The 57,671-nt window shown below is 44.5% G+C and carries 54 protein-coding genes and 2 tRNA genes (1 of these 56 running past the window's edge); 35 read left to right on the top strand and 21 right to left on the bottom strand.

From position 1 onward, the window contains the following. Nucleotides 1-466: 466 nt before the first annotated feature. Complete coding sequence (gppA, locus tag ABMY45_RS21570; protein ID WP_174170983.1) at nucleotides 467-1,975, bottom strand: guanosine-5'-triphosphate,3'-diphosphate diphosphatase; 1,509 nt, start codon at nucleotides 1,973-1,975, stop codon at nucleotides 467-469. A 52-nt stretch (nucleotides 1,976-2,027) separates the two neighbouring features. Beyond that, entirely contained in the window at nucleotides 2,028-3,308 is a 1,281-nt protein-coding gene (gene rhlB / locus ABMY45_RS21575; protein WP_010604249.1) for an ATP-dependent RNA helicase RhlB, read from the bottom strand. A gap of 91 nt (nucleotides 3,309-3,399) precedes the next feature. On the opposite strand from rhlB, the gene trxA reads away from it, so the two are divergent. From trxA to ABMY45_RS21590, 3 genes are all read left to right on the top strand, one after another. Then, entirely contained in the window at nucleotides 3,400-3,726 is a 327-nt protein-coding gene (gene trxA / locus ABMY45_RS21580) for a thioredoxin TrxA (RefSeq protein WP_010378172.1), read from the top strand. Nucleotides 3,727-3,931: 205 nt separating this feature from the next. Then, nucleotides 3,932-5,191: a transcription termination factor Rho gene (rho, locus tag ABMY45_RS21585; RefSeq protein WP_010604247.1), complete on the top strand. Its 1,260-nt coding sequence runs from the start codon at nucleotides 3,932-3,934 to the stop codon at nucleotides 5,189-5,191. 137 nt (nucleotides 5,192-5,328) lie between these two features. Further along, nucleotides 5,329-6,591 (top strand): methyl-accepting chemotaxis protein, encoded by a 1,263-nt coding sequence (locus ABMY45_RS21590; protein WP_349289501.1) that lies wholly within the window; start codon nucleotides 5,329-5,331, stop codon nucleotides 6,589-6,591. On the opposite strand, the gene ABMY45_RS21595 is transcribed toward ABMY45_RS21590, so the two are convergent. Beyond that, complete coding sequence (locus ABMY45_RS21595) at nucleotides 6,588-9,335, bottom strand: response regulator (protein ID WP_227387629.1); 2,748 nt, start codon at nucleotides 9,333-9,335, stop codon at nucleotides 6,588-6,590. The two genes, ABMY45_RS21590 and ABMY45_RS21595, sit on opposite strands and share 4 nt — an antisense overlap. 155 nt (nucleotides 9,336-9,490) lie before the next feature. Here ABMY45_RS21595 and ABMY45_RS21600 point away from each other — a divergent pair, with 155 nt between their 5' ends. Then, nucleotides 9,491-10,075: a DNA-J related domain-containing protein gene (locus ABMY45_RS21600; protein WP_174170986.1), complete on the top strand. Its 585-nt coding sequence runs from the start codon at nucleotides 9,491-9,493 to the stop codon at nucleotides 10,073-10,075. Here the strand turns inward: ABMY45_RS21600 and dbpA are convergent. Further along, the gene (dbpA, locus tag ABMY45_RS21605; protein ID WP_102055843.1) at nucleotides 10,064-11,446 is read right to left on the bottom strand and encodes an ATP-dependent RNA helicase DbpA; all 1,383 of its coding nucleotides are present in this window, start codon (nucleotides 11,444-11,446) and stop codon (nucleotides 10,064-10,066) included. The genes ABMY45_RS21600 and dbpA overlap by 12 nt on opposite strands. A 191-nt stretch (nucleotides 11,447-11,637) precedes the next feature. On the opposite strand from dbpA, the gene ABMY45_RS21610 reads away from it, so the two are divergent. Both ABMY45_RS21610 and ABMY45_RS21615 read left to right on the top strand, forming a co-directional pair. Continuing rightward, entirely contained in the window at nucleotides 11,638-13,032 is a 1,395-nt protein-coding gene (locus ABMY45_RS21610) for a M20/M25/M40 family metallo-hydrolase (protein ID WP_174170988.1), read from the top strand. 89 nt (nucleotides 13,033-13,121) lie between these two features. Then, nucleotides 13,122-13,892 carry a tetratricopeptide repeat protein gene (locus ABMY45_RS21615; RefSeq protein ID WP_102055841.1) on the top strand — a complete coding sequence of 257 codons (771 nt, stop codon included), beginning with the start codon at nucleotides 13,122-13,124 and terminating at the stop codon, nucleotides 13,890-13,892. Here the strand turns inward: ABMY45_RS21615 and ABMY45_RS21620 are convergent. After that, on the bottom strand, nucleotides 13,889-16,501 hold the full coding sequence (locus ABMY45_RS21620; protein ID WP_206472108.1) for a GGDEF and EAL domain-containing protein: 2,613 nt from the start codon (nucleotides 16,499-16,501) through the stop codon (nucleotides 13,889-13,891). The genes ABMY45_RS21615 and ABMY45_RS21620 overlap by 4 nt on opposite strands. A 316-nt stretch (nucleotides 16,502-16,817) precedes the next feature. On the opposite strand from ABMY45_RS21620, the gene ubiD reads away from it, so the two are divergent. From ubiD to ABMY45_RS21635, 3 genes are all read left to right on the top strand, one after another. Then, nucleotides 16,818-18,290 (top strand): 4-hydroxy-3-polyprenylbenzoate decarboxylase, encoded by a 1,473-nt coding sequence (ubiD, locus tag ABMY45_RS21625; protein ID WP_174170991.1) that lies wholly within the window; start codon nucleotides 16,818-16,820, stop codon nucleotides 18,288-18,290. Nucleotides 18,291-18,367: 77 nt separating this feature from the next. Beyond that, the gene (gene fre / locus ABMY45_RS21630) at nucleotides 18,368-19,081 is read left to right on the top strand and encodes an NAD(P)H-flavin reductase (protein ID WP_010604238.1); all 714 of its coding nucleotides are present in this window, start codon (nucleotides 18,368-18,370) and stop codon (nucleotides 19,079-19,081) included. A 355-nt stretch (nucleotides 19,082-19,436) separates the two neighbouring features. Further along, nucleotides 19,437-19,844: a CBS domain-containing protein gene (locus ABMY45_RS21635; RefSeq protein WP_010604237.1), complete on the top strand. Its 408-nt coding sequence runs from the start codon at nucleotides 19,437-19,439 to the stop codon at nucleotides 19,842-19,844. Between the two features lie 20 nt (nucleotides 19,845-19,864). Here the strand turns inward: ABMY45_RS21635 and add are convergent, their stop codons facing one another. The 7 genes from add to cyaY all read right to left on the bottom strand — a co-directional run bounded on the left by add (nucleotide 19,865) and on the right by cyaY (nucleotide 26,820). Then, nucleotides 19,865-20,860: an adenosine deaminase gene (gene add / locus ABMY45_RS21640; RefSeq protein ID WP_039491021.1), complete on the bottom strand. Its 996-nt coding sequence runs from the start codon at nucleotides 20,858-20,860 to the stop codon at nucleotides 19,865-19,867. 132 nt (nucleotides 20,861-20,992) lie between these two features. Next, complete coding sequence (locus ABMY45_RS21645; RefSeq protein WP_206472106.1) at nucleotides 20,993-22,096, bottom strand: heme biosynthesis HemY N-terminal domain-containing protein; 1,104 nt, start codon at nucleotides 22,094-22,096, stop codon at nucleotides 20,993-20,995. Continuing rightward, nucleotides 22,093-23,910 (bottom strand): uroporphyrinogen-III C-methyltransferase, encoded by a 1,818-nt coding sequence (locus ABMY45_RS21650; RefSeq protein WP_349289502.1) that lies wholly within the window; start codon nucleotides 23,908-23,910, stop codon nucleotides 22,093-22,095. Before ABMY45_RS21650 ends, ABMY45_RS21645 begins: the two co-directional genes overlap by 4 nt. Continuing rightward, nucleotides 23,911-24,849 carry a hydroxymethylbilane synthase gene (gene hemC, locus ABMY45_RS21655; RefSeq protein WP_227387634.1) on the bottom strand — a complete coding sequence of 313 codons (939 nt, stop codon included), beginning with the start codon at nucleotides 24,847-24,849 and terminating at the stop codon, nucleotides 23,911-23,913. It abuts the gene before it with no gap. Nucleotides 24,850-24,952: 103 nt separating this feature from the next. Then, nucleotides 24,953-25,798: a DUF2914 domain-containing protein gene (locus tag ABMY45_RS21660; RefSeq protein WP_349289503.1), complete on the bottom strand. Its 846-nt coding sequence runs from the start codon at nucleotides 25,796-25,798 to the stop codon at nucleotides 24,953-24,955. Nucleotides 25,799-25,843: 45 nt separating this feature from the next. Next, complete coding sequence (locus ABMY45_RS21665) at nucleotides 25,844-26,500, bottom strand: alpha/beta fold hydrolase (protein ID WP_174171020.1); 657 nt, start codon at nucleotides 26,498-26,500, stop codon at nucleotides 25,844-25,846. Continuing rightward, on the bottom strand, nucleotides 26,500-26,820 hold the full coding sequence (gene cyaY / locus ABMY45_RS21670; protein ID WP_010378141.1) for an iron donor protein CyaY: 321 nt from the start codon (nucleotides 26,818-26,820) through the stop codon (nucleotides 26,500-26,502). The genes ABMY45_RS21665 and cyaY overlap by 1 nt, the downstream gene beginning before the upstream one ends. Nucleotides 26,821-26,975: 155 nt before the next feature. On the opposite strand from cyaY, the gene ABMY45_RS21675 reads away from it, so the two are divergent. The 8 genes from ABMY45_RS21675 (at nucleotide 26,976) to ABMY45_RS21710 (ending at nucleotide 34,330) form a co-directional block, all read left to right on the top strand. Next, on the top strand, nucleotides 26,976-27,152 hold the full coding sequence (locus ABMY45_RS21675) for a lipoprotein (RefSeq protein ID WP_099031388.1): 177 nt from the start codon (nucleotides 26,976-26,978) through the stop codon (nucleotides 27,150-27,152). 1 nt (nucleotide 27,153) lies between these two features. Continuing rightward, nucleotides 27,154-28,407: a diaminopimelate decarboxylase gene (gene lysA / locus ABMY45_RS21680; RefSeq protein ID WP_227387636.1), complete on the top strand. Its 1,254-nt coding sequence runs from the start codon at nucleotides 27,154-27,156 to the stop codon at nucleotides 28,405-28,407. A 127-nt stretch (nucleotides 28,408-28,534) separates the two neighbouring features. After that, nucleotides 28,535-29,365 (top strand): diaminopimelate epimerase, encoded by an 831-nt coding sequence (gene dapF, locus ABMY45_RS21685; RefSeq protein ID WP_174170997.1) that lies wholly within the window; start codon nucleotides 28,535-28,537, stop codon nucleotides 29,363-29,365. Continuing rightward, nucleotides 29,362-29,988: a DUF484 family protein gene (locus ABMY45_RS21690; protein ID WP_349289504.1), complete on the top strand. Its 627-nt coding sequence runs from the start codon at nucleotides 29,362-29,364 to the stop codon at nucleotides 29,986-29,988. The genes dapF and ABMY45_RS21690 overlap by 4 nt, the downstream gene beginning before the upstream one ends. Further along, complete coding sequence (locus ABMY45_RS21695; protein WP_102055832.1) at nucleotides 29,985-30,908, top strand: tyrosine recombinase XerC; 924 nt, start codon at nucleotides 29,985-29,987, stop codon at nucleotides 30,906-30,908. The genes ABMY45_RS21690 and ABMY45_RS21695 overlap by 4 nt, the downstream gene beginning before the upstream one ends. Nucleotides 30,909-30,910: 2 nt before the next feature. Beyond that, on the top strand, nucleotides 30,911-31,612 hold the full coding sequence (locus tag ABMY45_RS21700; protein ID WP_206472100.1) for an HAD-IA family hydrolase: 702 nt from the start codon (nucleotides 30,911-30,913) through the stop codon (nucleotides 31,610-31,612). 84 nt (nucleotides 31,613-31,696) lie between these two features. Then, nucleotides 31,697-33,208: a peptide MFS transporter gene (locus ABMY45_RS21705; RefSeq protein ID WP_010604223.1), complete on the top strand. Its 1,512-nt coding sequence runs from the start codon at nucleotides 31,697-31,699 to the stop codon at nucleotides 33,206-33,208. A gap of 252 nt (nucleotides 33,209-33,460) precedes the next feature. Beyond that, nucleotides 33,461-34,330 (top strand): SDR family oxidoreductase, encoded by an 870-nt coding sequence (locus ABMY45_RS21710; protein ID WP_349289505.1) that lies wholly within the window; start codon nucleotides 33,461-33,463, stop codon nucleotides 34,328-34,330. Between the two features lie 3 nt (nucleotides 34,331-34,333). Here the strand turns inward: ABMY45_RS21710 and ABMY45_RS21715 are convergent, their stop codons facing one another. Further along, nucleotides 34,334-34,639 carry a DUF6482 family protein gene (locus ABMY45_RS21715; protein ID WP_174171001.1) on the bottom strand — a complete coding sequence of 102 codons (306 nt, stop codon included), beginning with the start codon at nucleotides 34,637-34,639 and terminating at the stop codon, nucleotides 34,334-34,336. 81 nt (nucleotides 34,640-34,720) lie between these two features. On the opposite strand from ABMY45_RS21715, the gene ABMY45_RS21720 reads away from it, so the two are divergent. Beyond that, nucleotides 34,721-35,413 (top strand): pseudouridine synthase, encoded by a 693-nt coding sequence (locus ABMY45_RS21720; RefSeq protein WP_227387659.1) that lies wholly within the window; start codon nucleotides 34,721-34,723, stop codon nucleotides 35,411-35,413. A 23-nt stretch (nucleotides 35,414-35,436) separates the two neighbouring features. Here ABMY45_RS21720 and ABMY45_RS21725 read toward each other — a convergent pair whose 3' ends face one another. Beyond that, nucleotides 35,437-35,823 carry an MAPEG family protein gene (locus tag ABMY45_RS21725; RefSeq protein ID WP_010604218.1) on the bottom strand — a complete coding sequence of 129 codons (387 nt, stop codon included), beginning with the start codon at nucleotides 35,821-35,823 and terminating at the stop codon, nucleotides 35,437-35,439. Between the two features lie 304 nt (nucleotides 35,824-36,127). On the opposite strand from ABMY45_RS21725, the gene ABMY45_RS21730 reads away from it, so the two are divergent. After that, nucleotides 36,128-36,997, top strand: a complete 870-nt coding sequence (locus ABMY45_RS21730) for a DMT family transporter (protein ID WP_349289506.1) — start codon at nucleotides 36,128-36,130, stop codon at nucleotides 36,995-36,997. On the opposite strand, the gene ABMY45_RS21735 is transcribed toward ABMY45_RS21730, so the two are convergent. Next, on the bottom strand, nucleotides 36,984-37,298 hold the full coding sequence (locus ABMY45_RS21735; RefSeq protein ID WP_010604216.1) for a multidrug efflux SMR transporter: 315 nt from the start codon (nucleotides 37,296-37,298) through the stop codon (nucleotides 36,984-36,986). The genes ABMY45_RS21730 and ABMY45_RS21735 overlap by 14 nt on opposite strands. A gap of 1 nt (nucleotide 37,299) precedes the next feature. Continuing rightward, nucleotides 37,300-38,826, bottom strand: coding sequence for a bifunctional GNAT family N-acetyltransferase/carbon-nitrogen hydrolase family protein (locus ABMY45_RS21740; protein WP_010604215.1), 1,527 nt, complete (start codon nucleotides 38,824-38,826; stop codon nucleotides 37,300-37,302). A gap of 158 nt (nucleotides 38,827-38,984) precedes the next feature. On the opposite strand from ABMY45_RS21740, the gene ABMY45_RS21745 reads away from it, so the two are divergent. Continuing rightward, nucleotides 38,985-40,055, top strand: coding sequence for a GGDEF domain-containing protein (locus ABMY45_RS21745; RefSeq protein ID WP_349289507.1), 1,071 nt, complete (start codon nucleotides 38,985-38,987; stop codon nucleotides 40,053-40,055). A 27-nt stretch (nucleotides 40,056-40,082) separates the two neighbouring features. On the opposite strand, the gene ABMY45_RS21750 is transcribed toward ABMY45_RS21745, so the two are convergent. Next, nucleotides 40,083-42,368, bottom strand: coding sequence for a penicillin acylase family protein (locus ABMY45_RS21750; protein WP_349289508.1), 2,286 nt, complete (start codon nucleotides 42,366-42,368; stop codon nucleotides 40,083-40,085). A gap of 188 nt (nucleotides 42,369-42,556) precedes the next feature. Here ABMY45_RS21750 and ABMY45_RS21755 point away from each other — a divergent pair, with 188 nt between their 5' ends. The 6 genes from ABMY45_RS21755 (at nucleotide 42,557) to folX (ending at nucleotide 49,255) form a co-directional block, all read left to right on the top strand. Beyond that, on the top strand, nucleotides 42,557-45,913 hold the full coding sequence (locus tag ABMY45_RS21755; RefSeq protein ID WP_349289509.1) for an ATP-binding protein: 3,357 nt from the start codon (nucleotides 42,557-42,559) through the stop codon (nucleotides 45,911-45,913). Between the two features lie 95 nt (nucleotides 45,914-46,008). Then, on the top strand, nucleotides 46,009-46,638 hold the full coding sequence (locus ABMY45_RS21760) for a DUF480 domain-containing protein (protein ID WP_010604211.1): 630 nt from the start codon (nucleotides 46,009-46,011) through the stop codon (nucleotides 46,636-46,638). A gap of 60 nt (nucleotides 46,639-46,698) precedes the next feature. Beyond that, nucleotides 46,699-47,535 carry an ammonia-dependent NAD(+) synthetase gene (nadE, locus tag ABMY45_RS21765; protein WP_227387640.1) on the top strand — a complete coding sequence of 279 codons (837 nt, stop codon included), beginning with the start codon at nucleotides 46,699-46,701 and terminating at the stop codon, nucleotides 47,533-47,535. A 72-nt stretch (nucleotides 47,536-47,607) separates the two neighbouring features. Then, the gene (folM, locus tag ABMY45_RS21770; RefSeq protein ID WP_095727080.1) at nucleotides 47,608-48,324 is read left to right on the top strand and encodes a dihydromonapterin reductase; all 717 of its coding nucleotides are present in this window, start codon (nucleotides 47,608-47,610) and stop codon (nucleotides 48,322-48,324) included. A 6-nt stretch (nucleotides 48,325-48,330) separates the two neighbouring features. Continuing rightward, a complete protein-coding gene (gene folE, locus ABMY45_RS21775; protein ID WP_010604208.1) occupies nucleotides 48,331-48,885 on the top strand; it encodes a GTP cyclohydrolase I FolE in 555 nt (184 codons plus the stop codon). Nucleotides 48,886-48,892: 7 nt separating this feature from the next. Next, complete coding sequence (gene folX, locus ABMY45_RS21780) at nucleotides 48,893-49,255, top strand: dihydroneopterin triphosphate 2'-epimerase (protein WP_010378103.1); 363 nt, start codon at nucleotides 48,893-48,895, stop codon at nucleotides 49,253-49,255. Between the two features lie 39 nt (nucleotides 49,256-49,294). Here the strand turns inward: folX and ABMY45_RS21785 are convergent, their stop codons facing one another. Next, on the bottom strand, nucleotides 49,295-49,723 hold the full coding sequence (locus ABMY45_RS21785) for a YqaA family protein (protein WP_095727083.1): 429 nt from the start codon (nucleotides 49,721-49,723) through the stop codon (nucleotides 49,295-49,297). Between the two features lie 106 nt (nucleotides 49,724-49,829). Here ABMY45_RS21785 and ABMY45_RS21790 point away from each other — a divergent pair, with 106 nt between their 5' ends. The 3 genes from ABMY45_RS21790 (at nucleotide 49,830) to ABMY45_RS21800 (ending at nucleotide 51,367) form a co-directional block, all read left to right on the top strand. Next, nucleotides 49,830-50,342 carry a thioredoxin-like domain-containing protein gene (locus ABMY45_RS21790; protein ID WP_227387641.1) on the top strand — a complete coding sequence of 171 codons (513 nt, stop codon included), beginning with the start codon at nucleotides 49,830-49,832 and terminating at the stop codon, nucleotides 50,340-50,342. A gap of 12 nt (nucleotides 50,343-50,354) precedes the next feature. Further along, on the top strand, nucleotides 50,355-50,819 hold the full coding sequence (locus tag ABMY45_RS21795; protein ID WP_017219384.1) for a DUF2721 domain-containing protein: 465 nt from the start codon (nucleotides 50,355-50,357) through the stop codon (nucleotides 50,817-50,819). 101 nt (nucleotides 50,820-50,920) lie between these two features. Beyond that, nucleotides 50,921-51,367, top strand: a complete 447-nt coding sequence (locus ABMY45_RS21800) for a cytochrome c (RefSeq protein WP_227387642.1) — start codon at nucleotides 50,921-50,923, stop codon at nucleotides 51,365-51,367. Nucleotides 51,368-51,545: 178 nt separating this feature from the next. Here ABMY45_RS21800 and ABMY45_RS21805 read toward each other — a convergent pair whose 3' ends face one another. Continuing rightward, nucleotides 51,546-51,731 (bottom strand): hypothetical protein, encoded by a 186-nt coding sequence (locus ABMY45_RS21805; protein WP_010604204.1) that lies wholly within the window; start codon nucleotides 51,729-51,731, stop codon nucleotides 51,546-51,548. Nucleotides 51,732-52,019: 288 nt separating this feature from the next. Here ABMY45_RS21805 and ABMY45_RS21810 point away from each other — a divergent pair, with 288 nt between their 5' ends. Next, nucleotides 52,020-52,805 (top strand): YggN family protein, encoded by a 786-nt coding sequence (locus tag ABMY45_RS21810; RefSeq protein WP_227387643.1) that lies wholly within the window; start codon nucleotides 52,020-52,022, stop codon nucleotides 52,803-52,805. 38 nt (nucleotides 52,806-52,843) lie between these two features. Here ABMY45_RS21810 and ABMY45_RS21815 read toward each other — a convergent pair whose 3' ends face one another. Beyond that, the gene (locus ABMY45_RS21815) at nucleotides 52,844-54,295 is read right to left on the bottom strand and encodes a PLP-dependent aminotransferase family protein (RefSeq protein WP_026345634.1); all 1,452 of its coding nucleotides are present in this window, start codon (nucleotides 54,293-54,295) and stop codon (nucleotides 52,844-52,846) included. 106 nt (nucleotides 54,296-54,401) lie between these two features. Here ABMY45_RS21815 and ABMY45_RS21820 point away from each other — a divergent pair, with 106 nt between their 5' ends. Then, nucleotides 54,402-55,316, top strand: a complete 915-nt coding sequence (locus ABMY45_RS21820) for a DMT family transporter (protein ID WP_039490974.1) — start codon at nucleotides 54,402-54,404, stop codon at nucleotides 55,314-55,316. Between the two features lie 41 nt (nucleotides 55,317-55,357). Here ABMY45_RS21820 and ABMY45_RS21825 read toward each other — a convergent pair whose 3' ends face one another. Next, on the bottom strand, nucleotides 55,358-56,200 hold the full coding sequence (locus tag ABMY45_RS21825) for a YegS/Rv2252/BmrU family lipid kinase (protein WP_174171010.1): 843 nt from the start codon (nucleotides 56,198-56,200) through the stop codon (nucleotides 55,358-55,360). A 285-nt stretch (nucleotides 56,201-56,485) separates the two neighbouring features. On the opposite strand from ABMY45_RS21825, the gene ABMY45_RS21830 reads away from it, so the two are divergent. The 4 genes from ABMY45_RS21830 to ABMY45_RS21845 all read left to right on the top strand — a co-directional run. Then, nucleotides 56,486-56,632, top strand: a complete 147-nt coding sequence (locus ABMY45_RS21830) for a hypothetical protein (protein ID WP_017219379.1) — start codon at nucleotides 56,486-56,488, stop codon at nucleotides 56,630-56,632. A gap of 224 nt (nucleotides 56,633-56,856) precedes the next feature. Next, nucleotides 56,857-56,947: transfer RNA gene (locus tag ABMY45_RS21835), tRNA-Ser, on the top strand. 18 nt (nucleotides 56,948-56,965) lie between these two features. Next, nucleotides 56,966-57,058: transfer RNA gene (locus ABMY45_RS21840), tRNA-Ser, on the top strand. A gap of 127 nt (nucleotides 57,059-57,185) precedes the next feature. Beyond that, a protein-coding gene (locus ABMY45_RS21845) for an MBL fold metallo-hydrolase (protein WP_206472087.1) crosses the window boundary here: on the top strand, nucleotides 57,186-57,671 show its 5' portion. Its footprint extends 264 nt past the window's final position; 486 of the gene's 750 nt are visible here — the first part of the coding sequence; its start codon is at nucleotides 57,186-57,188; its stop codon lies off the right edge, out of view.

Consider the following 57,671-nt stretch of genomic DNA (forward strand, 5'->3'; position numbering starts at 1 on the left):
ATTGTTTGTTTCTACTTTTCAAAAAAGTAAAATCAAAACGAATTGACTATATAGTCACTCAGTTACAATTGAGACTCTAAATTTGTTTGCGTCATCTAGCGAACTAGAATCTGCTGTTAGAACTCAACCTGTACGAGTGCCCACACAGATGATTGCTTCATATTTTTAAAGAACGTTTCGAAACATTTCGTTGTTTCGAGGGATGTGCATTCTAAGCACTCCCATTTTTTTGTCAACACTTAATTTTGAATTTCTTGAGAAGAAGTTTCGAACTTAAGTTTTACTTGACACTAACTCGTTGCTGCTTTGCTTTTCAGCGTAGCGCTCCGTGTCAGTGGGGTCGCATTATAGGGCGATCCGATTTTAGTGCAACCCTTTTTTTAAAGAAAATTGCGAAAAACAGATTGTTTGGATAGAAATCACTCTAAGACAGTTGTTTTTGCATGTTTTACAAACAAAAAGAGCGCTAAATGCGCTCTATTTTTAATTCCCAACCGAATTTTGATAGGTAAGCTGCTTCTTGAATGAGCTCCGCTAACATCAACGGATGAAGGGATAGCCAAGGATTGGGCATTTGCATAGTCAGGGACTTATTCTCTTTATTGTTGGCTTGCACTGTTACTTTAGGTAGAACATCGTCTTTTCTACGCATAGATAACAAAACACCAAGTCGAACTACGACGCATAACAACTTAGCGTATCCAAAGTGACAACCTAATCGATCAAAATCTTTGGCAACAAGGTCAGCTCTATGATTTTTAACGATAGCAACGATAATATCTTTTTGCGCTTTGCTATATCCAGGCATTGAAGTATTCGCCAATATATAGCCGCTGTGTCTATGGTACTGTTTATAGTCAATCAGCAAGCCTACTTCATGAAGAGATGCGATTGCCTTTGCCAAGTGAAGACTCGCTTGTTCATCGAGACCCCAGCTTGATGACACTTGGGCGATAATATCAGACACCACTTCGTATACTCGCAGCGCCTGCTCGGTATCAACATGATAACGCTGAGTGAAACCATCCAATGTGCGCTGACAGATATCGACAGCCTGAAAATCAGGGATCATACTATAAAGTACACCCTCACGAAGTGCGCCACCGGCAAGACCCATAGATTGAATATCCAATGACTTGAATAGTGCAATCAAAATTGCAAGGCCCGATACAAAGACTAAGCGGCGTTCTTCAATTAGCCCAGGTAAAGTTAGCGCAGCCACCGTTTCACATTCAATTGCTTTAAGCTTTACTTCTTCCAACTTGCTCAGAGTCAGTTGTTCATTCTCGCCCATCGCAGCGAAAATTTCCTGAATGGCTTGAACAGTACCTGACGCACCAATGGCTAACTCCCAGCCAAGCTTTTTATATTTGGCTTGAATAGGCTGAATAACCTGTTTTGCAGCCAGCTCTGCAGCGTCAAAGTTTTTCAGACTTAATAGGCCATCGCTGAAATATCTATCAAGATAAGTCACACAACCCATATTTAAACTTTTATACAGTAAGGCATCAAAGCCTTTTCCGATCACAACTTCGGTACTCGCGCCGCCAATATCAATAACGAGTTGCTTACCTTGACAGGCGGATGTGTGAGCGACACCTTTGTAAATCGTTTTAGCTTCCACTTCTCCACTTATCACATTTACCTGATGATTAAGGATCTGCTCCGCTTTTTCGATAAATGTGTGAGCGTTAGTAGCCAAACGCAATGTCGCAGTGGCTACAATACTGACATTTTGCTTGGGGATATCTTGTAAGCGCTCAGCAAACAAAGCAAGGCACTCCCATCCTCTTTGCATCGCCTCAAGCGACAATTCATTTTGGTCATTAAGCCCAGATGCCAGCCGCACCTTCCTTTTCACACGGCCGATTGTGTGAATACCGCCTGCCATATGTTTCGCTATCAACATATGAAAGCTGTTAGAACCTAAGTCTATTACAGCGTAAATATCTTCCTTCGAAGCAGTCTTTGCCACTTTTCAAACCTCAACAAATCGCATTAAGCGCTTACTACTTTACTATCCAAGTTTATTTGGATTGTGGTTTTCTATAGCCACCAGTTCGGCGACCGCCACCACGTTGCTTGTTACCACTATTACCATGGCCTGAATGACGACGTTTATTTACTTGAGGCGCACGCAAGTCAGTTAATAGTGCTGTTTTATCATAATGAGAAACAGGAATTGCATGTTCTATGTATTCTTCTATCTCATGTAAATTGTAGGCATATTGCTCGCACGCGAAACTAATCGCATGCCCAGATGCACCAGCTCGACCCGTACGACCAATGCGGTGAACATAGTCTTCTCTGTCATCCGGCAAGTCAAAGTTGAACACATGACTTACTTCAGGAATATGTAAACCACGTGCTGCAACATCAGTCGCAACCAGCAAGTCAACATCACCACGCGTAAACTGCGCTAATATCGATTGGCGTTTCTTTTGGTTCACATCGCCAGTAAGCAAACCAGCACGGTGACCATCCGCTTTCAGCCATGCATATACGTTTTCGCAGCTGTGCTTAGTATTAGCAAAAATGATTGCCTTCTCTGGCCACTCTTCCTCAATCAAAGTAAGCAGTAAAGGTATTTTGTCCTCTGTTGACGGGTGAAATAGCTCTTCTTGAATACGCTTGCCCGTTTTAACATCTGGCTCAATTTGCACATGAATAGGATTGGTCATGTGTTCGAATGCTAACTCTTGCACTCTGTATGACAGTGTTGCAGAGAATAATAGATTTAATCGCTCTTCACGACCTGGCATGCGATTAAACAAATAACGAATGTCTTTGATAAAACCTAAATCAAACATTCGGTCTGCTTCATCTAGCACAACCACTTCGATATCATTGAGGTTATAAGCACCCTGCTTATAAAAATCGATTAAACGCCCAGTCGTTCCGATTAGTATATCCGCACCTTTTTCCAGTTGAGCCCGTTGTTTTTCGTAATCTTCGCCACCATATACAAGGGCAAGCTTAAGATCACAACGTGGCGCAATGACTTGCGCGTCCTTATGTATTTGGATAGCCAACTCTCGAGTCGGTGCCATAATAATTGCACGAGGTTGCGTTTTTTTATCCTTTTTAGTCTGCAATAGGCGATGACAGGTCGCGGTCAAAAACGCAAGGGTTTTGCCCGTACCAGTTTGTGCCTGACCCGCGATATCGCGGCCTTCACAGATGTAAGGTATACACTTTGCTTGGATTGGCGTACAAAATTCGAAGCCATTTTCCTGTAAACCGGCGACCACTTCCGGCGCTAAAGCAAAGTCGTTGAATGTTTTATTGGTCAAATGTGTCTTAGTCATAGCAATAAAGCATAACGTTTAAACTTGCAATAAGAAACAAGAGTGTTTAAATACGCATTAAATATTTCGCCTAATTCTAACGGAGAGCGTAATGAGCGACAAAATTATCCAACTAACTGATGACAGCTTTGAAGCTGACGTAATCAAATCTGACAAGCCTGTACTAGTAGATTTCTGGGCAGAATGGTGTGGCCCTTGTAAGATGATTGCGCCTATCCTTGATGAAGTTGCAGAATCACACGGTGACCGCGTTGCGATCGGCAAACTGAATATTGACCAAAACGCAGGAACTCCACCTAAGTACGGTATCCGTGGTATTCCAACACTATTACTGTTTAAAGATGGTGCAGTAGCCGCAACCAAAGTTGGTGCTCTATCTAAGACTCAACTTGTTGAGTTCCTAGAAAACAACCTGTAATTCAGGCTGTTACATACTCTGCGGCATCACTGCCGCAGTTGTAGACCTGATCTATATCATTTTTAATAGAATAAAATTTGTATAAACACTGGACGACCTGACGCCTAGCTGCTAACTTATAAAGCCACAAACCTTTAAGCTTTATCAAATCAACCTCTCTCGTGAAACTAACGAGAATGACAACTGTAATAAAGAACCCACCAATATGCATTTACGCGAATTAAAAGACAAGTCAATCAATGAACTTGTAAAACTTGCTGAGTCCATGGGACTTGAAAACGTAGCTCGTTTAAGAAAACAAGATATTATCTTTGCTATTTTGAAAGCGCACGCGAAAAGCGGCGAGAATATATACGGCGGCGGTGTTTTAGAAATTTTACAAGATGGCTTCGGCTTTTTACGTTCTTCAGAAGCATCTTACCTAGCTGGCCCTGATGATATTTATGTTTCTCCGAGCCAGATTAGACGTTTCAGCCTGCGTACCGGTGATACCATCAGTGGTTTAATCAGACCACCAAAAGATGGCGAAAGATACTTTGCATTATTGAAAGTTAATGAAGTTAACTTCGATAAGCCTGAAAACTCTCGTACCAAAATCCTATTCGAAAACCTAACGCCTATTCATGCTAATGAGCGTATGGTAATGGAGCGAGGTAACGGTAGTACAGAAGATATTACCGCTCGAGTATTAGACCTTGCTTCTCCAATTGGTAAAGGTCAGCGTGCACTTATCGTTGCACCACCAAAAGCGGGTAAGACAATGTTGCTTCAAAACATTGCTCAGTCCATCACATACAACAACCCAGATGCAACATTGATGGTGCTACTAATCGATGAACGTCCGGAAGAAGTAACTGAGATGCAGCGTCTTGTTCAAGGTGAAGTAATTGCTTCTACGTTTGACGAACCTGCCAACCGCCACGTTCAAGTAGCAGAAATGGTAATCGAAAAAGCAAAACGCTTAGTTGAGCATAAGAAGGATGTTATTATTCTACTTGACTCAATCACACGTCTTGCTCGAGCATACAACACGGTTATTCCTTCCTCAGGTAAAGTATTAACTGGTGGTGTTGATGCCAATGCACTTCACAAACCTAAGCGCTTCTTTGGTGCTGCGCGTAATGTTGAGGAAGGCGGAAGCTTAACCATCATCGCAACGGCACTTATCGATACCGGCTCTAAGATGGATGAAGTTATCTACGAAGAGTTTAAAGGTACGGGTAACATGGAACTACACCTAAACCGTAAGATTGCGGAAAAACGTGTATTCCCAGCTATCGACTTCAACCGCTCTGGTACTCGTCGTGAAGAACTACTAACGAAGACTGATGAGCTTCAAAAGATGTGGATCTTGCGTAAGATTGTGCATGAAATGAGTGAGATCGATGCCATGGAATTCCTTATTGATAAGCTTTCCATGAGCAAAACAAACGATGAGTTTTTCGACTCAATGCGTCGTAAGTAAGTAGACTCTAAGTCTAATTTTTGAAAAGCCAGCTTATGCTGGCTTTTTGCTTTTCAGGTTCGCCAACTGCCTGTTTTTGTTCTATACCTATCTAGTGAATTTAAACCGTATTTGTATAATGAACCTAGGGACTTAGAATGAAGCCGAGTCGTATTATTGCCGCTGTCACACTGTTTAATCTGGCTTCGGTAACACTCGCAATCACCTTGCTATCTTCTGATACAGCCAAAATAGCTGTTGCTCTCGGAGCTCTAGTACTGGGGGTGCTATTCCAGCTTTTATACTTTAAGAAAACCTCTTCCGCTGAAAAGCATATGGAACATCTCGTTCGCAACTTTATCAACGACAATGGTGTCGACCTAACGTATCGCTTTAACGAACAAGATAAAAATATTTCTAAGTCCTGCCTACTAATGAATGATTGCTTCGCCGTTATAGAACATATAATTAGTGAAGTATACGCATCTTCTTCTCGACTTCACCCAATGGCAGATAGTTTAAGAGATACCTACGCATCCATGACGCAAAAGGCGACGCTACAACATACTCACGGAGAATACTTAGCCACCTCGATACAGTCTATGTTAGAGATTTCCGCGCGTTTAGATACTAGCTTAGAGCAGATCTACGCATCTGTAGAAAACGCTACAACGGCAGTGAAGCAGACCAGATTAGATACTGACAAAAGCCAAGAAAGCCTGCTAACTCTTGCAGATAACATCAAAAAAACCAATGAACAAATAGAGTTGCTCAAAACAGACAGCAACGAAATTAGCTCAGTGCTTGAAGTTATTAATGCTATTGCAGAGCAGACCAATTTACTTGCGCTAAACGCTGCGATTGAAGCAGCACGAGCTGGCGAGCTGGGCAGAGGCTTTGCCGTCGTTGCTGATGAAGTTCGTAATTTAGCGGCAAGAACAAGCCAATCTACAAAAGAAGTAAGTCTGGTTATCAGAAAAATTCAATCCGGTACAGATTCTGTTTACGCACTCATGCAAGCAGCACTAGAGGAAACAGATAACACGGTAAAATTAAGCGAAGCCTCTACAAAAGAGGTTGATGAAATAGAAAACGCGATGCTCTCTATCAACCAAATGTCTCACGATATTCATCGACAAGTTGGAGAACAGAAGCAAGCCTCTGACGAAGCTCAAGAGAGCATAGAGTCAATGGTGCACCTGAATTCAGATGCACTTTCAAGTACAAGAATACAGGCTGTCTCCAATCGTGACCTCATAGCACTATCGCAAAGTATTCATTCCAAGTTATCCATGTTTAAGATTTCAGATTACACCCCGGAACTAGACACCAGAAAAGACAGTTCACGGGTATCAATCAGTAATATTGAGCAACCTGAAAACTCAAATGTGGGGAATGCTGATGATATAGAACTATTTTAGGACGCTAAAGGCTCTTTAGATTTTAGCTGATCGCACATCGCTAAGAACAAAGACTGAAACTGATCTTCATTTCCTTGCTTTAACACTTTTTCAAATTCTATGGCTATACTTGCCAGTTCGGGAAATTCAAACATAGATGCCGCCCCCGCCAACTTATGGCAAATAGCCTGGAGTGTGAGCAGCTCTTTATTTTGCCAAGCATCTATTAGTAAATAACGCTCTTGTTCAAAAGTACTTGCGAAGCTATCTCTTAAGTCCGATAAATCGATATTAAGCTCATATGCTTTGCCATGCTCAAAGTTCAAATGCGTATTCAGAACTCCCAGCAATTCATTTTTATTAATCGGCTTGCCAATATGTCCATTGAATCCAGAATCAATATATGATTTGACTTCTTCCATCAGTACATTAGCGGTTAGCGCGTATATCGGCCCAGAATAGCCAGCAGAACGAATAATCCTTAATGCTTCGACACCATCCATTCTTGGCATTTGAATGTCCATAAGCACCAAATCAGGAAAATCACTAAGACACTGTTCAACCGCTCGAGCACCATTTTCGGCTACAATGACCGTCGCCCCCGTCCGCTCGATCATACGAGAGAATAATTGGCGGTTTTCAGGGTGATCCTCTACAACCAACACAGTACCTGATAACAAAGGTTGCTTTAGCTGAGGTTCTTGCGCTTCAGTGGCCGCGACATTGAGATACACAGTACAAGGTACATGAAAAGAGAAGATACTGCCTTTATCAATAATGCTTTGAACTTTTATTTCACCATTCATCATATGCGCAAGCTGGCTCGACAAACTTAATCCGAGCCCAGAGCCACCAAAGCGCCTTGTTATGCTGTTGTCAGCTTGTTGGAAATTATCAAAAATTCGGCCTATCTGCTGCTCAGTCATGCCAATACCTGTGTCCTTCACCACAAACTGTAAGCCATGGTGCGTTTCAGATACTTCTAATTCAATACGGCCTTTTTCGGTAAACTTTAGGGCATTACTTAGCAAGTTTATTAGTATTTGTTTTACTCGAATGTAATCTAAACGCACGTAAGCGTTAGCCCTGACCTGGTCACAAACGATAAACTCTAATTCCTTACTCTGGATATTTTGTTGAAACATATCGCATAAGTCCGCAAGTAAGCTGCTTACCGAAAACTCTGTTGATTCAAGCTCTAAGCGCTCAGCTTCGATTCGACTTAGGTCAAGAATATCATTGACGAGATCTCGTAAGTGTAACCCTTGATTATAGATAGTTCTGACTGAAGCTTGTGCCTGAGCATTTAAATCTTGTTCGACCAACAAGTCTTCTGCATGTCCCAGCACCGTAGTAAGTGGCGTTCTGATTTCATGGCTCATGTTTGCTAGAAATTGACTTTTCACTTGATTTGCCGCTTTTAACTCATCCGCTTTTTGCTGAAGCTCAGATGTTCTGAGTGCGACTTTTTGACTTAGCTCCAGTTTTGCTCTTTGCTCAACCTTACGTCGGTAAAGTGCGAAAGTTGTCAGTAAGGTTAATAGTGCAATGATAACACCCAACAATTGTAACTGGCTGCGCTGCTCTTCTTTCAGTAGCTGTAATTTTTGCTCTTGCTTGAGCACTTCAACTTCTCGAGAAAGCTCACTCGCTTCATACTTAGCACGATAATCATTGATTCGCTTAAGCACGTCATCATTCATTAAGCGCTTTTGCGCTTCCAGATTTTGCGAGTCATATTCTCTAGCTTGTTGTATATTACCTTGAGCAGCCTCAATTAGCGCTAGTAAACGTAGCGACATTCGCTCCTTCTTCTGCTCGTGCATCAATCGGCTGGCAGCTAAACTTTGCTCAGCATTCGCTAAGGCTTCTACAAGTCTGCCTTGTGCAAAAAATATTTGTGCTAATGTATATTGCGCCTCCATAACATTAGCGGGGTTTTGAGCCTTTTCAGCGTAATAAAGTGCAAAATTCGCCTCTTTTTCAGCAACGTCAAGCTGATCTAAGGAATAGCTAAGAAGTGCGAGGTTAACGTATTCGTACGATAAATGGCGAACATCATTTTGAGCTTCATAATACGTAATGGCGGCCTGATAAGAAGCTTTAGCCAATTCAGGCTTTTTCGTTTCCGTATACAGGACTCCAAGATCTGCATGAGCAAGCGCGACACCATATTCATCACCCAATTCATTAAAAGCTTTAAGCGCGGTATGTAGCATCTCCTCCGCTTTATCGTAGGCAGCTTGACGAATATAAACCCCTGAAATATTGAGTAGAATGTCAGCGTGATCTTGAGCATTGCCAAACTCCTGATAGAGCTCGTCCGCTTTTAAATAGTTTTGTAGTGCAAGATCTAAAGTAAAGTTTTTAAAGTAGGCCAACCCTAGGTTGCTGTGTAAGTTAGCCATTTCAATAGGGATATTACGCTGCTCAGCCAGCGCTAAAGCACGAGAGTAAAACTCTATTGCCTGTTGGTATTGACCGAGATAGAAATTACAGATCCCTTGTAGCTTAACAGCAGTAAAGTGGTTGTCAGTTAAGGGCTCTGACTGGGTGATTAATTCTAGCTGACTAAGAAAAGCTAGTGCATCTTTAAACTGATTGTGACTATAAGCAGACTTACCAAGGCTAAACAAAATGTCCACTTTTTTCTCTTTTCCGAGCTTTTTCTCAGCGAGAAGTTCCTTGCCTAGAATTTTTTTTTGTTGCCAATTCGTAATCAGCTTCATTTCCGTAATGCGTTCAGTGAGTGAAGTATTACTCACTGCATATTCCGCATGAAAAGTAGTAGAGAGATAAAAACAACACGCAAACACAGATCTGGGCTTTAGTAGCCTCGATAAATTCATTGTTGCTCTCCATTGCTTATCATTTAGTCTGCGTGGTAGTGTGAAGATACACCAAGACTAAAGAGGCGACAATGTTCAATCCGCTTACAGATGTTATTTTTAAATTAATTTGTCAAAATCAATCTTTAAAAGTACACACTATTGCCGCCGCTCTGATGGAACAACAGCAACTACCTCGCCTTGATGAAGATGAAAATAAAAATCTCTTCAAGCGCAACTTTCTGATCATGAATGCCCTGTACCAACTTCAGCAAGAAGTATTCGCTGAGGGTCAATACCTGCATGTTGAAGCGCTCAATGTTTATCTAGCTCCACAACTAGGTGAACATCAATTAGCATTAGATGATCCGCTCAGAAGCTACTATTTAGATTGGCAACACTATGAAACCAGCAGTGAAGAAGTGAGTGCTCTGTTGGATAACTTTTGGCAGCGCTTTGCATTCAATGGCGCTCGCCAGCGAATTAATATCAAGGCTGACGAATTAAACGCGATTAAAACACGCTGGCGACTGCCTAACGGATATGATCGCAGGATGTTAAGTCAATGTTGGAGAAAACTGGCCCTGACTCATCACCCAGATAAATCAGGTGATGAGGAGGCTTTCAAACGCTTAATGAACGAGTATGAGATACTTAAGCAGACCTTAAGCACGTAGGGCTTTATAGCGCTTATTTTTAATTTTGCTATTGTTAAGCTTTCGTAGTGCAGGCTTTACTGCCTCGCGTTTTACAGCCACGAAGGTTTGTACATCATATATATTGATTTTACCAATTTGTTTAAAGTTAATGCCCTCTTCACCTGTCAAGCTGCCGACGATATCTCCTTTGCGAAGCTTTTGTTGCTTTCCACCTTCAATCATGAGGGTCACCATATTCGACTTATAGGCTGGTTTTTCGAGCAGTGAATGGCCCGGCAACGTGCCATGTTTTAGCTCTTGACCATATATTTCCGCCAACTGTTTTATTTTGAAGGCTTCTTTTTCTCCATAAAGAGATACTGCGATACCTTTGTGCTCACCCCGGCCCGTACGACCAACACGGTGAATATGCGTCTGTGGCTCAAGCGCCAAATGATAGTTAACCACAAGCTCAACTTCCTCAACGTCGAGCCCTCGAGCGGCCACGTCAGTGGCAACCAAAATATTGGCACTCTTATTAGCAAAGGTGAGCAATGACCACTCACGCTCACCTTGATCTAAATCGCCATGTAACTCGACACAAGCAAGTCCGGTTTGGCGTAATTCTTCGAATAGTCGCTTAGTCTCAGCTTTGGTATTACAAAAAACGATACAGCTTTGCGGCTGGTGCTGCATTAACAGCACTCTCAGCGCGTTAAAGCGCATTTTATTGTTGTCTAACTTATAAAAGGTTTGCTTAATGCTGTGGTGTGCTTGTTCTTCTTTTGCTTCAACAAACTCTGGCTCACGCATATATTGCTTCGCCAGTTTCATGATCTTATCTGGGTAAGTCGCACTAAACATTAGTGTTTGTCGAACTTCAGGGACATACACTAAAATGCTTTCTAGCGTTTCAGTAAAGCCCATATCCAGCATCTGATCAGCTTCGTCGAATACCACAGTCTGCGTTTCAGTTAGCATGAGTGAGCCATTAAAAACATGCTCTTCAACCCGACCAGGTGTACCAACAACAATATGCGCACCGTGTTGCAACGCCCGTGTTTGAGGTTCAATTGGCGTTCCTCCGCAGAGTGTTTGCACTTTGACGTTACCAATTAAAGCCGCAATTTTTCTGATCTCTTGTGCGACTTGATCAGCCAACTCTCTCGTTGGACATAACACCAAAGCCTGAACCTCATTGCACTCGGGCTGCAACTTATTCAGCAGCGCAAGTGAAAACACCAGTGTTTTACCAGATCCAGTTTTCCCTTTCACGACTAAATCTCGTCCGGTCAGCGCCGGCGCTAAACTCACAGACTGTACTGCTGTTGGCACCATGTAGTTAAGATCTACAAGGCGCTGAGCAAGCGCTTGGTTTAGAGGTAATTGAGAAAATGAAGTGATCGACACAGTGCTTTCCTATTCGCTATCTTAATCGCGTATTTTATACCAAATGTGTAAATTCGCTAACCGCTTTACTCTATTATTCCAAGATAAAGCCCCCCTAGATTGTGGATGAATTATCCTCATCGCAATACACGGACTTACATCACAATTTATGCTTTAATCTCTCGGTAACTCCATTTTTACCAAGGATTATCATGAAGTTTAAATCACTATTGGCATTTGGTTTATTAAGCGCAGGTTTGAGTACAGCACTGCAAGCCGAAGAATTTACTACACAACAATTAGAACAAGTTAAACAAGTTAGAGAAGCCGCAAGCCACAGCAACCTAAGTTGGCAACTACTAGAATCCCTCACCACAGAAGTAGGCCCACGCTTACCAGGTACCGAAAATGATAAAAAAGCGGTAGCTTGGGCAAAGAAACAATTTGAGCAACTGGGCTTTGACAAAGTCTGGCTTGAGAAAGCGACCTTTCCTGAATGGCGCCGCTACCATGAGTCTGCAAAAATCCTGATACCGAGCGAACAACCGCTACACCTTACAGCGCTCGGTAACAGTGTCAGTACACCAAAAGATGGCTTAAGTGGCGAAGTAGTGTTGTTTGAAACTCTCGATGAGCTGATTGCTGCGCCAGACAACAGCTTAAAAGGTAAAATAGCTTTTATTAATTACCGCATGAACCGCGATATTGATGGTAATGGCTATGGACCGGCAGTAAGAGCTCGTAATAGCGGCGCCGTAGAAGCGGCTAAAAAGGGCGCTATCGCCTATATGATGCGCTCAGTCAGCACCAGCCACCACCGCTTCGCGCACACTGGCGGCAGTCACTATAAAGCGGGAGTGACAAAGATCCCGTCCACTGCAGTTGCGAACCCAGATGCGGATCAGCTAGCACGCCTTATCAACTCTGGTCATGCAGTTAAAGTCGCGCTAAATATTCAAACTGAGGACTTAGGTGAAGGAACCAGTTATAACGTCATCGGTGAATTCTCTGGTACTGAGTTTCCAGAGCAATATGTCTTGATTGGTGGTCACTTAGACTCTTGGGATCTGGGTACTGGTGCACTCGATGATGGTGCTGGTGTTGCATTAACGATGGCGGCAGCTAAGCATATTGCCGATGTAAAACGCCCTAAACGTAGTGTCCGCGTAGTCCTATTTGCAGCAGAAGAACTCGGTCTTTGGGGAGCAAAAGCTTATTTTAAAAAGCATCAGGCAGAATTAGACCGCATCGTAGCCGCATCCGAGTCCGATTTTGGTGCAGATGTAGTGTATGCGTTTGAATCAAACGTAAATGCCGCTTCCTTACCAGTTGTGCGTGAGATTGCAAAACAATTGGCGCCACTTGGCGTTACTTATATTGGCAAGAATAGCGCACATGGTGGTCCTGACTTAATTCCGCTGAAAAATGCTACATCAGCGCCAATCTTCGCTTTACACCAAGATGGAACCGATTATTTTGATTATCACCACACAGCCGATGACACGCTTGATAAAGTCGATCCAGAAAAACTAAAGCAAAATACCGCGGCATACGCCGTATTTGCCTTAATGGCAGCCGATGCCAAAACGAAAATGGCAGGGAAATAAAATCTTACACTTATGGGGACAAGTACACTTGTCCCCTACACTCAAGTTGCCTACCTTAGACATACCCACACCTAACTAACTAATAGAATATGGAAATCAAAAGCGTATTTTTTTCCTTTTACGACACAATATTCAACTTCATCAGTAAATATAAAGTTGCCGTGTCGGCACTAATTGTGGTCACTATTGCATTTTACTTTTATAACCAGCATCAACAACAAATCGCTAGTTATCAAACATACTTAGCATCCCCACAAATCGATGACCTGATTATTTTTGACGCTGGCAAGAACACTGGGCAAGTTTATGATCCTGCTTTTCAGATATTACAAATTACTGAGCTGACAGATGACAACATTGAAGTGAAGGAAAGTGCCTACACTTATCGAACAATGCGTAACATCACCCGAGATATCCGTGTCAGCATGCTAATGACCGATCATTATTTTAAGCCACAAAGGCTGACGCTAGAAAAAGACAATCTATTAGACTTACTTGACGATGAAACCATAGTCTCCGTATACAGGCCTGTAGGGATCCATGTACTCGGCGGCGTTGTTAGACAAAGATTTAAAAAGCCGAAGCCACTATATAATGGACCTAAGATCTCTGCACAGAACCAAGAAGCAATTCACGCTTACAGCCAAGGAAACTTTGAAGAAGCAAAAACGGGATTTGCAGCAGCGGCTAAAACCGGCAACCCTTGGGCACAATATAACTATGGGACAATGCTTCGCGACGGTGAAGGCGGTGCAAAAGACATTAAAAAAGCGATCCACTGGCTTAAACTTGCCGCAGAGCAAGGTAATCATAAAGCACAGACAGCCCTGGCTAAGTTATGCCAAGACCACCCCTGTTAACTGTGACTTTGCTTGTGATACTGCACAGTCAAAACGTTTGCTTCAAACTCTTGTTGTGCCACCGGTTTAGAATGAAAATAGCCTTGTGTCATATCACACAGTAAATTCTTTAAAAACATGCACTGTGCGGGGGTTTCAACCCCTTCCGCAATGACCCTTAAGTTCAATTTATGCGCCATCAATATAATCGCACTGACGAGCGCTTTATCTTCTTCATCTTCAGGTAAATCACGAATAAAGGTTCTATCAATTTTCAATTTAGAAAGCGGGAAGCGCTTGAGATAACTCAACGACGAATATCCAGTACCGAAGTCGTCAATCGCCAGTTCTACGCCGATTTCTCTTAATGCTTTTAATTGTGACAATATTTTGTCTGAGTTTTCAACTAGTACTGACTCTGTGATTTCCAATGTCAGATATTTAGCTTCTAGTCTGGTGTCTTTAAGTACTTTTCTTACTAATGCAACCATATCTTGGCGTTTAAACTGGATACTAGAAACGTTAACTGCAATAAATAAGGGTCTACCGTAGTTGTCTTGCCAAGCTTTAACTTGAGAACAAGCGTGATACAGCACCCATTCTCCAATGGGTAAGATAAGCCCTAGTTCTTCGCAAACGGGAATAAATTGCTCTGGAGAAACATGGCCTAGCAACTCACTTTTCCATCTTAACAACACCTCGCAGCCAACGAGGTCGCCTCTACCAAGCTGTGAAAAAATAGGTTGGTACACCAGTGATAATTCTCGATTAGACAGCGCTTTGTGCAAGGCACTTTCTAACACGCTACGCGCTTTGGCATGTTGATGCATCGCTGAAGTATAGAATTGAAAACAGTCGCGACCATGCTCCTTCGCTTTATACATTGCACTATCGGCATTACGTAGCAAGATTTTTCGATCGGTGCCGTCATCTGGGTAAAGCGTGATCCCCATACTACCGGATACATAAGCTTCGTGCCCTTCCAAATGAAAAGGGTTGGCTAGTGCACGTAAAATCTTAGTCGCAACCTGCTCTAAATCACTGATAGAACTTATATCTTGTAGCAATAACGCGAACTCATCCCCACCTAATCTTGCAACGGTATCAGAACTGCGCACGCACTCATTAATACGGTTTGCAGCTTCTTTGAGTAGTAGATCACCAATATGATGTCCAAGCGTGTCATTCACTGCTTTAAAGCGGTCAAGATCGATAAAACAAATTGCAAAGCGCTCTTCTAGCTGAGCTGCTCGTTTTAACGCTAAATCAAATTTAACGTGATAATGATGGCGGTTTGCAAGACCTGTCAAACTATCAAAGTTGGCTTGCTGCCACATCAACTGTTCGTTACGTTTTCTCGAGGTAATATCACTGAATAACGCAACATACATATCAATTTCCCGAGCATCGTTAAATACTGCAGATACTTGCAGCCAACTCGGATAAATTTCACCATTTTTGCGCTTGTTCCAAATCTCTCCCTCCCAATGGCCTTTGTTAACCAAGTCATCATATAACGCGTTGAAAAAGCGCTCATCGTGACGTCCAGAGTTCAGGATTGATGGAGTCTCCCCTATCACTTCATCCATGCCAAAGCCTGTAATTTCGCTAAATGCACGATTTACCATTTGGATTTGATTATGTTTGTCGGAGACCAACACACCTTCAGAGGTTGTCGAAAATACCGTACTTGCCAAGCGCTGTTCTCTTTCGTTCTCAAGCTCTTCCGTAATATCTTGAATAACATAGATAAAACCCAGTTTTGCTTGTGTTTCACTTACCACCGGGGCACAAGAAACCCGCACATTGCGATAGCCAAAACGCGCATCGAGTTGGCACTCAAGTGTTCCTTCCGTCAGCAGCTTTTCACTATCAAGCACATCAAATAAGGTATAAATAGATTTTGATTTTAACGCTTCTAAACTATCAAAATCCTTTAACACTGAGCCATTAGCGGCTTCAATGTGATGAGTTTCATCCGTAAACACCAGATATGCTTTAATACCATCAAAAATGGCACTGAGTTTCGCACCTTGGTCTTGTGCTCGCTGATTGGAGCGCCTTAGCCTGACCAAAACGGTCATCAATACCGCCATCGATAGAATAAGCACAGCAATTACCGCAGTTAACAAAATGACCTGTACCATATTGGCTTGCTTGATTTTTTCAGTCTGCAGCATGACCTGTTGTTCAAGATTGGCTTGGTAATGCCAAAGATCTTGCTGTAGCTTACGCTGCTCACTCATATCTTGAATGATAGAAAGTAACCTTGGTTTACCATCGCTATCTTCAAACGGCGTTGAGTGAACACTCACTGTTTTAGTACTACCGTCTGCAGTTTGATGTTGGAAGATAAAATAATTGCGGCCTTCATTTAATGCCGCTTGACGTTCATTAGCAACCTGCTCGGCAGTAAATAAGTTGATATCTTGAATGGCTTTCGATTCTAATATAGCCTCGCTGTAGCCATAAAATGCGGCAGCAGCTTTATTGGCATCTAAAATCTTTCCAGACGTGGGCTCGATGATCAACATCACCGCGCCATGATTAGAAAAAGTATAATATGGTAACTCGTGAGCTGGTGCGGTCATACAAAACGGCAACAGCAGCCCCCCGAGCAATTTTGACATCAACTTCAAACTCAGACCCCTCAGGATATCGTTTTATGCAACCGCGGCGACTATAGCGCAAAGGGTATGTGAGCTACATCGAAAGTCGATTTTTGCTTGTTTCATATCAAAACAACTCAACACACACATCTTTTTATAACAATTTATACACTTGCTCCGGCGTACTGACAAGCCGATACGCTCTGAAAGTGTAGTCTATTTCGCAATAGTGTAGACGCAAAAGTGAGTCACTAAACCTTTTCACCATCCCATCCGTACAGCTAGGAAAAATATGCCTAGTTGATATACTAGGCCAAACTCAACTCACAGTGCGCCGATGAAATACCAAGACTTACGAGATTTTATAGCCCAGCTTGAAAAACAAGGAGAACTTGTTCGCGTCAAGCAGCCCATTTCCACCAAACTAGAAATGACTGAAATTGCAGACCGAACGCTGCGAGCAGGTGGACCCGCTATCCTATTTGAAAACCCTGTTGGTTATGACATTCCGGTACTGGCTAACCTATTTGGCACACCAAAGCGCGTCGCAATGGGGATGGGACAAAGCGATGTCAGTGAACTAAGAGAAGTCGGCAAGTTACTCGCTTTTTTAAAAGAACCCGATCCACCGAAGGGAATTAAAGAAGCCATTGGCCAGCTACCGGTATTCAAACAAGTGTTGAATATGCCAGCCAAAGAAGTGAAAAAAGCCCCATGTCAGGAAGTTGTACTGAGCGATAATGAGGTTGATCTCACTAAACTACCTATTCAACATTGCTGGCCTGGTGATGCCGCACCTTTAATTACATGGGGGTTAACGGTAACCAAAGGTCCTTATAAAAAGCGTCAGAACCTAGGGATTTATCGTCAACAGCTATTGGGTAAAAACAAAATTATTATGCGCTGGCTATCACATCGTGGCGGTGCGCTTGATTTTCAGGAGTGGTGCAAAGAGCACCCCGGCGAACCGTATCCGGTATCTGTTGCACTTGGCGCTGATCCCGCGACGATTTTAGGTGCGGTAACCCCAGTTCCAGATACGCTAAGCGAATACGCATTTGCAGGTCTACTGCGTGGTAGTAAGACGCAGGTTGTTAAATCAATTTCAAACGAACTGCAAGTACCAGCGAGTGCCGAAATCGTCTTAGAAGGATATATTCAACCGGGCGAGCTCGCGCCAGAAGGCCCATATGGCGATCACACCGGCTACTACAATGAAGTTGACGACTTCCCTGTAATGACTGTCACTCATATGACACATCGCAAAGATCCTATTTATCACAGCACTTATACGGGCCGCCCGCCTGATGAGCCAGCTATTCTTGGTGTTGCGCTCAACGAAGTATTCGTGCCGATTTTACAAAAGCAATTTCCGGAAATCGTCGATTTTTACCTTCCACCAGAAGGCTGCTCATACCGCATGGCGGTCGTCACCATGAAAAAGCAGTATCCAGGTCATGCTAAACGCGTGATGATGGGCGTATGGTCTTTCCTTAGACAATTTATGTACACCAAGTTTGTCATTGTTTGTGATGATGATGTAAATGCTCGCGACTGGAATGATGTGATTTGGGCGATAACAACACGTATGGATCCCGCAAGAGACACCACCTTAGTTGAAAGCACGCCTATTGATTATCTCGATTTTGCTTCCCCTGTGTCCGGACTTGGTTCTAAAATGGGTATGGACGCAACCAACAAGTGGCCGGGTGAGACCGACCGTGAATGGGGCGAGCCTATCGTTATGGATCCCAAGGTTAAACAACGCGTTGACGAAATTTGGGATACCCTAGGGATCACCATCAAATGACATATATCATCTAACATTGTGCACTCAGCTATGCTAGAGTGCACAGACTTTAGCCACGTGCTTAATAAAGGTAACACATGCAAGTATTAGCAGCAGAGGTTGTCTCAATTACACCTCTTACGGAATTTGTTCACAAAGTTATATTAAAACCTGAAGAAGCGGTGCAATTCGAAGCCGGCCAGTATCTGCAATTGGTACTTGGTGAAAAAGACAAACGTGCTTTCTCGATTGCCAGCAGCCCTTCAAAAACAGAGCAGTTAGAGTTACATATCGGTGCTTCTGGCGCAGACTCTTATGCCATGCAATCACTAGATCACCTACGTAACGCTTTTGATACAAAGCAAACCGTTGCATTAGAAGTTGGTCTTGGCGTATCTCAGATCCGTGTTGATCAAGCGCGTCCACTAGTTCTACTTGCCGGCGGCACTGGGTTTTCTTATGTCAAATCTATGGCCGATCACTTGGCTGAAACAGGTTACGACCAACCTGTTTTATTTTATTGGGGTGTAAAAGAAGAATCTGCGCTATATGCAAAAGCGGAGATGGAAGCTTGGGCCGCCTCAAATAAACACTTTCAGTTTATTCCTGTGGTAGAAAATGCCAGTGAGGCATGGCAAGGCCATCGCGGCTTCGTTCATCAGGCTGTGATGAAAGATATCGTTTCTTTAGAACCGTACAGTATTTATATGGCTGGCCGCTTTGACATGATAGGTATCGTGCGTGATGACTTTATCAATCATGGAGCTGAGCGCGACTTTATGTACGCCGACGCTTTTGCGTTTATTAAGTAACCTGAGCTGCGGATAATTAATGCCTTTCTAGCAGCCAGTTTTAGCGCTAACTGCGTTGAATTCACTTCCAATAGCCAGCTATTGGTGCGTAAATTCGCCTTATTTTCCCTAAAACTCTCTGGCTAGACAAGGAAAAAACTAAGTTGTGCTTTAGAAACAATGAGTTGGAACATTCCTTATCCAAACCTCAGGTTAAGTAACTTAAGCCAAGTTATTTAATAGCAATTTATCCAATGTGTGGCAGGTGTTTAGTCACACATTGGAAAAACAGAACGAACCAATCAAAACAATCCATTTTACCAAAGCAGTCTCACCCGCTACTCTCATATTACACACAAACACCGCGAGAAATATGATGAGTAAACTCTATGTTCGTGACATCATGTCACCCGATTTCCCACAGTTAACCGCCGAGACCGAACTAACCGACGCGATTAGTTTGCTACAAAAGCATCATTTAATTGGTGCGCCAGTGATAGATGCACAGCGTCATCTTGTTGGATTTATTTCAGAGCAGCAGCTACTCAAGCCTTTGCTTAATTCCAGCTACTTTTGTGATGGTAAAGTACAGCTGAGAGACTTACTGGCTACGCCTGCCCTCAGTATCGAAGCTGCAACAACCGTTGTCGACCTTGCACAACGTATGCAGCAAAATAGTCCTAAGGTTTATCCCGTACTCAATGAAGGCAAAGTGATTGGAATTGTGACACGTAGCCAAGTCGTTGCGGCGCTAAAAGAGAGTTATCTTAGCTGTGCGGGGTGATCCCACACAGCAATTTCAGCCTACGCTTTCTTTGCAAGCAACGCTTTTTTATCAGCTTCGCTTAAAAAGGCAATCTCAACCGCATTGCGCTGCGCTTTATGGATATCACTCAAATCTAAACCTGCCGCCGCAGCTGCATGGCTATACTCGTTGTCCAACTCGATACCTTGAACCGCAGGGTCATCGGTATTGATGGTTGCCAATACACCATGATCTAAAAATGCTTTCAATGGATGCGTGGTTAAACTTTCGACAGTACTTGTTTGGATATTACTGGTTAGGCAAGACTCGATCCCGATACGATTATCACGTAAATAGTCCATCAGAGCTGGGTCATGGATTGCTTTAACTCCGTGACCGATACGTGTTGCACCAAGTTCTTTAATGGCTTGCCAGATACTTACCGCGCCCTCAGCTTCGCCAGCATGTACCGTCACACCAAGGTAAGCATCGCGAACCTGCTTATAATGTTCAATAAACAGCTCGCCCGGGAAGCCCAGCTCGTCACCCGCGAGGTCAATCGCAACCAACTGCTCTTTAAAGGCAAGTAGCGCGTCTAGCTCATATTGGCATTTCTCAACACCAAATGTGCGTGACATAATCCCGATCAGGTTAACCTTAATGTCTTGGCCTTTAACTGCACTTTGTACACCGTCGACTACGGCTTCAACAACGCCCTGCGGGTGTAGATTATGGGTTTTTGCCATGTAGTAAGGGCTAAACCTTAGCTCAGTGTAATCAATACCTTGTGCAACTGCGTCGGCAACATTTTCAATCGCAATACGGCGACAAGCATCGTAGTCACCTAGTACCTTTACGCCCCAATCTAGTTTTTCAAGAAACGCCATTAGATTAGGTGCATTGTCCAACACTTGAACATGCGGGCGTAGACCTTCGAGATCCGTTGCTGGTAAATCCATATTAAACTGCTGGCCAAGTTCTAAAATCGTTGTAGCACGAACGTTACCATCTAAGTGGCGATGTAAATCTAATAGTGGGAGTGTGTTATTGATCATAAGAGACTCGATTTGCAGTTAAAATTTTTGGGATCATACGCACCTAAACTGAGATAGCAAGGACATATGTCAGAATTGAGTATAACTAACTTTAGTACAAAAAAGCCTGCACATTGCTGCGCAGGCTTTTCGTTACGATTTTGCGATTAAATACGCTTTCTCGTAGGTATGCATTTTTTCGTAGGCGAGCTGAGCTTGCTTACTCCAGCGCGCTTCCCAAGGGTTTGCGCTTAAAGAATCAAAGATCTTCGCAGCAAGTTCATAATCCCCCTCAGCATTGCAAAGGCAAGCCAATGAGAACAGCAACTCCTTGTCATCTGGATGTTTTTTCAATTGCTGCTGCAGTGCTAATTTGAGTTCATTACTACTTTGCGTGCTGTGTTGCAGATAGTCCGCCAACTGGTGATATTGACCTTGTTTAAGCAGCTTCTTGAGCTCGCCCAACACTTCCGCTATGCGTCCCTGTTGCAGCTTCACCTTATTAAGAGCAGGTATTGCATGCGCTTTTACTGCCTTAGGTAGCATATTAAACAAAGTGTCTGCTTGCTCTGGGGCTATCACAAACATGCGCTCGAACACACTCTGCCACTGTGTATCACTCCAGTTGAGCTTTTTGTGCCACTTCGCGATTTGTGCAGCGGCCAGCTCGGGTTGCTTAGCCTGTAGGCAAGCTAAAATGTAACCGCTAAGCACCGCAGAAGTTGGTTTAGCCGCAGACATTTTATCATCAAGTAAAGCCAACGCCTGTTCACTATTATTTGCCTCTAGCCATAGTGCCGCGAGCTGCCCTTGGTTGTCATCTGATATTGCTTCTAGCTCCGTATTCGCTTTGACAATATCTCCTTGTTTTAACGCCGCTTTGGCTGCGATGGCACGCACATAGTCTTGGCGTTCATCCGGCTGCGGCGTTTTCGTCAACAAAGTTGCGGCTTGTTCCACTTCGCCGTTAATAAATAGCCACAAACTTTCGTTCCATGCTTGTTGCGCTTTTAGTTTGCGCTTTCTGGAAAAATGACCTTTCGTATTGACTAGGCGATGCCACGACCAACGCACTACCTTACCCAACAACACTAAAGCGGTGATGACAAGCAACAACAAGATAGTGAAAGACACTATGCTGCCTTCAATCGTGGTTTGATTGAAAGAGATCAACACATAGCCTTTCTCATCAATGAGCAAATGACTGGCGGCTAGCGCGATAAAGATAAGCGCGAAGGTGATGATTTTTGCCATCATTTTAGCCACCCTTTTACTGCTGCTGGGGTGGCAAGCTCAATCGACTCTTGGCGCTGAACTTCACTGCGGCTCAGCTTGTTTAAAGCCTGCTGCATCGCGCTCACAGGCGCGTGTTGCGTATCAAAATAACGCGCCAATGTGTCGGCTGCACTATCAAGCGCACTGAAGTAAATGCTCGCCTGTTGATCCATTAATGCGGTTTGTGCTTGGGTTAAATAAGCACGCAGCTGCGTGCGTATAAGCAGCTGCTCGTTTTTATCGAGCAGTGGGTCTATCACCACTTCATCATGATGACGTATGGTAATAAAGTCATCAACCAACCCCCGCCAAGAGCGCTTTAAGTTCGCTTGCCAATCATCAACCTGTTGCGATAGCGCAGCATCTTCACTCGCTGCCTTTTGCGGAATCTGCTTGGTTTTGATCGTTAGCGTATCAACTTGAGACAATAAACCATGAAGCTCAAAGTAAAGTGACTCCGTTTGTGGCTTAGGCAAGGCCTTCAAAGCGGCAATATCTTTAGCAATCGCCTGCTGAACAGCAGCCGTGTTGGACTCAGACTCTAAGCTCTCTTGCAAGCGCTGCAGAATAGCGATTGCGCCAAGATAATCTTGCTCTGCCGCGACCTTAAATGCAGCAAGGCGCTGTAAATACAATGCCTCAGAGGCCACGGCACCGCTTACTTGCTGCTGCGCCTTGGCAAGCGTCTGCGTTAGCTGGGTTTCCACATGTTGCTGCTGCTCAGCCAATCGCTTTGCGACATTGTCTTGCAACGAATCAAGCACATTTTCTACTCGCTGAAGTTGCGATTTAGCGCCACTCAGCTGTGTGTTTAGTAGCTGATTTTCAGCGTTAATCGCTTGGTTAGCTAACAACGCTTGTTGCAACTGTTGTTGCTGTTGCAAATAAACATAGCCAGCACCAGCGCCACTACCCAGTGCCACTAATAATGCAAGGAGCGCAACCTTACTCACACCAGCCTTAGCGTGATGTGGCGTTACGGTTTGCTCTGCTGCTTTTGCAGCTTGCTGGGTATTTGTATTCTTTGTTTGCGATTCAGACTGAGTCATTTTGCGCCCTTGCTGCTTGGTATAGTCGATGATACTCCCTGCGATGGCACGATTATCAGGGCCATGACATACCACAATTTGAGACTGTTCGATGTTATAGGATTGCTGTACATGCTCAGCAATACGTTGGCTCACAACAAAGAAAGTGCGCTGAGCCAACCAATCTTTACTTGCTGACGACTGCGTATTAAAAATCGCATCCGCTGCACTATTACTGGTAATGACTATACCTTCAATCTGCTGGCTTCGCCAGTGGTCTAACCAGCCATCTGCATTGTCTTTTACGGCAACGCGTTCATAAACCACCAAACTGTCAAGGATGGCCCCCCGCGCTTTTAAAGTTTGCGCAATAACGGGACGCCCGCCTTTCCCTTTGACCAACAATGCACGCTTGCCCTCAACAGAGGACAGCTGCGGGAGTGCAAGCAAGCCTTCGGAATCAGGTTGTTTAGGGTATTTAGCCTTGATATTTAGGGTCTGCTGGATAGCATCGGCCGTGCCTTCGCCAACAGCAAAAGCTGCGCAATGTCCAGCTAATGGTACTTCTAATTGGTGAAAGTATCGCACCGCATCTGGCGAGACAAAAATAGCTAACTCGGCTTCGCTTATCATTGCTTTGGCGGTGTCACTCACCGCCACTTCGTTAAGCTGCAATACTGGGCAAATCACTGAGCTAATTTGCTGCTGTGTCAGCAACTCAGATAAAGGCTCTGATTTGCCAACGGGTCGAGTTAGCACAACTTTCATTTAAGCGTCCCTATAAACCTCAGCAAGAATTTTATCTGCACCTTGCGCAAGTAAGGATTCTGCCAATTGAATTCCAAGTTGCTCAGCCTCTGCAACCATACCTGAGCATTCGCCACGCAAAATTTCGCTGCCATCGACAGCACCTACTAAACCGCGCAAGTGCACCTGATCGCCCGAGACTTCGGCGTAAGCACCTATAGGAACCTGACACCCTCCTTCCAAACGGCGGTTCATCGCCCGCTCGGCAAGTACACGAATACGTGTATCAGTGTGCTCCAGTGGTGCGAGGAATGCTTTAGTTTGAGCATCATCGCTACGACACTCGATGCCGACAGCGCCTTGACCATTGGCCGGTAATGAAGCCTCAGGTTCAATGTAACTTGCGATTCTATCCACCATTTCTAAACGGATAAGTCCCGCGGCGGCCAAAATAATGGCATCAAACTCACCCGCATCTAGCTTGGCTAGGCGAGTATTCACATTACCGCGTAAGTCTTTAATGATTAAGTCCGGACGTGCTGCTCGAATTTGACATTGGCGACGCAGGCTTGATGTGCCAACCACAGCACCCTCAGGCAACTCTGCCAGTGAGGTATAAGTATTAGACACAAACGCGTCTCTTGGGTCTTCGCGTTCGCAAATAGTATGCAGCTCGAGCCCTTCAGGGAAATCAACAGGTACATCTTTCATTGAATGCACTGCAATATCTGCGCGCCCTTCTAACATGGCCTGCTCAAGCTCTTTGACGAACAACCCTTTACCGCCAATTTTTGCCAGTGGTGTATCTAAGATCTTGTCGCCTTTCGTCGACATCGGCACAAGCTCTACTTTTAGATTCGCATGGTGTTTTTCAAGCTCTGCCTTAACAAATTCGGCTTGCCATAGCGCCAAAGCACTTTTGCGCGTTGCAATACGTAATATGGAAACTTGTTCTGTCATGATTTGCCTTTCATTTATTGCAGCGTTATTGCCGCTGCAAATAGTTAACTATGTGGTGATGGCAGTCAGTCACATGCTGCCATACACAATACTGCGAGTAAGATTATTGCTGACTATTATCCACAATGCGGAACGTCTTTTGGGCAAGCAGTTGTCCAGACTGCGTCACCACCTCAACACGCCAATCTCCGGTTTGACTCGGCATGACGTTCTTACTTGAATAAGTACGGTAGCGCGCGGCTTGGATCGGCAGCTCCACTTCTGCCATCAGCTCGTCTTGATGAAACCACAGGTGCGACACCACTTGATCCTTAAGCGCGTGCACTTCAGTGAAAAAGTACAGCTTGTCACTAAACTGAGTGGTCGCAATTACCTCTTTCAACACATTCGTTGGTTCGCGGTCATCAATCATAGTAGTGAGTACAGCGCGGCTGATAAATTGCGTGTCGATTTTTGCCCCTAGCGCGACACTGGCTATGCGCGCTTCAGCATCAAATTGATTTTTAGCTTCAGCCCTTGTTTCTGTTTCTGTTTCTGTTTCTGTTTCTGTTTCTGTTTCTGTTTCTGTTTCTTCAGAAGCTTGTTGCTGTTCTTGGTCTAGTGCAATGACTTGAGCGACCTCTATTGAGGGCGTCGTTAAAACGGTATCAGGTGAGGTATCCGCACTTAGCTGCTCGCCCTCACGCTCTTCATTAGAGTCTACTGATTCAGGAGAGTCATTCAGTGATGTATCGGTTTGCGCAATGGTGGCATGCATAGGTACTGCCACTTGGGTATCATCTTCATCTGCATTGACGTTATTCACGACACCATAAACCCCCGCGGTCGCAATGCCAGCAAATGCTGCCGTTGCCATAAAAATGCGTTTCCAGTGCCATTGATAGGTCACCGCTGAGGGCTCTGAGGGTTGCTTACTCACCGACGTTTTTATGACAATCTTTTGTGACATTGCTTTGCTCCTGTATCTGTCACCAGTACCTTATACCACTTAATATTAATCGCTCAGTCTCGTAATTAACCAAGCGCGAATGGCTTTTAACTCGTCAAGACAGACCTGATGCTCCATTGGGTAGTCTTGCCAGCTCACTTCATAGCCTTGCTGTTGTAACGTGTTAAATGCGTGCTCACCTGCAAACATAGGCACGACAGGATCAGCACTGCCATGCGCCATAAAAATAGTGAGCTCGCTTTGCTGTGCTTCTGCGCTGAGTTTTTCAGGCACACACATATAAGTTGATAGTGCCATGACACCAGCCAATTTAACAGTTAAACGCGGTGCAAGATGGAGCGCGATCACGCCCCCTTGAGAAAATCCAGCTAAGATAATGCGGTTAGCTGGAATACCTTTATCTAACTGTGCCTGAATTAACGCTTCAACCTGAGCTGATGAGTCTCGCACACCTTGCTCATCCGCTCTTTTATCCAGATCAAATGATTTAATGTCATACCATGCACGCATCACCATACCACCATTTATGGTGACCGGCTGCTCTGGTGCATGTGGAAAAATAAAGTGTGCACCCAATTCCTCAGGCAGGTTTAACTCAGAGGCAATGGGTAAAAAGCCGTTTCCTGAATCGCCTAAACCATGGAGCCAAATAATACTCGCTTTATGTTGTCCTTTGGCAGGATAATCTACAAACTCCAACATTAATCGTGCTGCCACTCTATTGCGATATTTGCCTGTTTAGTCGCCGCGTCGCTCATAAATTGCCAAAACTCAGCACCGGAGCGATTATCAATCCACTGATCGCCACGCAACTCAAAGTGATGACCATTAAACTTAGTCGCCACCCAGACTTGGTGCAATGGTGCTTGTTTGTTGATAACAATTTTGCTCTTGTCAGGGAAAATAATTTCTAGAATTCCCGATGCTGATTCGTAATCTAAATCAGCGTCACAATCATCGATCTGCTCTTCAATAGTCAACATTAGCGCATCGGCTAACTCATGATATTCACTTTCTGTCATCGTGATTTCCTCTTACTGACGCACTGCGGCATGGTGCCTAAGCTTAACTCGCTATTTGAGCAATTTGATGAAGACGAAATTTCAATAGCGAAAAGCTGCTTTTTTTATCAATTCTGTTACTCTGCGATTATAAAGGCACTGACACGAATTATCTAATGAAAGCGACACCTTATAAATTTAGCGTAACGGCACTTGTTTTTACTACTTTAATCGGATTATCGGGTTGCGGTCAAAGCGGTCCGCTTTATTTGCCTGAACAACAGGCTAAAAAACCAAACCAACCGAAAGCAGCACAAGCAAACCAGCCTGAAGCAGAACAACAGGAGCGTTAAAATGGATTATTTCAATTATCAAGATGGCGAGTTATTCGCTGAAGATGTCGCCATAACCACAATCGCCGAGCAATATGGCACTCCTTGCTATGTCTACTCGAAGAAGACTTTAACGCGGCATTATCACGCTTTTACGGATGCCGCAGCCGGTCATCCCCACTTAGTGTGCTACGCAGTAAAGGCGAATTCAAATATCGCCGTGTTGAATGTCTTGGCTCAGCTTGGTTCTGGTTTTGATATCGTGTCGAAGGGTGAACTTGCGCGAGTGCTAAAAGCAGGGGGAGATCCTCAAAAAGTCGTTTTTTCTGGTGTTGCGAAAACGGAAGATGAAATTGCGTTTGCGCTTGAGACTGGGATTAAATGCTTTAATGTTGAGTCAATTGCAGAGCTTCACCGCATCAGTGAAGTGGCAACCAGACTGGATAAAATTGCGCCAATTTCATTGCGTGTAAACCCAGATATCGATGCAAAAACTCACCCCTATATTTCAACCGGGTTAAAAGAGAACAAATTTGGTATTGATATCAAAGCCGCATTTGATGTTTACCAGCTCGCGTATGCCCTACCGGGTTTAAAAGTGGTTGGGATCGACTTTCATATCGGATCTCAGTTGGTTGAGGTTAATCCATTTTTAGCGGCGTTAGATAAAGTGCTGGCTCTAATCTCTCAACTTGAAAAAGCGGGAATTTACTTGCATCACCTCGATATCGGTGGCGGTCTTGGCGTGCCCTATGACGGTGAAAAACCGCCGCATCCAAGTGCTTACGCTGCAGAGATTAAAGCGCGATTGGCGCAGCTCAATGATCTAGAACTCATTTTTGAGCCTGGTCGAGCGATTGCTGCCAATGCCGGTGTGTTGGTGACTAAAGTCGAATTTATTAAGCCAACCGAGCATAAGCATTTTGCCATTGTTGATGCTGGTATGAACGACATGTTACGACCATCGCTTTATCAGGCTTGGCAAAATATCGTACCAGCCACACCGCGAGACGACGTTGACGCGATAAATTACGACGTGGTTGGTCCAGTGTGTGAAACGGGTGACTTTCTAGGTAAAGACCGAGTACTTAAAATTAAGGCTGGCGACTTATTAGTACAGCGCAGTGCAGGCGCGTATGGCTTTACCATGAGTTCAAATTACAACTCACGCCCCCGCTGTGCAGAGGTCATGGTTGATAACAACCAACACCATCTAATCCGCCAAAGAGAGCCGCTAGAATCTCTGTGGCAATTTGAGCAACTACTGCCACAATAATCCGACTTGGATACATCCTAGGGATGCAAAACAAGGCTTAATGCCAAGCAGCTTCCCTAGTCGAGGTATCCATGGCAAAGTATTAGTAAAGTGAGGCCATGGTTTTATACCAAAAGATAACCACTCTATGTTTATAAACTTTTCAAAAATGCATGGTTTAGGCAACGACTTTGTGGTGATAGATAATGTCACCCAAAATGTGTTTTTGTCTCGAGACCAAATTAAGAAGTTAGCAGATCGCCACTTTGGAATTGGCTTTGATCAGCTGTTGATGGTTGAAGCGCCTTATTCCCCGGACTTAGATTTTCATTATCGTATTTTCAATGCCGATGGTAACGAAGTTGAGCAGTGTGGTAACGGTGCTCGCTGTTTTGCTCGTTTTGTCCGCATGAAGGGCTTAACGAACAAACACAAGGTTTGTGTCTCTACAAAGGGCGGCAATATCACCCTTTATACCGAAAAAGACGGCCAAGTTACCGTGAATATGGGCAAACCAAACTTTAACCCACAAGCCATTCCGTTTCGTGCAAACAAACAAGAAAACACCTATATTTTAAGAGCCGACGAACATACGGTGTTTTGTAGCGCGGTTTCTATGGGCAATCCTCATGGCGTGATTATTGTCGATAGTGTAGAAACCGCAGAGGTAGCTACACTTGGACCACTCCTTGAACACCATGAACGTTTCCCACAAAAGGCCAATATTGGCTTTATGGAAGTGATTTCTCGTGAATACGTTAAGCTACGTGTTTGGGAGCGCGGCGCTGGCGAAACGCTTGCCTGTGGCACAGGAGCATGTGCTGCCGTAGTTGCAGGCATAATGCAAGGCAAGTTAGAAGAAACCGTTAGGGTCGACCTACCAGGTGGCAGTCTTCAAGTGCGTTGGGGCGGTCAAGGTCAAGTAGTGAAAATGACCGGACCGGCGGAGCATGTTTTTGATGGGCAAATCGCAATATGACCATAAAAGAAGCAAATTCGACTGAACAATTAGTCATTGAGTACCTGCGCAAGCATCCTGATTTTTTGCTCAGGCACCCTTATGTGCTATTGGATTTGCAGCTACACCACCAGCAGCAAGGGCTTCCAAACCTTGCTTTGCACCAACAGCGGATGCTCCGCGATGAAGTCAACTCACTACAGCAGCAGATCAAAGACATGGTCCATTATGCAAAAGCCAACGAGCTGGTTTTCAAGCAATTGAGTGAATGCCAATTGGCTATCATGCGTTGTACTGAGTTGAGTGCAATCAATCATACGTTAGCGCAGCGCTTTGAGGACCACCCGGACATCCAAGCATGTAAACTCATCAACATCGATGATACGCTTTTGGAACTCGTGTCAGCTAAACTGAGCAGTAACAACTGCTACTTAGGACGACTCAGTCAGTCACAAGCTAAACTCTTGTTTGCCGATATTGAAGTAGGATCGGTAGCACTTTACCGCGTTGATGCGTCAGACAAAGGTCGCTTTATTCTGGCTTTTGCCAGCCGCTCACCAGAACACTTTTCGCCACAACACGACAATATGTTGATCACGGCTTTTATTCAAACATTATCGCTTAAGCTCGAAGCGCTGGCATGAGCCTAACACCACTATCGGAAGATTGGACGCAACCAGTAACCGCCTTTATGGCACACTTGCGCCACGAAAAGCACTACTCAGAACATACACTAACCCAATACAACACTCAGCTTATTCAAGCAGCGCAGTATTTTTGTGACCACGCCTCTTCTTGGCTAGAAGTCAGTGGCGAGCAAATTCGCCGCTACAGCATGAAGCTTCGCGGTCAAAATTACAGCCCAAGAACCATCAACCTTAAGCTCAGTTGTATTCGGAGCTTATATAAATTTCTCAAGCTCAAGTCACAATCGCAACAGGCAGTCGTCAATCCCGCGCAAGGGATCCGAGGGCCTAAGTTTCAAAAGCCACTCCCAAAGAACCTTGATGTTGACCAAATGGGACAACTTCTGGAAATTCAGGCAGATGATGCGCTTGCCATTCGTGATAAGGCCATGATGGAATTAATGTACTCTAGTGGTTTGCGATTAAGCGAGTTGATTGGCGCAAACCTATTGGATGTCAAAGACGGTGAAATACGCGTGCTTGGTAAAGGCGGCAAGGAGCGTGTTGTGCCTGTCGGTGGTAAAGCGCTAAACGCACTAGCTGATTGGCTCAAAATAAGGCCGCAATTTGCAACATTGGAAGAACCCGCGCTTTTTGTGAGCAAATTAAAGCGCCGGATCAGTCCTCGCCATGTCCGCGCAAGAATGAAAGAATGGGGTCTGAAACAAGGGGTTAGTACACCTATTCACCCCCATAAACTGAGGCACTCGTTCGCCAGCCACATGCTAGAATCCAGCGGTGACTTGCGCGCGGTACAAGAGATGCTTGGACATGCCAGCTTATCAGCCACTCAGGTCTACACCCATTTAGATTTTCAACATTTAGCAAAAGTGTATGATAGCGCTCACCCAAGAGCGAAAAAGCAAAAAGACGAGTAACAATGAGATTCAATAAGCCCATTTCAGACATTGCCGCCATCAGTTTTGATTTAGACGATACACTATACGACAACAGGCCTATTATCATTGCGGCCGTTAACGCCATGACAGCGCACCTGAATACTATTCCCGAGTGGCAAGCGAGGGGGCGATCATTCTGGTCTCAATGTCGAAACGAAACGCTCAAACAAAACAGTGCGCTTGCAGAAGATGTGACAAAGTGGCGTCAAGTGGCACTTGAATGGGGCTTCACGGCACTGGGCTTTGATACCGCAACAAGTAGACAGCACGCACTACGTGCCTACCAAGCCTTTGCCGATGCCCGCAGTAATATCACGGTCAGCGACGCCGTCATCAGCCTGCTTGCTCAGTTACGCAGTCAATATCACATTATTGCTATCACTAATGGTAATGTCGAGATAGATAAATTTAATCTTCGCGATAGTTTTGACTTAGTGCTTCGCGCTGGAATTGATGGCCGCGCTAAACCTCACCCTGAGCTTTACCAGCTTGCCTGCCAGCATTTTAACCTTGCACCACATCAACTTCTGCATGTTGGCGATAGCTTAGATACCGATGTACAAGGAGCACACCGTGCTGGCTGCCCTAGTGTTTGGCTTCGCAATCACTTTGCACCATACCAGTACAAAGGATTAGCCAATGTGGAAATCGATGACATACAAATGTTAAAAAAGATGATGTAATGTTTCCTTTCATGCGGTTGCATTCGGTGCTTGAATAACGTACTAATATTGACTTCCAAAAAACGATAATAATGGAAGTGAAATATGTCATCACAGGACACAACAAGTGACACAGGCTTTTTTGGTCATCCAAAAGGTCTGTTTACACTGTTTCTCACCGAGATGTGGGAGCGAATGAGTTATTATGGCATGCGTGCCATGTTAGTGCTTTTCATGACGGCAACCTTACAACAAGAAGGCCTTGGTTTTACTGTCGCATCTGCAGCCGCAATATATGGCCTCTACACTGGTTCGGTTTATTTCTTAGGGTTACCTGGCGGATGGATAGCCGACCGCCTCCTTGGTGGTCAACGCGCGGTTTGGTACGGCGGGATCATCATCATGTGTGGCCACATTATTCTCGCCATTCCTAGCGAGTTTTCTTTTTTTGTGGGCCTTATCTTTGTTGCCAGTGGTACGGGCTTATTAAAGCCAAACATCAGTGCCATGGTTGGGCAGCTCTATAATGATGAGGATAATCGTCGTGACAGTGGTTACGCCATTTATTATATGGGGATCAATTTAGGCTCTGTGATTGGTTATATGGTGTGCGGCTACTTTATGGAAAATGTCGGCTGGCACTGGGCCTTTGGCGCAGCGGCTGTCGGTATGGCAGTCGGCCTTATCACGTATCGTTTAACAGGCAAACATATTGCCACTGTCGGTAACGAGCCAACTAACCCCATGAAAGGAAAAGAGAGCGTAAAAGCATGGAGTGCTATAGGCCTTGCAATTGCGGCTGTCGCAGCAGTTACCATTGCTGCATTTACTGGCGTATTAGTGATAAACCCTGTGGTACTGGCAAAGTATGTAGCCTTCGCTTTCACCATTACGTTTTTCTTGTACTATGGTTATATCTACTTTGCTGGAAACCTAGATGAAAATGAAAAGCGCCGAATGTGGGCTCTCTTTTTGGTTTGCGTTGCCTCTACCTGCTTTTGGTCTGGCTTTGAGCAAGCAGGCTCTTCGCTTAACCTCTTTGCTCGTGATTATACGGACCGCTTAATAGGCAGCTTTAGTATTCCCACAGCTTGGTTTCAATCTGCCAATGCCTTTTTCATTATTATCTTATCACCTTTCTTTGCAGCGCTTTGGATTAACTTAGCCAAGCGTATGATCACGCCAACCTATAGCGTAAAATGTGCGATTGGCCTTATCATCATGGCGAGCGGATTTATTGTGATGTTTTTCGCTTCCCAATATGCAGCCCAAGGCCTACAAGTAGCGCCAATGTGGTTGATAACCACTTACTTTCTGCACACCGTGGGTGAACTTTGCTTAAGCCCAGTGGCGTTGAGCGCAGTAAGTAAGTTATCTCCCAAACGTTTTGCTGGGCAAATGATGGGGGTTTTCGTACTCACTTACTCCATTGGTAATATCTTCTCGGGTCTGCTCGCTGGTAGCTTTGATCCTAATAATATCGAAGACTTGCCCAACCTTTATCTGCAAATTGCATTATTTACGATCGGTATTGGTGTATTTGTCGGTGTGCTTGGTCTTAAAACCAAGCATTGGGAAAAACAATCTGAAAAGCCACTGACAGAACAAACGGCTTAAACGAATTGGAGATGTAGGAGTGATGACTTCTACATCTTCTCAAACTAAGCTAAAATCAGATAACTACAATTCGGCACGCCCATTGCTGCTTGATGTCTATATCAACAAAAACACATACGGTTCAATAAACTTTTATTATTCATTTCTGTAACTCGATTCCTTGTCCAAAATAGAGTCACACAACACAAATATGTCGTTTTTCTTCCGACTTTGCTACTGTACTGGCTCTTTCAAAAAAGGATGCTGTTTTCTATGTCTAAAGTTATGATCACTGGTGCAACGGGCTTACTTGGCCGCGCACTTTGCCAAGAGCTAAATAGTACCCACGAGATTTTAGGATGTGGCTTTAGCCGAGCAGCCGCGCCACTTCACAAACTTGACTTGGCTGACCACAATTCGGTTTTAGATTTCTTAGATAATCACGGCCCAGAGATACTTATTCACGCAGCAGCAGAGCGTAGGCCAGAGCAATGTGAGCGAGATCAAGCAGCCACGCTTGCGCTTAATGTTGCAGCAACCGAGTTCTTAGCCCAAGCCTGCCGCGAAAGAGATATTCGATTTTTCTTTATTAGTACCGACTATGTGTTTGACGGTACCTCAGCACCTTATGTTGAAACAGATATCACTAATCCTGTGAACTTCTACGGTCAAACTAAGCAAGCTGCGGAGCGTGCAATACTGGCAGACAGCGCACTACACACCATAGTGCGAGTGCCAGTTTTATACGGCGAGGTAAAAACGCTGGAAGAATCTGCGGTAACCGTTATTGCAAAACAGCTGTTAGCCAACCCCGCTTCAAGTCACGATCATTGGGCCATTCGCTACCCCACCCATGTCAATGATATTGCGCTAACTCTCAAGGATGTTATCGCACAGCCTAGCCTTGGTGGGATTATTCATATCAGTGGCAATCAAGCATTCACTAAGTATGAAATGGCGCAGGTCATGGCGCAGGCTTTGCAACTACCGACGCAAGATCTCGTGCCGCTGAGCCAACCGAGTGACGATGCCACAAGACCACAAAATTGCGCTCTAAAAGACACTAGATTGATTAACATGGGGATCGCTCACCACCGCGATTTTGCAACTGCGGTGAGTGAAGTGCTCACGAACCACAGATAACGCTTAGAAGAGGTTATTACGACCAAAGGGCACTTCTAATGTATTGTCATTGCCTGATACTGAGTGCCCTACCATTTCGTCATAAGCACTTTGATGTCTAATCACCATTTCCATGTAGCTAATATCAAGCAGGCGTTTTTGAATTTGCAGCGGGTTATGTGCTTTTAAAAACTCACCATTTTCTTCCGTGACATAATATTCCACGTTATTAATAAGCACACTGACTTGATAAAGCGCTAAATCAATGGAATGCACTATTACCTTTTGCAGCGGCTGATGTTGTTTTAACTTTGAAAACGCAATGGCCATTGATATTCCCCATACATGGATCCAAACAGTCTGTTGCCCTACAATACGCGCTGTTATCTCATTTTGATCATGTGAATGTCTATGTCCTATCCGATGCGTTTGGCTAAATATCTCAGCCACTGCGGTGTTTGCTCTAGGCGACAAGCGTCTCGCTTAATTGACAGCGCAAGAGTGACCGTAAATGGTCGCTTGGCCAATCACATAGATCACATCAATTTGACCGATTCCATTATGGTCGATGGTGAACTGGTCGCGCCCCCGCAAGCGAGAAGGCTCTTTGTTTACCATAAACCTGTTGGTATAGACTGCAAAGTGAATCCAGATGACCCGGCTAGTATCTATCATGTACTACCTAAATCGTGTCGTGTTTATCCAATAGGTCGGTTAGACAAAGACAGCCGGGGGTTACTACTACTCACCAACGATGGGGCACTGTGTCAGCAGTTAATCCACCCAGACCATCATCAAGAGAAAGAATATGAGGTGCAAGTCGACAAGCCTCTAGATCCAGGTTTTTGCCTTAAAATGGCAGCCGGCGTGCCAGTGAAGGGCCAAATAACCCTACCCTGTACCGTTGAACAAATCGCACATGACCGCTTCAGAATAGTGTTACGCCAAGGACTCAATCGCCAGATCAGAAGAATGGCACATCACTGTGGTTATCGGGTTATCGACTTATACCGAGTGCGTATCGCAAACTTAGCATTGACACAACTAGAGGTTAACTCCGCTGAAGTGAAAGAGATTTCAGCAGGGTTAATTAAATTAGCCTAAGTGTAGAGTCACGCAAAGGACAACTATAAACCACACACCACAATAATGGCGATAGCACAGCCGAGTCCTAGCGCCCATACGATGGAGCGCAGCACGTCAATATTCGCCCAATACAGCACACAATATAATGCTCGAGCGACAATATGGCCTATGGCTAGCCATTCGACTAGAGAAGTGTAGGTTTGGGTGCCAAACGCAACGGCTAAGGCGACAGCAAAAACAGCTAATGACTCAAAACAGTTTTGATGTGCGGCTAATGCTCTTGCCCCCAGCCCTGTCAGCTTCTTTTGCTGTTCACGCGGGAGCTTGTTGTCATAGCCCCCTTCTTTGTTCATCGCCACTGCCACAGGAATTTTGGCAAAATAAGGTAGTAAGATAGCAAGAATTGCACAGATGATTAGTATACCCACAAGATACTCCTTCAACCTTTTGATTATTCAACTCAGTAGAGCAGAATAGCGTTAAAAAGAAAAGCCATAAGTGAATACGTAATACCCTAACCTATGGCCCAATCTTGTAGCATCGACCTTAATCATATCGTGATACTGAAAATTGAACATGTGGCAAATTGTCGCAGTACGCCAACCACAAGAATGCTTCCGTAGCACCTTGAATACACATTGAATTATTTTCACTATCACGATAATTCATTTATTCAGACTCTCTCCTATCCGGTATGCTGATACACATTCGAGCATTGTAGAGTCACCTCTCATGTGGATTTTGTTCACCTTACTAGCTGCTTTTTCTCAGGCATGGCGAAATGCTTTTCAAAGCAAATTGAGTGAAAGCGCCTCCACAACCAGCGTCACCTTAGCAAGATTTATTTTAGCCAGCCCACTTGCGGGGTTATATCTTTGGAGCCTTTACCAGATTGCTCCTGCAGAATCGCTCGTCATTAACGATGACTTTTTAGCCTTTGTGCTGGGGGCCAGTGTCATGCAGATCATCGCGACGGGGTTAATGGTGGTGCTGTTTAAGCAAAATAATTACGCCATAGGTGCTGGACTTGCGAAGAGTGAGGCACTCGTGGCGGCGATTTTGGGCGTACTCTTTTTTGGCTCGAGCTTAACTTTACTCGGTTGGTTTGGTGTCTTTATCGGCGCCATCGCGGTGTTGTTATTGAGTGGGTTTAGCCTGCGTGCTTTCAATGGTCAAACTGCTCTAGTAGGACTTGCCTGTGGAACAAGCTTCGCGCTTACTTCTCTTTGGGTGCGTGAAGCCAGTATCGCATCGGGCCTACCTTTCCCCCACAGTGCAGCCTGGGTGTTGCTGTTAGTGCTGGTTTGCCAAACTGTGATGTTGAGTATGTATTTGACGATACGCGAGCCACACTCTTGGCGCGTGCTGTGGCAACGTCGTAAACTGACGCTGGCAATTAGTGTTAGCAGTTGCATCGGTTCTATAGGTTGGTTTAGCGCAATGAGCCTTGAGCATGTAGCCTACGTGAAAACACTCGGCCAAATCGAAGTGTTTTTCACTTTGCTTATCTCATTTTTATGGCTCAAAGCGCCGGTAAAGAAGCGCGACTCAATGGGACTCTTACTCATCGCCATTGCGGCTATTTTGGTTATGCTAACTTAAGTACCACAACCCCACTGATGATAAGTAACACGCCCAAGTAGCGCATAAAACTACTTGGGTCACCGTAGAAAAAGATACCCACTAAGAATGTGCCTGCCGCGCCAATACCCGTCCACACCGCATACGAGGTACCCAGTGGAATTTGCTTTTGCGCCAGCCATAACATCCAGCCGCTCAAGGCCATAAAACCAACGGCTATCACTATGCCTAACCAACGAGTATCGGCTTGTTGAGCCATTTTCAGACCAACGGGCCAACCTATTTCAAACAAGCCAGCCATAATTAAATAAACCCACGCCATACTATTTTTGTTTCAACTCCACAGAATACAGGTCTTTTCTTCGGTCTCGTAAATTACGCACCGTTCCTTCACTATGCAATATTTTGAGTTTATCTAAGTCTAAGTCACTAAATAACAGCATTTCCGTATTTGGTGTTGCTTCGTTGAGTGCAGCATCATGAGGAAAAGCAAAGTCCGATGGCGTCAACACCGCTGACTGCGCGTACTGCACATCTAGGCTTTCTACCTGTGGCAAGTTGCCAACGCTTCCTGCGATAACCACGTAGCATTCGTTTTCAACCGCACGAGCTTGCGCACAGTGCCTCACCCTTAAATAGCTATTTTTTGTGTCAGTCCAAAATGGTACAAACAAAATATCCAGCCCTTTTTCAGCCATGATCCGTGATAACTCTGGAAACTCCACGTCGTAGCATACTTGGATCCCTACTCGGCCCGCATCCGTATCGAACACTTCAATTTTATCACCGCCTTTGATAACCCAATCGTAGTCTTCGTGAGGGGTGATATGAATTTTACGTTGTTCATCCACTTTGCCAGAGCGGTGACACAAGTAACTGACGTTATAGAGCTTGTCGCCCTCAAGTAGCGGCATAGAGCCCGTGATAATATTGGCATTGTACTCAATCGCCATTTGCGACATAGCGGCTCTAAACTGCTCGGTATACGTCGCCAACGCACGAATAGCTTCGGTCTGATTTCTATAGCTTCCGAGACCCATTAGTGGCGCGTTAAAGAATTCAGGGAACAGGATAAAGTCACTTTGGTAATCCGAAACCGTGTCCACAAAATACTCAACTTGTTTCATTAGCTCCTCTACCGATTCCACCCGGCGCATTTGCCACTGTACAGCCCCCACTCTGACGATGGTTTTCTTACTTTCGATCACGGTATCGGTGGGCTCGAAGAGAATGTTATTCCACTCAAGTAGGGTCGCATAGCCTTCGGAGTCCTGATCTTCCGGTAGATATTGTTTAAGCAGTCGCTTTACTTGGAAGTCGTTGGCAAGTTGGAAGCTTAGAATGGGGTCGTGTAATTCTTTATGATCGACTTTGTTTATATACTCCATCGGCGACATACTGCCACGGAATTGCTTATAAAGCGGAATACGGCCACCTGCTAAAATCGCACGCAAGTTGTACTGACGACAAAGCTCTTTACGGGCATCATACAGTCGCCGACCAAGGCGTAGACCACGATGGCTTTTGGCTATCACTACATCCAGCCCGTACAGCGCATCAGCATTACTATCACTAAAAATTCGGCTATGCGCGTCAACAATGTCTTCATAGGTATGTGGGTTAGAAAAGGTTTGATAGTCAACTTGAACACTCAGCGCGATACCGACGAGACGCTCACCGTCTTTGACACCGATCTGTCCCTCAGGAAATTGGTCAATCAACCTAAATATCGTATGACTCGGCCACGCTCCACCGAGATCTGGGTAGGCTTCATCCATTAATGACTTAACCTGATCGTAGTCAGGCTTTTCTAGGTTACATAGCGTGATCCGCGCTTTTTCTACAGACATATCAACTCCAAAGCTTTTATTATCTACCTATCTCTCACTCTACTACAGCCAACCTTGCTGGATGCTGAGCGAATCACCAGAGCTTAGGTCAAATAGACGGCAAATCACAATAGAGCTTCTATACTTTATTTTATTGTGAATACCACAAGAGCTTACGTTTGACTAAATACCACCCTTATAGCAAACCAGACCAAGTAGAAGCATTAAAATTTGCATTATTACGACGTGTGGCCGCGTATTGCATGTGGCTACACGCTGGCCTCATTGGTGTATTTTGGCATTTAGAGGTGAACATACTTGCTTGGGTCAACGTGGGTAGTGTACTGATGTGGTACGTTGGCATTAAACTCATTGATGCGAGTAAGCCCTCTATTGCACTGCGGGTTTTCTGCCTTGAAGTCGCCGTCCATGCGACGCTGGTGTGTGCCTATCTCGGCATGACACTCGGGTTTCAGTACTATCTCTGGACAGTGTCTTGCCTCATGTTGTTAGACTACCAACTCAGGTTACGCAATGCCGTGATTTATTCCGTTGTGTTGATCACGCTATTCGCAGTCTTAGAATTATTGTTTGGTGATGTTGCCTATCAATATCGCTATCAACAGTTAATTCCCTATGTCCATTTTGCCAATGTGCTCATATGTGGTATTCCAATGATCTACACAATCAGCCACATACGTAAAATGACGGTGCAACAAAGAGACAAATTAGAAGAACTCGCTGCACACGATCCGCTCACTCAAATGTTCAACCGTCGCTATGCGCGCGAATTAATCACCCATGCTAAAGAAAACTGTATCTCTACTCACTCTCCTTTATGTTTGGTGATGGCGGATATCGACCACTTTAAAAAAATCAATGACACCTTTGGCCATGACAAAGGAGATCAAATCTTAAAAAGCGTGGCCGAAACAATCAAAGCACATATTCACCCTGCAGACATTGCCGTTCGTTGGGGTGGTGAAGAATTTTTAATTGTGCTGGCGCCTTGCTCTAGTGGAGAGGCAATGCAGCGCATGGAAAAATTACGACGAGCCGTCGAAGCCACCAGTTTTGAAAACGAAATACTTAAAGTCACCATGAGTTTTGGCGTTGCAAATTGGGACCCTAGTCAAACTTTTGAGGTCGTCATTCAACATGCGGATGCTGCGCTTTACGACAGCAAACATTCAGGTCGAAACCGTATTACCGCAGCACCGATTTTGCGTGTATCGGAGGGCGTAAGTTAACCCCTCCGATACGTTCAGTGCAAAGCCTTACTTAGGTGAAATGACGATCTGATGAGTTATTTTGCCCGGTAACAAAGGGGTGTTGCCTCCTTCAGTATAGTCATTAAACCCCGTACGATAAAATGGTGATAGCGGATGTCCACTTTGGCCACCAGCAACCGTTAAAATCGCATTTTCTAAATGGCCAGGTTGTGCAATAAAGCGCTGTGATGCACCAAATGCTTTACCTTGCACTGCTGGCATAAAGGTATCACCAAAGGCTTGTGTGGTTGGCATATCTAACAACCCACTTAGCATAGGCATTTGTTTGGAGAATGGGTGCTGCACCTTAAGTGCATTCACATCTCCCCAACGCCAAGCAGCCATATTACTGCCATAGCGTTCACTGAGTTTTTGTTTGGCTAGTTGATATGCCGCCAGCTCAAGTTCATTCCAATTGCTATAGCTGCCAAGCCAGCTATTTGGTTGCTCAGTTAAAAGCTGCCAAAGGCCGGGTTCGAAATAACCTTTAACAGACTTCAGCGACAGGCTCTGCGTTTGTAAATACTGCTCTAACGGCGCATATAATGTGTCTATCAAGGCATTGCGATAAGCTTTCACCAAAGTGTAGCCAACTGAATCAGCACACGCGCAGCCCTGCCACTCTTTAAGTAACTTTAAGTCTTTGTCAAATAAGCTTGGGTCTTGCGTTTGCAATAGCGTGACTAAACGCTCATGCCAAGGCGTTAAAAACTTCGCTTGGTTATCTAGTTGCAGCTGATAGAAATCTGCTTCGGTGAAAACTTGCTTACTAATCAGGCCATCACGAATTTGTGCTGCGCGTGCACCTGGCGCATAACCGCCATCACCAAAGCGTTGATTATCCGCGACAGACACGACTCGAGCGTTTGCAGTCCATAACTTACCGCTTTCAGGGTCTTGTACCACCGGGCGAATACTCTCGTTATTTTGCCAAGAGGATTCATACTCTTCCTGCTTCACCGCAGTATCATGAGCAAACTTGCGAGCAGGAATAGCGCCAATCGGCGTCCACGCTGCACTACCTTGACTATCCACCACGACCAAATTCTGAATTGGAATGCCCACATTTTTGGCATGTGCAGTCGCTTCTCCAACTTCAGAGAACAGCTCAAGCTGAATGAGCTCTAGATTGACTGCATAGGGCTGGTGAGCAACCCAACTCAGCGCAAGCTTTTTATCACCCAACTGCTTTACTGGGCCAAACGCACTCATTTCCAACTGATAGGTATGCACCTCACCGCTAGGTAACATAATCTCTTCAGCGATCTGCTGTGTTTTGGTGTCGCTATTAAGCTCTATCCAATCAGCAGCATCTAGATAGCCATTCGTAAATCCCCATGCGATGTGATTATTGCTACCAACAACGATGGCAGGCGCGCCAGGTAACGACACGCCTGTGACTTGTACCTCTTTACCCTGTTCCTGATAGTTTAGCTGCGCGCGATACCAAATTGATGGTACGCTTAAACCCAAATGCATATCGTCCGATAGCATAGCCGCTCCTGTTTTCGTCAGCGCACCGGTTACCGCCCAGTTGTTACTGCCATATAACGGTACATCTTCAATATGCTGGGGCTGAATTTGCGCCAGATGCGGCTCTAAGATTGGAATAGCGGCAGTTGGTGCCGTTATTACGCTACCATCTAATGCGGCTTGATGGTGGCTGGGCTGCAAAATGAAATCGAGCATACCTTGACCATATTGCTGCTTAAGGGCTATCAAGGCTTCATCACGCTCATAGTTGGCTGTTTGTAAATCTAGATACATGCTGAAAATAACTAGCAAGCTGTCCTCTGGCTGCCAAGGTTTAGGTTTTGATCCCAATAGCAAATATTCAAAACTGGTGAACCCAGATTGCGCTCGACCATCATTCACTCCACGAGTATAACGCTCAAGAGTTAATCGATAAGCACTCGGTAAGGACCGTACAATTAACTCAGCTCGCTTTCTAAACTGATGAAATCGCATCCTTTCATCTAAACCTATTGCAGCGGAACCAAATAACTCGCTCAACTCACCCGCAGCATTACGACGTAATAAATCCATTTGAAAAAATCGGTCTTGGCCGTGCGCAAAGCCCAAACCATAGGACGCATCTGCTCGCGAGTCCGCCGATACCACTGCTTGTCCCATCGCATCTCGCGCTACCGTCACGGTATTTTCAATTGTCGTAGCACTACCTTTTCCATCGAGTGCTGGCAAGCTCAATGCCAACAGACCATAGATGGTCGCTGTCCCTAGTAATACGAGCAACAGCAGTACGACAACAATTCGTTTAATCCAAGTAAGCATAGCTATCCTTTACAATGTGCTAAATATACAGCTGGAAGGTATATCATGTCATCGGCCAATAAACCAATATTCTCGACTGTGTCACAGTTATAAGACAATCAAGTTAAAACGTTTTATTTTGCTCAATTAGATTTCGCTTTGTGAGGACTGAACTATAGTTAAATCATCGTCTTCAACACAAAAGCACCATGATTTCTGAACTATCGACATCACCACTTAAATTTCGCTTTGTGAAATATAGCTTCTGGCTTCTGCTGGTCGTTATCATTGCGGTGGCATGGTATGTCGATCAAGTAAACTATCGCCGCTTAATCGCAATAGAAAAGAGTCGCTCGACCGAGGAAGTGAATGTCTACCGCACTAAAATAGAGGGTATTCTGGCAAAAAATGTACAACTTGTCAGAGGGCTAGGCATTGCCCTTTCAGGTCAATCCGAGCTATCTCAAGCTCGCTTCGAACAGCTCGCAAAACCCTTATTCGATAGTAGCCGAACCCTTCGCAATATCGGAGCAGCCCCAAATATGCGGCTCGACTATATTTATCCTTTAAAAGGCAATGAAAAAGCCATAGGCCTAAACTATCAAACCCATCCGACGCAAAAATACGGCGCATTACTCGCCAAAGAAAGTCGCGAAATCGTGATGGCAGGGCCACTAGAATTACTTCAGGGCGGGACTGGTTTAATCGCAAGAGTTCCAGTTTACACTGATAAAACCCACTTCTGGGGGTTACTCTCTGTCGTGCTCGATATGGATAACCTTTATCAACAAGCAAACTTTACCGCATTAGAAAGTCAATACCTGATTGCGATTCAAGGCGTGGATGGCAAAGGCCGAGAAGGTGATTATTTTTATGGCAACAGTAATATACATTCGCTTGCCCCCATCGCATTTAGTGTTAATGTGCCCTCCGGTGAGTGGGAACTCTACGCCGTGCCCCGCATTGGCTGGCAACCAGCAGTAACTGCAGTATGGCCTTTTCGCTTAGCAATCATCGCGCTGATTGTCATCTTTATTGCCGCATTTATCTTTATCAATCGACTGCTATCGCAACTTCAACGCAATGCCTTATCACTGACCAATATGGGCATACTCGCAGAAGTTGGCGCATGGGAAATTAACGTCAAAACCCGTGATATTATTTGGTCGGACGTCACCCGTAGTATTTTCTGCGTGCCAAGGCAATTTCAGCCTACTTGGATGAATACGACAGAGTTTTTCAAAGCAGGTTTGCACAGAAAGCGCTTGCAAGACTGTATTGATGAACTTATAAAAACCGGCCATGAGTTCGAAGAAGAATTTATCATCCAAACCCAAAAGATGGATGACTTATGGGTGCTGGTGAAAGCACGCGCTATTCGCAGTGGCAAACGCACTAACCACATTTTTGGTTCCATTCAAAATATTCATAAACGCAAAATCATGGAGATGGAACATGATAAATTCGCCAAAAATAATGAGCTCCTTGCCCATTTGAGCTCTCACGAAGCCATCTTAAATAACCATCTCAGCAAAGCACTCACACTCTGTGCAGATACCTGTAGCAAAGGAGTGGAGGTTAATAAAGTTAGCATTTGGCAATTTAATGAGGATAAAAACCAGCTGATCCCAGTGTGTTTTTCAAATGCAGCGATGGATAACTTAGAGCACTTTCCTCCTTGGCGAAAAGCAATAGCGCCTGCGTTATTCAATGAAATTGAGAGTGGCCAAATAATTGCGGCGGAACAAGCTGAAAACCACCCAACAACAATGGCCCTCACCACAACGTACCTTGAGCCTTTTGAAATTAAGGCGATGCTTTGCTGTCCTATCAGTCATAAAAACCAAACCTTAGGCGTTCTTTGTGCAGAGTACGACATAATAAGTCCAGCTTGGGGTCAAAGCGATCTCCGTTTAATGAAGTCTATCGCCGCCATGTTAGGAAGCCTTTTTATCAATAAAGCCCACCAAAAGGCAAAAAATCAAGCCATCATTGATAAAGATTTAGCAGAGCAATCCGCAAAAATGAAGGCTGAGTTTTTAGCCAGCATGAGTCATGAGATACGCACCCCACTTAATGGTGTAATGGGTATGGTTGAGCTTGTCATGCACTCACAACTCACTTCGACTCAACACCACCAGCTCTCCTTGGCACATAGTTCAGCGAAATCTTTGCTCACTATAATTAATGATATTCTCGACTTTTCCAAAATCGAGGCTGGTAAGCTAACGATAGAATTTGTTGAGTGCGATCTTATCGAGATGCTCAGTAATATGCTGTCTGGGTTTGTGCGCGCCGCTGATGCCAACAATAACCGGCTGCATATCGATTTATCAGGTATGAAAGTCCATACCGCGCAAACTGATCCGAATCGCCTCAAACAAATTCTCAATAATTTGCTAAGCAATGCAATTAAGTTCACCCATGATGGTTCAGTGACATTAAGCTGCCATACAGAACAAACGGGCGAGCAAACTCGGCTTTGGTGCAGTGTAGAAGATACTGGTATCGGTATATCAAAGGAAAAGCTCAATAAAGTTTTTGATTCATTTACCCAAGCAGATATATCAACCACTCGGCAATATGGCGGCACAGGGCTTGGTCTCACCATTGCAAAGCAATTATCTCAATTGCTCGGTGGCGACCTACAAGCATTTAGTAAAGAACACGTTGGCAGCACGTTCTCCTGTAATGTGCTACTAACTGCTGCCAAACCCATTACCGAGCATGAAAAGTCTGATAATTCAACGTTATATATATTAAGCGAAATCAATGAAGACTATAGTAAACTACTGAAGCCTTGGCATATCACGTGCTTACACGTGCAGCAACTTGATATGCTCATGACTCAGCTACAACAACCATCCTCACATCTTGCTGTTATTTTGGATGCCAAGTTACTCAATGCCATACCACGGAAAAAGCAACAAGCACTCAAAACGCAGCTAACACAACAACAGATCGCTCATGTGGTTGCCGTTGAAGAACAAAGTAGTGAAACGCTCTCGCTATTTTCCTCTTGTGAGCGGGTGTACTACCCCATTACGCCATATGCAGCACTTCAGGTGTTCAACTCTGATTATCAAGATCCAGACAAGCCGAAATCCGTCAAAGCCGATTCACCGGTCAGTGCTGAACTCTTGTTAGCACGCTCAATCTTATTAGTGGAAGATAATCGGATAAACCAAACCGTTGCGATAACCATGTTAGAACGTTTAGGTGCAAAAGTAGTCTGCCAAGAAAATGGAGAGTTAGCACTTGCACACTTGCAATCGATTAACAAACCTTACGATGTTATTCTAATGGATTGTCAGATGCCGGTGATGGATGGTTATCAGGCAACACAGCAGATCCGCCAAGGTGTTGCCGGAAAAAACCATCAGAATAGCGTGATCGTTGCACTAACCGCCAACGCGATGCAAGGTGATAGAGAAAAATGCCTCAATGCAGGTATGGATGACTACCTCACCAAACCCATTGACTTTGATGAGCTAAAAGCCAAACTTCTGCAAGTAAAACCACAGCAAACAATGCAGGCACCTTCGTCTACGGCCCAACAAAGTTAGCTCGCACACTTTGCTACAGTAAATATTGGTATTATATTGCTATTATCAAGATGATGTTATAAATCTCATCAGCAACAACAAAAATAAGGAAAGTGATGCAATTAGATACTCAAGAGCAACGTGTACTGGGTAGCTTAATCGAAAAGCAAGTCACCACCCCAGAACAATATCCAATGTCACTCAACGGCCTCACCAATGCGTGTAATCAAAAGTCAAATCGCGAGCCGGTGATGGAACTCTCTCAAAATGACGTGCTAGATACATTGACTCGCCTACAAGAAAAACGCTTAATTACCTGCGACGAAGCACTGTCTGGTCGCGTCGACAAGTACAGCCAGCGCTTTTGTAACAGTGATTTTGGTCACCTTAAAGTCAACGCGAAACAAAAAGCGATTATCTGTTTGTTGTTACTGCGTGGACCACAAACCCCAGGTGAACTGCGTACCCGCAGCAGCCGCCTCGCAGAATTCAGTTCCGTACAGGACGTTGAGTCGACATTAAGTGCGATGCAAGAACATGATTATGTGGTTAAGCTTGCCCGAGAACCAGGAAAACGAGAAAGTCGTTATCAACACTTGTTTGGTGACCAAGTCGTTGAACCAACAACAACATCGGCAGAACCCATAACCTACACACAAAATGACAGCGAAATCGAGAGCTTGATCGCCGAGATTGAGCAATTAAAGCAAGAGCTCGCCACCATCAAAGCACATTTAGGGCTTTAAAAAGCGCGTCAGCACCAACATAATAGAAGTTTATCGCCCCGATAGTATTGAGGAAACAGTATGCGTGAAGCAATCATGGCCGAAATGAAAGTTCAGCCAATTATTGACCCGGAATTTGAAGTCAAACGACGTGTCTCATTTTTAAAAGCACGATTACAAGCCTCTGGCTGCTTCACTCTTGTGCTTGGCATCAGCGGAGGCGTTGATTCGTCAACTTGTGGACGCCTATGCCAGCTAGCTATCGATGAACTCAATGCTGAACATGGTACTGGGGCTTATAAATTTATTGCCATGCGCTTGCCGTATGGCGTTCAAGCTGATGAAGATGAAGCGCAACTTGCACTTGAGTTTATCCAACCGAGTCAGCGCTTAACAGTCAACATCAAGCCTGCGGCCGATGCTATGCACGAGCAAGCACTTGCTGCCATGGCCGGTGGAAGCGTGCCACTGCCTTCACAAGCCAGCGTGGATTTTATTAAAGGAAACGTAAAGGCACGCCAGCGCATGGTAGCGCAGTACCAAATAGCAGGCCTGACTCGCGGTTTAGTAGTCGGTACCGATCACAGCGCTGAAAACATCACGGGCTTTTACACCAAGTTTGGTGACGGCGCCTGCGACTTAGCGCCCTTGTTTGGCCTGTCAAAACGCCAAGTTCGCGCACTAGCGGCTTTTCTCGGGGCACCTGCGGGATTAGTACATAAAGTACCGACAGCCGATCTCGAATGCGACCGTCCAGGCCTTTCCGATGAAGAAGCGCTAGGACTAAGCTATGACAATATTGATGACTTCCTTGAAGGTAAGCCTGTTAGCAGTGAAGTAAACGACAAACTTATTGCCATTTATCAGCGCACCCAACACAAGCGTCAACCAATTCCTACAGTATACGACGAACAATAGTCTTGTTGGCAGGAGATAACCAGTTATTCATCCTGCCAACCCTAATTTCTCAATTCACAAGGTGATTAACGTATGAGCCCCGCAGCTGCACCTATTTTAATTACTGGTGGCGCACAGCGCATTGGACTTGCTTTGGTGAAACACTTTCTCGCTAAACAGCAAGCCGTCATATTGACGTATCGCACCAAACATCAAGTTATCGATGAACTAGCATCGCTAGGTGCCATTTGTATCAAGGCTGATTTTGACGAGCCAGAAGCAATCACACAACTCAACAACCAAATTCGTGCCCATACCGACGCACTCAGTGCCATCATCCACAATGCATCGAGCTGGGATTGTGAAGCCAACAACCCTGATTTTTCAGCATTATTCGACAATATGATGCGGATCCACGCTAAAGTCCCTTATTTGATCAATCATGCCTTGAGCGACTTATTGACAGCTAGCAATAACGTCAGCGATGTGATCCATATTACTGACTATGTAGTAGAAAAAGGCAGTCCAAAACACATTGCCTATGCCGCAAGTAAAGCTGCATTAGATAACTTAACTCGGTCATTTGCCGCTAAGTTTGCACCTAACATCAAAGTGAATAGCATTGCACCTTCTCTTATCATCTTTAATCAAGACGATAGTGACGAGTACAAGGCAAAAACCTTGAAAAAGTCTATTATGGGAATTGAGCCTGGTAGCAAAGAAGTTATCAATAGTGTCGACATGATACTCTCTAGCAACTATATGACAGGACGCACGGTACAAATCGACGGTGGCCGCCATTTGAGGTAACGCATTATGCAAGATAAATTACAACAGAGTTATAAAACGATTATTGAAGCCGTGGGTGAAGATGCAGACCGCGAAGGATTATTAGACACACCCAAGCGCGCAGCGAAAGCGATGGAATATCTGACTCAGGGCTACCGTCAAACACTGGATGAAATCACCAATAACGCGGTATTCAGCTCGGATGCCGATGACATGGTGCTGATCCAAGATATAGAGTTGTACTCTATGTGTGAGCATCACCTTCTGCCTTTCGTTGGCCGTTGTCACATCGCTTATATACCTAACGGTAAAGTGCTCGGCTTGTCTAAATTTGCCCGCATTGTTGATATGTTTGCCCGACGTTTTCAAATCCAAGAGCAGCTAACTCATCAAATCGCCAAGGCCGTTGAGGAAGTCACCGGTGCAAAAGGCGTTGGCGTGATCGTTGAAGCCAAACATATGTGTATGATGATGCGTGGCGTTGAAAAGCAAAACTCTAGTATGCGAACGTCTGTCATGCTTGGTAACTTCAGAAGCGACCCCAAAACCCGCAACGAATTTTTACAGCTAGTGAAAGGATAAGCACGCTATGTCGAATGCCATTATTAAGGTGACGAATTTAAGGCTACGTACCTTTATTGGTTTTAATCCCGAGGAGCGGGAGAAAAAGCAAGATGTCGTGATCAATATTGAAATTCACTACCCAGCGGATACGGCATGTTTAGATCATGATAACGTGGCTCACGCGCTTAACTACAAAACCGTGACCAAAGCTGTCATCACACTGGTAGAAGAAGGGCATTTTTTGTTACTTGAGAAATTAGTGGCCGACATACTCGCTGAATGTCATCAACATCAAGACGTGACATATGCAAAAGTCACCGTAGATAAACCGCACGCTTTACGGTTTGCTGACTCAGTGTCACTCACGCTTGATTGGTATAGAAGCTAAGCGATAAGACCCTGATATTCACTTCCTTGCCTTCTGGTGTTAAGAAATCACCTGTAAGGCAAGGTAAATCACCAGTGCATAACGAGCGCCTTTACCGAGCGCGACTAACACAAAAAACCACCCAAAAGAGGTTCGTAAAGACCCCGCTACCACAGTCAAAGGATCTCCGACTATGGGTAGCCAAGCAAATAGCAATGAAAACTTACCGTAACGATTAAATAGCCCACAAGCCTTATCATATTGCTGTTGAGAAACCGGAAACCAGCGCTTATCTCGCCACTTAGCGATAAACCAACCAAGATAGTAGTTCACACAGCTACCAAGTAAATTACCCATTGTCGCAGCCAGCCATAACCAAACCAGTTCGCCTTGTTGTTTCACAACGAGCCCACTCAGCGCCAGCTCCGACGACGCAGGTAATAGTGTTGCGGCAATAAAAGCAAGCCCAAATAAAGAAAGGTAAATCATATCAACGGCTATAAGAAATTGGACTTTAAGAAATCATCTAAGTGGGGCAATATACTGAAATGCGCGCAAGACTTCAAAAACACAGACACGGAAACAAGGAATAGACATGAAAACAACAATAAAAATGTTACTACTTAGTACCGTTCTCACCACCGGATTTAGTGACTGCAAGGCCTCAAACAAAGCGCTACCACAGGCAGACGATGGCTATCAGACCTATATCTACACCGGCGACTCCTTTAAACATTTGCAATTGACGGATATCAAAAACCAAGCTGTTAGGTTCGATGCTAATCACAAAAAGCTGGTGATTTTATTCGCGACTTGGTGCTCTGATTCGCAGCGTTTATTGAGTGAACTAAAACAATCTGAATTACTCACCCAGGCCGAGTTAACCATCGTTGCTATTGGCCGAGAAGAAACTAACACTACACTTGAGCAATTCAACGAAACCATGCAATTGCCCATCCATTTTGTTGCCGATCCCAATCGAGATATCTACAACACGTATGCCAACAAAGGCATTCCTAGAGTCATCTTGCTTGATGAACGCAACCGAGTGATGCAAACCCTCATCGGTGAGCAACCCAACACCTTATCAAAACTAAACTGGAATTAACGAGGTAACTATATGAATCCAGAGGTCGTTAGCATTCTCACGATGGCCAAAGTTATCCAAACCGCCGTTGCCCCTGTATTTTTAATTACGGGTATTGCTGCGACCTTAGGGGTACTATCAAACCGCTTAGCACGGATCACGGATAGGGCGCGTTTACTCGATCGCAAGATTAATACCACGCAAGATGAAGAACTCAAAATGCACTTTAGCCGTGAAATGCGCGCACTGTTAAAACGGTCTCGTTTTATTCACGTTGCATTTAGCATGAGTGTACTCAGTGCGTTGCTTGTGTGTGCAGTGGTTATGCTGCTGTTCATGTCACACTTGTACAGTATGCCATTGGGCATTACGTTATCGTCTTGTTTTATCGCCGCTATGGTGCTGCTTATTGGCGCATTTGTCTCTTTGCTGGGAGAAATCTTTTTAGCCACCCGCAGTATGCGCAGAGGCATGATATTCAAAGACATCGAGAGTTGATTATTTAAAACTAGTTGCCTCCGTCACAGGGCACTTATCGCAATTGTTTGATTATATTTGTAATTCACATTGAAAATAGGGAAAAATATTAGGGGTTTACTATGAAGAAACTACTTACCGTCACACTATTTAGCTGTCTTGCAGCAACAGCGCAAGCTAACACTATGTTTGAATCGGCTGAAGATGCAATTGAATACCGCCAAGCGTCTTTCCAATTGATCCGTTTCCAGATTGGTAATATGGGCGACATGCTAAAAGGCAAAGTACCATTTGATGCTGAAGTATTTAAGCAACGTGCTCACAACGCTGCGCAATTATCGCAAATGCCTTGGGAAGCATTTATCGACGGTTCTAACAAAGGCAATACTGATGCCCTACCAGCCGTTTGGTCAAACAGAACTGAGTTCGATGGTAAAGCCAAGCAATTTGCCGAGTATGCTCAAGCACTGGCTGTTGCAGCTGACTCTGGCGACAAAAAGCTGATTGCTTCTGCATTTAAAGATTGGGCAAAAGGCTGTAAAGACTGCCATAAATCTTTTAAAGATTAATCAAAACAAAACAGCCGCATATTTGCGGCTGCTTACTATCTGAATATCTCGTCACTTGCTTGGCTATCACCAACGACACAATAACTCAGACATCGCATTGAGTAACCCACAGCCCTGCTTAATCACACAGCCAAATTGAATTACTGTCAGTGCTAGACTCGTAGATGACGTTTAATGATCAGTCATCAATATAGTCGAAATCATCATCGCCTAGATTTCTACGTAGGCGTTTTTGCTCTAAGTAGTCGTCTAGCTTTCTTTTGACTTTACGCTTTTGCTTGTCATGTTGGTTACGACCCAACTTTTCAAATTCATCGTCTGCAAAATCATCATCAAGCGCATCGTAAGAGAATGTCTTACCCACAACTAACTCCAAAATAAAATAGTCATTAATAAAATGAGAGCCGTCTCTCAAGATCACTATTTAGCGCTAAATTGTCATTCTGAAAAGTGAGAGTTTCTTATCCTTACAATAAAAATTTTTTATCGCCTAATTCATTTTGACAAAAACAACTATATTTTAGTCAATTTCATCACTTTTAGAGCACATTAACTTTCAACAATATAACACAATATATTGATTTTACTTGGGTTTATATTTGGCACTGTTCTTGTAACAACAATCATGAAACTGAGCCAATAAGGATCGACCATGAATAAAATTTTACTACTAACAGCAGCAACAATGATGACAACCACCGTCGCTGCACACGAAAAAAATAACATCACGTTTAGCGGTGACAATTGTGAAGTAGAATTTCAGAATGACGTTAGGATCACACCTGATAACTTGGTGATCACAACGGCCAAAAACAAAACAGCTGAGATCAACAACCTTGGCGAACTGACACTCAATGGCGAGCGCCTCGCACTTAATACACAGCAAAAAAAGATGCTCACGCAATATGGTGATGAACTAAGAGGCCGCCTACCACAAGTGGCTGATATTGCTTTTGAAGGCATAAAACTAGCGGGCGTCGCCCTTAATGAAGTGGCACACACCTTTAATTTAACCAGTTTAGATAGCATCCATGCTGTGATCGATGATCTTGAAACAGAAGTGCAAAATACGTTTTATCAGCAAGGTGCGTTTGTGATGGGCAAGCAAACCTTTGATGAGTTTGGCCAAAATTTTGATAATCAGTTTGAAGAAAAAATCGAGACCGCAGTACAAGGTGCCATGATGCAATCGATAGGTAGCTTACTGGTTGCGATTGGCAACGAAATGTCAGATGCAAACGGTGATATGAGCAGCTTTGAACAACGTATGGAAAACTTCGCAACACAAATCGAAACCAAAGTTGAACAACAGGCAGAATCTATTGAGAAAAAAGCCGACGCACTGTGTGGCGACTTTGAGCAAATCGCGAAAAACGAAGCCATTGTCGCAAAGTCTATCCCCGCCATGTCAGAGTACCAACTGTTTAAATTTAAATAATCTGACGTTGGCATAACTTACATTTAATTAAGGGTACGTTATGCCAACCCTTTCCTTTGCGCATCAGCCAGCTCCCCCAGCGTTTTAATCGCTTGCTCTACCGACGCATCCCACGGCAAGCCATAACTGATACGTATACAATTTTGATACTTTTTGCTGGCACTAAATAGCGTACCAGGCGTAATACTGATCCCACACTCCAGGGCTTTTTGGAACAACAAGGCACCATCGACGTGCTTACCTAAGTCTAACCACAGCACACAACCGCCTTGCGGGCGACTGACTCTTACCTCACTACCAAATGCAACATTCACCGCTTGGATCATACGGTCTCGATTCTCAATTAACCGTTTACGGACCAACTTTAAATGGCGCTCGTAGCCTCCGGAGCTGAGAAAATCCGCCAGTGCCCATTGATTCATTAAAGATGATGAGCAACTCAACGCACGTTTTATGCGCTTTGCTTTTGCACTAAATTGACTGGCGACCATCCAACCCACCCGATAGCTAGGCGCTGCGGTTTTTGAAAATGACGCACATGTGATCACTAAGCCCTTTTGGCTAAATGCTTGTGCCGGAATGCCACGCTGCTCGGTAAAATATAAATCGCCATACACATCGTCTTCTATCAACACCACGTCACGTTGCTCTAATAGCGCCACCAGCTGCGCACGTCTCGTATCAGGCATAAAACTACCAAGCGGGTTACTAATACTGGTAGAAAACACACACGCTCGAATATCATGCTTTTCAAGTGCCCGTTCAAGGTCGCTCAGCCAAATGCCATCATCTGGGCAAACAGGTATTTCAATGGCCTTTAACCCTAAGTTTTCAGCCAGCTCAACAATGCCAAAATAACAGGGAGATTCAATCGCTATCACGTCTCCGGGCTTGGTTACCGCTTGTAACGCAATCGCCAATGCTTCTTGCGCGCCATTGGTGATCACCACTTCATCCATGTCTATTGCTAAACCCATATCCAAATAACGCCGCACGATTTGCTTTTTTAAGCTATCTAAACCGTCCATAGGGCCATAATTAATGAGTTCGTTCCCTGCTTCTTTCATTGCGCGGCGCATAATTTTGGCAAGAACCTGCTCAGTACCAGCAATGGCAATGGGGTTAGCGATACCTAAGGGGATTGCATGTGGCTGATGGATCCCCTTATACACTTGTTCAATCAACGCCTGCTTGTTCACCACTACAGGTTTGGCGGGCAATCGTGCACGCTTCGGTGAGTCGTTGTGCGAAGCTCTGTGACATAAAAAGTAGCCGGACTTCTCTTTGGCAATGACTTTTCCTTGATCTTCAAGTGCTTGATAGGCCTGCTTTACCGTTGGGATACTGACATTTAAGTTTTGCGCCATAACACGCAATGAGGGAAGCTTTTCGCCCGGTAAAATAGACTCTTGTTCTGCCATCGACAAGATCATTTGGATCACCTGCTGATAGAGAAAGGCGGAGTGTTGGCGTTGAATAACGGTACTCATAAGCAATCATCTGTATAGGTATAAATTAGCAAATTCTGTATATAGCTTATACAGAATAACAGCGTAAACTACAGACTTCCACTGCTGTTTGAATCTAGAGCCGATCATGAAAAATCTATTTCTTTACGCCATCACTGTGTTGATTTGGGGATCAACATGGCTTGCCATTGAATACCAACTTGGCAGCATCAACGAGTTTGTGTCGCTGTTTTACCGCTTTGGCCTCGCCGCGGTTTGTATGTGGGCGTTTGTCATCTATAAGCGTGTGCCAATGCGATTTTCTCGCCGAGATCACGGCTTTTTCATCCTCTTAGCGCTGTGTAATTTTGGTGCTAACTATCTCTTCTTATATTGGGCTCAGGCACATTTAACGTCAGCGATGGCATCAATTGCATTTTCATTATTATTGGTCGTTAACATCGTCAACACTAAGTTGTTTTTTGCCAAACCGATTGCAAAGCGAATTTACTTTGGTGCATCACTGGGCACGCTTGGGATAGTCAGCTTGTTTTGGCACGACTTGGTCGCATTTGATTTGCAAAGCGAGGCCTTCTTGGGATTATCATTAGCTCTATTAGGAACGGTGGTCGCGTCACTCGGTAATATGGTGAGCGTACGCAATTCTAATCAGCAAATTGATGTTATGGCGGGAAATGCGTGGGGCATGCTTTACAGCGCTGTCATGTTAGCAACCTATGTTGCCTTTAGTGAACATCAGTTTATCAACCAAGCGCCGGCATCATATTGGTGGTCTCTGATTTACCTCAGCGTGTTTGGCACCGTCATTGCCTTTGGTTGTTATTTCTCACTACTCAAAAATATTGGGCCTGAGAAAGCGAGTTATTTGATAGTGTTATTTCCTTTTGTTGCCGTGGCCTTGAGCACCTTATTTGAAGGCTTTGAGTGGCAGCAAAACACCTTTATTGGGTTTATTTTGGTCATCCTAGGTAATGCGATTGTACTCACGCCTTTAGATCGCATCTACGCTTGGTTGTCCATTCGGTCCCCAGTTAGAAGTTGAAGTCTTACCAATGCTTTAGCTTCTTACTTTTCAGCGCCATTTTATAATGGCGCTTTTTTTATGTTCAGAGCTCGGCGACAGCAAGTTATCGTCGCAGGCGTGCGCCCAACAATCTCGCCATCAGCCTCAATGTCATACCCCTCTTGTGCGATATAAAGCTCTGCAATGCGGCCGTGGTGCACATTTCTTGTACCCATATGGCGTTTAAGTAGCATATTGACAAACAATACCATCCGCTGCCAATGCGTTTGCGGCGTGAACCATAGTAGCTCCAGCTGACCGTCATCAAGGCAAGCCATAGGAGCAGGAGTTAACCCTGCCCCAAAGTGTTTGCCATTCGCAAGTAACAACATCATACCCTGCTCAGGCCACGTATTGCTGTGATAGCGAATGAGTTTGGCAGTAAATAGCGACATTAATCCCGCATAGGTATAGCTCAGCTTTCCTAGCCGTTTGGTTTGTCCTAAGTTATTCATGACATGCGCGTTAAAGCCAATCCCAGCAACATTGACAAACCAGCGCCCGTCGACTTTACCCAAATCAATACTCGAGATCTTGTCTGAAAATACAGCTGCTCGCCACTGTGCTTTGGAATAATGAAACTGCCGAGCAAAATCGTTGCCCGTCCCCGCTGGCAGCAGCGCAAGCGTGTTATCCCGTTCAGCAATGGCATTGGCGACTAGGTGCAAAGTGCCATCCCCCCCAATCACCACCACGCTCACTCCCGCCGTAGCTGCTTGAGCAATTGTGTCCCTATCTGCGACAAAGTTTCCAGTGGTATTAAACCAAGTTGCCGTCAACTGTTGTTGTGTTAATTGTTGCTTTAACCATGCAATTTGCGCTTTCCCCTCAGCACCCGCTAAAGGGTTGACTACCACCAGCATAAAAACCCTTAAATACAAAAACTCAACTTATATGAATAAAAAACCAAAACTAAAACCAAAAATCAAAAACAAAAACCACAAACACACATATTAATTGGGTTACAGCCTAATCAAGACAATCGCAACCATGCATAAACATGCAAAGAACCCATTAAAACAAAAATGAACAAACCATTAATTCATTAGTTATTTTTATCCGAAAACATCAATTTTTATCGTTTTAAATTTAAACAAATTGCGTGCAAAATAGCCTTGTTTTCAATCATAGCTTATTAGGAGCCAGACATGCTTAATTCAGCTGCACCTTGCAGCCCATCACAAAACACGTTTAACCAAACACAACCAACTAAACAACGTCGTATCAATTGGACGAAGTGGTTGGCAGTATGTGGTCAACACTTAGCGTTAAAAGACGTGATTATGTATAAGTAAGTCTGCACAGAGCATGGCGCCCCAACCCGCCATGCTCTCGTCAGCATTTGTTTCAATAGACCATAAAAGCACCACTTCAACCAGCATTTTTGTACAAAACCTCTTCGTCAAACCGCTAATTTCTAGCACAATTTTAAAAAAACCTCACTTTTAGCGCATTTTTTAAGCAAACAGTTTAAAAACGGTTTACAGCGCCTAAATCGCTAAGTATTATCTTTGCCCATGGAGAGATGGCTGAGTGGTTGAAAGCACCGGTCTTGAAAACCGGCATACGTTAATAGCGTATCTAGGGTTCAAATCCCTATCTCTCCGCCATTTTTAAAGTATTGCGCCGGAGAGGTGGCCGAGTGGCTGAAGGCGCTCCCCTGCTAAGGGAGTATAGGGTTTGTAGCCCTATCGAGGGTTCGAATCCCTCCTTCTCCGCCATCACTTATAAGAAAACCGCTTAATTGCGGTTTTTTTATGTCTGCGATTTATCACTTCCACACACAACTGGTCAGATGTCTTTAACCTATGCTATGTTGAGATCTGATTGGAGAAATGAGTGTGACTAATGAAAATCCATGTCTTAGAAGGCTATATTCAACATATTTATCTGGTTGAGCACGAAACGGATCTGCTGTTACTCGATGGTTGCTGTCGTGCTGATGTTGAGTTGGTCTGCAACTACATCCTACAACTGCAAAAGCCACTAAGCGCACTCAAGCTGATTGTGGTCACGCATATGCACCCAGATCATGCCGGTGGCGCGCATAAACTCAAAAAACTCACGGGCGCAAAGATTGCGGCCGCAAATGCTCCCAGTCAGTGGTATCGTGGTATTGATGGTGTCATGATGCACCTCTCCGATATGGCGCTGGCACTTTGGGTTGCTGGGAGAAAGCGCAAGGCCAAGCGTAACCTTTGGTATCCAAGACAATTATCACCAGATTTTTTCCTAGCCGACGGTGATAGCTTGCCCTACTTTAACGAATGGCAAGCGATACACACACCCGGTCATACGGATAGAGATTTGAGCTTGTATCATCTCCCCAGTAAG

The organism is Pseudoalteromonas sp. XMcav11-Q, assembly GCF_040104525.1.
Lineage (GTDB): Bacteria > Pseudomonadota > Gammaproteobacteria > Enterobacterales > Alteromonadaceae > Pseudoalteromonas.

Bases quoted from the DNA above. Each gene is read 5' to 3' on its own strand.
- ABMY45_RS21795 (WP_017219384.1), top strand. From the start codon at position 50,355: ATGAATCCAGAGGTCGTTAGCATTCTCACGATGGCCAAAGTTATCCAA.
- ABMY45_RS21810 (WP_227387643.1), top strand. From the start codon at position 52,020: ATGAATAAAATTTTACTACTAACAGCAGCAACAATGATGACAACCACC.
- cyaY (WP_010378141.1), bottom strand. From the start codon at position 26,820: ATGACAGAAAGTGAATATCATGAGTTAGCCGATGCGCTAATGTTGACT.
- ABMY45_RS21690 (WP_349289504.1), top strand. From the start codon at position 29,362: ATGACCATAAAAGAAGCAAATTCGACTGAACAATTAGTCATTGAGTAC.
- ABMY45_RS21665 (WP_174171020.1), bottom strand. From the start codon at position 26,500: ATGTTGGAGTTTGTAGATTATCCTGCCAAAGGACAACATAAAGCGAGT.
- ABMY45_RS21720 (WP_227387659.1), top strand. From the start codon at position 34,721: ATGTCCTATCCGATGCGTTTGGCTAAATATCTCAGCCACTGCGGTGTT.
- add (WP_039491021.1), bottom strand. From the start codon at position 20,860: ATGATCAATAACACACTCCCACTATTAGATTTACATCGCCACTTAGAT.
- ABMY45_RS21750 (WP_349289508.1), bottom strand. From the start codon at position 42,368: ATGCTTACTTGGATTAAACGAATTGTTGTCGTACTGCTGTTGCTCGTA.
- ABMY45_RS21600 (WP_174170986.1), top strand. From the start codon at position 9,491: ATGTTCAATCCGCTTACAGATGTTATTTTTAAATTAATTTGTCAAAAT.
- ABMY45_RS21740 (WP_010604215.1), bottom strand. From the start codon at position 38,826: ATGTCTGTAGAAAAAGCGCGGATCACGCTATGTAACCTAGAAAAGCCT.
- ABMY45_RS21825 (WP_174171010.1), bottom strand. From the start codon at position 56,200: ATGCTGGTGGTAGTCAACCCTTTAGCGGGTGCTGAGGGGAAAGCGCAA.
- ABMY45_RS21615 (WP_102055841.1), top strand. From the start codon at position 13,122: ATGGAAATCAAAAGCGTATTTTTTTCCTTTTACGACACAATATTCAAC.
- dapF (WP_174170997.1), top strand. From the start codon at position 28,535: ATGTTTATAAACTTTTCAAAAATGCATGGTTTAGGCAACGACTTTGTG.
- folE (WP_010604208.1), top strand. From the start codon at position 48,331: ATGCAAGATAAATTACAACAGAGTTATAAAACGATTATTGAAGCCGTG.
- ABMY45_RS21645 (WP_206472106.1), bottom strand. From the start codon at position 22,096: ATGATGGCAAAAATCATCACCTTCGCGCTTATCTTTATCGCGCTAGCC.
- ABMY45_RS21660 (WP_349289503.1), bottom strand. From the start codon at position 25,798: ATGTCACAAAAGATTGTCATAAAAACGTCGGTGAGTAAGCAACCCTCA.
- ABMY45_RS21705 (WP_010604223.1), top strand. From the start codon at position 31,697: ATGTCATCACAGGACACAACAAGTGACACAGGCTTTTTTGGTCATCCA.
- ABMY45_RS21710 (WP_349289505.1), top strand. From the start codon at position 33,461: ATGTCTAAAGTTATGATCACTGGTGCAACGGGCTTACTTGGCCGCGCA.
- ABMY45_RS21730 (WP_349289506.1), top strand. From the start codon at position 36,128: ATGTGGATTTTGTTCACCTTACTAGCTGCTTTTTCTCAGGCATGGCGA.
- trxA (WP_010378172.1), top strand. From the start codon at position 3,400: ATGAGCGACAAAATTATCCAACTAACTGATGACAGCTTTGAAGCTGAC.
- nadE (WP_227387640.1), top strand. From the start codon at position 46,699: ATGCGTGAAGCAATCATGGCCGAAATGAAAGTTCAGCCAATTATTGAC.
- ABMY45_RS21785 (WP_095727083.1), bottom strand. From the start codon at position 49,723: ATGATTTACCTTTCTTTATTTGGGCTTGCTTTTATTGCCGCAACACTA.
- ABMY45_RS21695 (WP_102055832.1), top strand. From the start codon at position 29,985: ATGAGCCTAACACCACTATCGGAAGATTGGACGCAACCAGTAACCGCC.
- ABMY45_RS21800 (WP_227387642.1), top strand. From the start codon at position 50,921: ATGAAGAAACTACTTACCGTCACACTATTTAGCTGTCTTGCAGCAACA.
- ABMY45_RS21755 (WP_349289509.1), top strand. From the start codon at position 42,557: ATGATTTCTGAACTATCGACATCACCACTTAAATTTCGCTTTGTGAAA.
- ABMY45_RS21590 (WP_349289501.1), top strand. From the start codon at position 5,329: ATGAAGCCGAGTCGTATTATTGCCGCTGTCACACTGTTTAATCTGGCT.
- folX (WP_010378103.1), top strand. From the start codon at position 48,893: ATGTCGAATGCCATTATTAAGGTGACGAATTTAAGGCTACGTACCTTT.
- fre (WP_010604238.1), top strand. From the start codon at position 18,368: ATGCAAGTATTAGCAGCAGAGGTTGTCTCAATTACACCTCTTACGGAA.
- ABMY45_RS21675 (WP_099031388.1), top strand. From the start codon at position 26,976: ATGAAAGCGACACCTTATAAATTTAGCGTAACGGCACTTGTTTTTACT.
- lysA (WP_227387636.1), top strand. From the start codon at position 27,154: ATGGATTATTTCAATTATCAAGATGGCGAGTTATTCGCTGAAGATGTC.
- ABMY45_RS21700 (WP_206472100.1), top strand. From the start codon at position 30,911: ATGAGATTCAATAAGCCCATTTCAGACATTGCCGCCATCAGTTTTGAT.
- folM (WP_095727080.1), top strand. From the start codon at position 47,608: ATGAGCCCCGCAGCTGCACCTATTTTAATTACTGGTGGCGCACAGCGC.
- ABMY45_RS21620 (WP_206472108.1), bottom strand. From the start codon at position 16,501: ATGTCAAAATTGCTCGGGGGGCTGCTGTTGCCGTTTTGTATGACCGCA.
- rho (WP_010604247.1), top strand. From the start codon at position 3,932: ATGCATTTACGCGAATTAAAAGACAAGTCAATCAATGAACTTGTAAAA.
- ABMY45_RS21790 (WP_227387641.1), top strand. From the start codon at position 49,830: ATGAAAACAACAATAAAAATGTTACTACTTAGTACCGTTCTCACCACC.
- ABMY45_RS21610 (WP_174170988.1), top strand. From the start codon at position 11,638: ATGAAGTTTAAATCACTATTGGCATTTGGTTTATTAAGCGCAGGTTTG.
- ABMY45_RS21715 (WP_174171001.1), bottom strand. From the start codon at position 34,639: ATGGCCATTGCGTTTTCAAAGTTAAAACAACATCAGCCGCTGCAAAAG.
- ubiD (WP_174170991.1), top strand. From the start codon at position 16,818: ATGAAATACCAAGACTTACGAGATTTTATAGCCCAGCTTGAAAAACAA.
- ABMY45_RS21735 (WP_010604216.1), bottom strand. From the start codon at position 37,298: ATGGCGTGGGTTTATTTAATTATGGCTGGCTTGTTTGAAATAGGTTGG.
- ABMY45_RS21635 (WP_010604237.1), top strand. From the start codon at position 19,437: ATGAGTAAACTCTATGTTCGTGACATCATGTCACCCGATTTCCCACAG.
- ABMY45_RS21815 (WP_026345634.1), bottom strand. From the start codon at position 54,295: ATGAGTACCGTTATTCAACGCCAACACTCCGCCTTTCTCTATCAGCAG.
- hemC (WP_227387634.1), bottom strand. From the start codon at position 24,849: ATGACAGAACAAGTTTCCATATTACGTATTGCAACGCGCAAAAGTGCT.
- ABMY45_RS21650 (WP_349289502.1), bottom strand. From the start codon at position 23,910: ATGAAAGTTGTGCTAACTCGACCCGTTGGCAAATCAGAGCCTTTATCT.
- rhlB (WP_010604249.1), bottom strand. From the start codon at position 3,308: ATGACTAAGACACATTTGACCAATAAAACATTCAACGACTTTGCTTTA.
- ABMY45_RS21830 (WP_017219379.1), top strand. From the start codon at position 56,486: ATGCTTAATTCAGCTGCACCTTGCAGCCCATCACAAAACACGTTTAAC.
- ABMY45_RS21820 (WP_039490974.1), top strand. From the start codon at position 54,402: ATGAAAAATCTATTTCTTTACGCCATCACTGTGTTGATTTGGGGATCA.
- ABMY45_RS21760 (WP_010604211.1), top strand. From the start codon at position 46,009: ATGCAATTAGATACTCAAGAGCAACGTGTACTGGGTAGCTTAATCGAA.